General features: G+C 48.3%; 55 protein-coding genes and 1 tRNA gene (2 of these 56 running past the window's edge). 24 read left to right on the forward strand and 32 right to left on the reverse strand.

Annotation, left to right across the window (positions count from 1 at the left end):
- From OCU49_RS07620 to OCU49_RS07630, 3 genes are all read left to right on the forward strand, one after another.
- On the forward strand, positions 1-82 hold the final stretch of the coding sequence (locus OCU49_RS07620; RefSeq protein WP_261844385.1) for an NAD(P)/FAD-dependent oxidoreductase. Its footprint begins 1,172 nt before the window's first position; 82 of the gene's 1,254 nt are visible here — the last part of the coding sequence; its start codon lies off the left edge, out of view; its stop codon occupies positions 80-82.
- 39 nt (positions 83-121) lie between these two features.
- A complete protein-coding gene (locus tag OCU49_RS07625) occupies positions 122-838 on the forward strand; it encodes an aspartate/glutamate racemase family protein (RefSeq protein ID WP_261844386.1) in 717 nt (238 codons plus the stop codon).
- Positions 839-1,676: 838 nt separating this feature from the next.
- Positions 1,677-2,444 (forward strand): hypothetical protein, encoded by a 768-nt coding sequence (locus OCU49_RS07630; protein WP_261844387.1) that lies wholly within the window; start codon positions 1,677-1,679, stop codon positions 2,442-2,444.
- A 5-nt stretch (positions 2,445-2,449) separates the two neighbouring features.
- Here the strand turns inward: OCU49_RS07630 and OCU49_RS07635 are convergent, their stop codons facing one another.
- Both OCU49_RS07635 and OCU49_RS07640 read right to left on the reverse strand, forming a co-directional pair.
- Entirely contained in the window at positions 2,450-3,109 is a 660-nt protein-coding gene (locus OCU49_RS07635; protein ID WP_261844388.1) for a nitroreductase family protein, read from the reverse strand.
- 81 nt (positions 3,110-3,190) lie between these two features.
- Positions 3,191-4,129: an EamA family transporter gene (locus OCU49_RS07640; RefSeq protein WP_261844389.1), complete on the reverse strand. Its 939-nt coding sequence runs from the start codon at positions 4,127-4,129 to the stop codon at positions 3,191-3,193.
- A 158-nt stretch (positions 4,130-4,287) separates the two neighbouring features.
- On the opposite strand from OCU49_RS07640, the gene OCU49_RS07645 reads away from it, so the two are divergent.
- On the forward strand, positions 4,288-4,815 hold the full coding sequence (locus OCU49_RS07645; RefSeq protein WP_261844390.1) for a MarR family winged helix-turn-helix transcriptional regulator: 528 nt from the start codon (positions 4,288-4,290) through the stop codon (positions 4,813-4,815).
- 41 nt (positions 4,816-4,856) lie between these two features.
- Here OCU49_RS07645 and OCU49_RS07650 read toward each other — a convergent pair whose 3' ends face one another.
- The 4 genes from OCU49_RS07650 to OCU49_RS07665 form a co-directional block, all read right to left on the reverse strand.
- Positions 4,857-5,537 (reverse strand): cysteine hydrolase family protein, encoded by a 681-nt coding sequence (locus OCU49_RS07650; protein WP_261844391.1) that lies wholly within the window; start codon positions 5,535-5,537, stop codon positions 4,857-4,859.
- A 149-nt stretch (positions 5,538-5,686) separates the two neighbouring features.
- Positions 5,687-6,025, reverse strand: a complete 339-nt coding sequence (locus tag OCU49_RS07655; RefSeq protein WP_261844392.1) for a hypothetical protein — start codon at positions 6,023-6,025, stop codon at positions 5,687-5,689.
- A 304-nt stretch (positions 6,026-6,329) separates the two neighbouring features.
- Positions 6,330-6,986: a LysE family translocator gene (locus OCU49_RS07660; RefSeq protein ID WP_336605370.1), complete on the reverse strand. Its 657-nt coding sequence runs from the start codon at positions 6,984-6,986 to the stop codon at positions 6,330-6,332.
- 107 nt (positions 6,987-7,093) lie between these two features.
- Positions 7,094-7,948, reverse strand: coding sequence for a pirin family protein (locus OCU49_RS07665; RefSeq protein WP_261844393.1), 855 nt, complete (start codon positions 7,946-7,948; stop codon positions 7,094-7,096).
- 117 nt (positions 7,949-8,065) lie between these two features.
- Between OCU49_RS07665 and OCU49_RS07670 the strand changes: the two genes are divergently transcribed.
- The 3 genes from OCU49_RS07670 to OCU49_RS07680 all read left to right on the forward strand — a co-directional run bounded on the left by OCU49_RS07670 (position 8,066) and on the right by OCU49_RS07680 (position 12,210).
- The gene (locus OCU49_RS07670; RefSeq protein WP_261844394.1) at positions 8,066-9,007 is read left to right on the forward strand and encodes a LysR family transcriptional regulator; all 942 of its coding nucleotides are present in this window, start codon (positions 8,066-8,068) and stop codon (positions 9,005-9,007) included.
- 185 nt (positions 9,008-9,192) lie between these two features.
- Complete coding sequence (locus tag OCU49_RS07675; RefSeq protein WP_261844395.1) at positions 9,193-10,161, forward strand: glutathione S-transferase family protein; 969 nt, start codon at positions 9,193-9,195, stop codon at positions 10,159-10,161.
- Between the two features lie 87 nt (positions 10,162-10,248).
- Positions 10,249-12,210, forward strand: a complete 1,962-nt coding sequence (locus tag OCU49_RS07680) for a RecQ family ATP-dependent DNA helicase (protein WP_261844396.1) — start codon at positions 10,249-10,251, stop codon at positions 12,208-12,210.
- A 370-nt stretch (positions 12,211-12,580) separates the two neighbouring features.
- Here the strand turns inward: OCU49_RS07680 and OCU49_RS07685 are convergent, their stop codons facing one another.
- Positions 12,581-13,231, reverse strand: a complete 651-nt coding sequence (locus tag OCU49_RS07685; RefSeq protein WP_261844397.1) for a class I SAM-dependent methyltransferase — start codon at positions 13,229-13,231, stop codon at positions 12,581-12,583.
- A gap of 140 nt (positions 13,232-13,371) precedes the next feature.
- Between OCU49_RS07685 and OCU49_RS07690 the strand changes: the two genes are divergently transcribed.
- The gene (locus tag OCU49_RS07690) at positions 13,372-14,271 is read left to right on the forward strand and encodes a LysR family transcriptional regulator (RefSeq protein WP_261844398.1); all 900 of its coding nucleotides are present in this window, start codon (positions 13,372-13,374) and stop codon (positions 14,269-14,271) included.
- Between the two features lie 362 nt (positions 14,272-14,633).
- On the opposite strand, the gene OCU49_RS07695 is transcribed toward OCU49_RS07690, so the two are convergent.
- The 3 genes from OCU49_RS07695 to OCU49_RS07705 all read right to left on the reverse strand — a co-directional run bounded on the left by OCU49_RS07695 (position 14,634) and on the right by OCU49_RS07705 (position 17,848).
- A complete protein-coding gene (locus tag OCU49_RS07695; protein WP_261844399.1) occupies positions 14,634-15,215 on the reverse strand; it encodes a restriction endonuclease in 582 nt (193 codons plus the stop codon).
- A 340-nt stretch (positions 15,216-15,555) separates the two neighbouring features.
- Entirely contained in the window at positions 15,556-16,419 is an 864-nt protein-coding gene (locus tag OCU49_RS07700) for an aminotransferase class IV (protein WP_261844400.1), read from the reverse strand.
- Positions 16,420-16,951: 532 nt separating this feature from the next.
- Entirely contained in the window at positions 16,952-17,848 is an 897-nt protein-coding gene (locus tag OCU49_RS07705) for a LysR family transcriptional regulator (protein WP_261844401.1), read from the reverse strand.
- A gap of 126 nt (positions 17,849-17,974) precedes the next feature.
- Here OCU49_RS07705 and OCU49_RS07710 point away from each other — a divergent pair, with 126 nt between their 5' ends.
- Positions 17,975-18,460, forward strand: a complete 486-nt coding sequence (locus tag OCU49_RS07710; protein ID WP_261844402.1) for a GNAT family N-acetyltransferase — start codon at positions 17,975-17,977, stop codon at positions 18,458-18,460.
- A gap of 408 nt (positions 18,461-18,868) precedes the next feature.
- Here the strand turns inward: OCU49_RS07710 and OCU49_RS07715 are convergent, their stop codons facing one another.
- Positions 18,869-20,044: a TauD/TfdA family dioxygenase gene (locus tag OCU49_RS07715; RefSeq protein ID WP_261844403.1), complete on the reverse strand. Its 1,176-nt coding sequence runs from the start codon at positions 20,042-20,044 to the stop codon at positions 18,869-18,871.
- Positions 20,045-20,135: 91 nt separating this feature from the next.
- Here OCU49_RS07715 and OCU49_RS07720 point away from each other — a divergent pair, with 91 nt between their 5' ends.
- The 6 genes from OCU49_RS07720 to OCU49_RS07745 all read left to right on the forward strand — a co-directional run bounded on the left by OCU49_RS07720 (position 20,136) and on the right by OCU49_RS07745 (position 24,147).
- A complete protein-coding gene (locus OCU49_RS07720) occupies positions 20,136-20,741 on the forward strand; it encodes a TetR/AcrR family transcriptional regulator (protein ID WP_261844404.1) in 606 nt (201 codons plus the stop codon).
- A gap of 38 nt (positions 20,742-20,779) precedes the next feature.
- Entirely contained in the window at positions 20,780-21,301 is a 522-nt protein-coding gene (locus OCU49_RS07725; RefSeq protein ID WP_261844405.1) for an RNA methyltransferase, read from the forward strand.
- Between the two features lie 84 nt (positions 21,302-21,385).
- Positions 21,386-22,741, forward strand: a complete 1,356-nt coding sequence (locus OCU49_RS07730) for a DUF2252 family protein (protein WP_261844406.1) — start codon at positions 21,386-21,388, stop codon at positions 22,739-22,741.
- Complete coding sequence (locus tag OCU49_RS07735; protein WP_261844407.1) at positions 22,742-23,263, forward strand: DinB family protein; 522 nt, start codon at positions 22,742-22,744, stop codon at positions 23,261-23,263.
- Between the two features lie 30 nt (positions 23,264-23,293).
- Positions 23,294-23,644: a GFA family protein gene (locus OCU49_RS07740; protein ID WP_261844408.1), complete on the forward strand. Its 351-nt coding sequence runs from the start codon at positions 23,294-23,296 to the stop codon at positions 23,642-23,644.
- Complete coding sequence (locus OCU49_RS07745; protein ID WP_261844409.1) at positions 23,641-24,147, forward strand: GNAT family N-acetyltransferase; 507 nt, start codon at positions 23,641-23,643, stop codon at positions 24,145-24,147. The genes OCU49_RS07740 and OCU49_RS07745 overlap by 4 nt, the downstream gene beginning before the upstream one ends.
- Before the next feature lie 202 nt (positions 24,148-24,349).
- On the opposite strand, the gene OCU49_RS07750 is transcribed toward OCU49_RS07745, so the two are convergent.
- The 15 genes from OCU49_RS07750 to OCU49_RS07820 all read right to left on the reverse strand — a co-directional run bounded on the left by OCU49_RS07750 (position 24,350) and on the right by OCU49_RS07820 (position 42,006).
- Complete coding sequence (locus OCU49_RS07750; RefSeq protein ID WP_261844410.1) at positions 24,350-27,082, reverse strand: nitrate reductase; 2,733 nt, start codon at positions 27,080-27,082, stop codon at positions 24,350-24,352.
- A gap of 53 nt (positions 27,083-27,135) precedes the next feature.
- Positions 27,136-27,522: a nitrite reductase small subunit NirD gene (nirD, locus tag OCU49_RS07755; protein ID WP_261844411.1), complete on the reverse strand. Its 387-nt coding sequence runs from the start codon at positions 27,520-27,522 to the stop codon at positions 27,136-27,138.
- 2 nt (positions 27,523-27,524) lie between these two features.
- On the reverse strand, positions 27,525-30,104 hold the full coding sequence (nirB, locus tag OCU49_RS07760; protein WP_261844412.1) for a nitrite reductase large subunit NirB: 2,580 nt from the start codon (positions 30,102-30,104) through the stop codon (positions 27,525-27,527).
- A gap of 42 nt (positions 30,105-30,146) precedes the next feature.
- A complete protein-coding gene (locus OCU49_RS07765) occupies positions 30,147-31,454 on the reverse strand; it encodes an NAD(P)/FAD-dependent oxidoreductase (protein WP_261844413.1) in 1,308 nt (435 codons plus the stop codon).
- A gap of 327 nt (positions 31,455-31,781) precedes the next feature.
- The gene (locus tag OCU49_RS07770) at positions 31,782-33,572 is read right to left on the reverse strand and encodes a bifunctional protein-serine/threonine kinase/phosphatase (protein ID WP_261844414.1); all 1,791 of its coding nucleotides are present in this window, start codon (positions 33,570-33,572) and stop codon (positions 31,782-31,784) included.
- Between the two features lie 63 nt (positions 33,573-33,635).
- Entirely contained in the window at positions 33,636-35,120 is a 1,485-nt protein-coding gene (locus OCU49_RS07775; RefSeq protein ID WP_261844415.1) for a NarK family nitrate/nitrite MFS transporter, read from the reverse strand.
- Positions 35,121-35,244: 124 nt separating this feature from the next.
- The gene (locus OCU49_RS07780) at positions 35,245-35,838 is read right to left on the reverse strand and encodes an ANTAR domain-containing response regulator (RefSeq protein WP_261844416.1); all 594 of its coding nucleotides are present in this window, start codon (positions 35,836-35,838) and stop codon (positions 35,245-35,247) included.
- A 326-nt stretch (positions 35,839-36,164) separates the two neighbouring features.
- Positions 36,165-36,605, reverse strand: a complete 441-nt coding sequence (locus OCU49_RS07785) for a VOC family protein (RefSeq protein ID WP_261844417.1) — start codon at positions 36,603-36,605, stop codon at positions 36,165-36,167.
- 133 nt (positions 36,606-36,738) lie between these two features.
- Entirely contained in the window at positions 36,739-37,110 is a 372-nt protein-coding gene (locus OCU49_RS07790; RefSeq protein ID WP_261844418.1) for a hypothetical protein, read from the reverse strand.
- 293 nt (positions 37,111-37,403) lie between these two features.
- On the reverse strand, positions 37,404-38,252 hold the full coding sequence (locus OCU49_RS07795; protein WP_261844419.1) for a DUF4392 domain-containing protein: 849 nt from the start codon (positions 38,250-38,252) through the stop codon (positions 37,404-37,406).
- A 216-nt stretch (positions 38,253-38,468) separates the two neighbouring features.
- A complete protein-coding gene (locus OCU49_RS07800; RefSeq protein ID WP_261844420.1) occupies positions 38,469-39,404 on the reverse strand; it encodes a 5-oxoprolinase subunit C family protein in 936 nt (311 codons plus the stop codon).
- A complete protein-coding gene (gene pxpB / locus OCU49_RS07805; RefSeq protein ID WP_261845207.1) occupies positions 39,404-40,081 on the reverse strand; it encodes a 5-oxoprolinase subunit PxpB in 678 nt (225 codons plus the stop codon). Before pxpB ends, OCU49_RS07800 begins: the two co-directional genes overlap by 1 nt.
- A gap of 8 nt (positions 40,082-40,089) precedes the next feature.
- On the reverse strand, positions 40,090-40,824 hold the full coding sequence (locus OCU49_RS07810; RefSeq protein WP_261845208.1) for a 5-oxoprolinase subunit PxpA: 735 nt from the start codon (positions 40,822-40,824) through the stop codon (positions 40,090-40,092).
- A gap of 24 nt (positions 40,825-40,848) precedes the next feature.
- The gene (locus tag OCU49_RS07815; protein WP_261844421.1) at positions 40,849-41,637 is read right to left on the reverse strand and encodes a putative hydro-lyase; all 789 of its coding nucleotides are present in this window, start codon (positions 41,635-41,637) and stop codon (positions 40,849-40,851) included.
- Positions 41,638-41,811: 174 nt separating this feature from the next.
- Positions 41,812-42,006 carry a hypothetical protein gene (locus tag OCU49_RS07820; RefSeq protein ID WP_261844422.1) on the reverse strand — a complete coding sequence of 65 codons (195 nt, stop codon included), beginning with the start codon at positions 42,004-42,006 and terminating at the stop codon, positions 41,812-41,814.
- 327 nt (positions 42,007-42,333) lie between these two features.
- Here OCU49_RS07820 and OCU49_RS07825 point away from each other — a divergent pair.
- Positions 42,334-42,409, forward strand: a tRNA-Glu gene (locus OCU49_RS07825).
- Positions 42,410-42,648: 239 nt separating this feature from the next.
- Positions 42,649-43,071 carry a DUF3135 domain-containing protein gene (locus tag OCU49_RS07830; protein WP_261844423.1) on the forward strand — a complete coding sequence of 141 codons (423 nt, stop codon included), beginning with the start codon at positions 42,649-42,651 and terminating at the stop codon, positions 43,069-43,071.
- A 216-nt stretch (positions 43,072-43,287) separates the two neighbouring features.
- Here the strand turns inward: OCU49_RS07830 and OCU49_RS07835 are convergent, their stop codons facing one another.
- Genes OCU49_RS07835 through OCU49_RS07855 form a run of 5 tightly spaced genes read right to left on the reverse strand, consistent with a single transcriptional unit; the run spans position 43,288 to position 49,372 of the window.
- A complete protein-coding gene (locus OCU49_RS07835) occupies positions 43,288-43,509 on the reverse strand; it encodes a formate dehydrogenase subunit delta (protein ID WP_261844424.1) in 222 nt (73 codons plus the stop codon).
- Between the two features lie 45 nt (positions 43,510-43,554).
- Positions 43,555-44,418, reverse strand: a complete 864-nt coding sequence (fdhD, locus tag OCU49_RS07840) for a formate dehydrogenase accessory sulfurtransferase FdhD (RefSeq protein ID WP_261844425.1) — start codon at positions 44,416-44,418, stop codon at positions 43,555-43,557.
- An 18-nt stretch (positions 44,419-44,436) separates the two neighbouring features.
- The gene (gene fdhF, locus OCU49_RS07845) at positions 44,437-47,301 is read right to left on the reverse strand and encodes a formate dehydrogenase subunit alpha (RefSeq protein ID WP_261844426.1); all 2,865 of its coding nucleotides are present in this window, start codon (positions 47,299-47,301) and stop codon (positions 44,437-44,439) included.
- An 11-nt stretch (positions 47,302-47,312) separates the two neighbouring features.
- Entirely contained in the window at positions 47,313-48,881 is a 1,569-nt protein-coding gene (locus OCU49_RS07850) for a formate dehydrogenase beta subunit (protein WP_261844427.1), read from the reverse strand.
- A complete protein-coding gene (locus tag OCU49_RS07855; protein ID WP_261844428.1) occupies positions 48,881-49,372 on the reverse strand; it encodes a formate dehydrogenase subunit gamma in 492 nt (163 codons plus the stop codon). Before OCU49_RS07855 ends, OCU49_RS07850 begins: the two co-directional genes overlap by 1 nt.
- A 383-nt stretch (positions 49,373-49,755) precedes the next feature.
- On the opposite strand from OCU49_RS07855, the gene OCU49_RS07860 reads away from it, so the two are divergent.
- Positions 49,756-50,826 (forward strand): substrate-binding domain-containing protein, encoded by a 1,071-nt coding sequence (locus tag OCU49_RS07860; RefSeq protein WP_261845209.1) that lies wholly within the window; start codon positions 49,756-49,758, stop codon positions 50,824-50,826.
- 153 nt (positions 50,827-50,979) lie between these two features.
- Positions 50,980-51,756 carry a TSUP family transporter gene (locus OCU49_RS07865; RefSeq protein WP_261844429.1) on the forward strand — a complete coding sequence of 259 codons (777 nt, stop codon included), beginning with the start codon at positions 50,980-50,982 and terminating at the stop codon, positions 51,754-51,756.
- A gap of 234 nt (positions 51,757-51,990) precedes the next feature.
- On the opposite strand, the gene OCU49_RS07870 is transcribed toward OCU49_RS07865, so the two are convergent.
- The gene (locus tag OCU49_RS07870; protein WP_261844430.1) at positions 51,991-52,884 is read right to left on the reverse strand and encodes a MurR/RpiR family transcriptional regulator; all 894 of its coding nucleotides are present in this window, start codon (positions 52,882-52,884) and stop codon (positions 51,991-51,993) included.
- A gap of 374 nt (positions 52,885-53,258) precedes the next feature.
- Here OCU49_RS07870 and OCU49_RS07875 point away from each other — a divergent pair, with 374 nt between their 5' ends.
- The 5 genes from OCU49_RS07875 to OCU49_RS07895 all read left to right on the forward strand — a co-directional run.
- Positions 53,259-54,311 carry a TRAP transporter substrate-binding protein gene (locus OCU49_RS07875; RefSeq protein ID WP_261844431.1) on the forward strand — a complete coding sequence of 351 codons (1,053 nt, stop codon included), beginning with the start codon at positions 53,259-53,261 and terminating at the stop codon, positions 54,309-54,311.
- Between the two features lie 150 nt (positions 54,312-54,461).
- Positions 54,462-54,932 carry a TRAP transporter small permease subunit gene (locus OCU49_RS07880; RefSeq protein WP_261844432.1) on the forward strand — a complete coding sequence of 157 codons (471 nt, stop codon included), beginning with the start codon at positions 54,462-54,464 and terminating at the stop codon, positions 54,930-54,932.
- Positions 54,933-55,023: 91 nt separating this feature from the next.
- A complete protein-coding gene (locus tag OCU49_RS07885; RefSeq protein WP_261844433.1) occupies positions 55,024-56,352 on the forward strand; it encodes a TRAP transporter large permease in 1,329 nt (442 codons plus the stop codon).
- Between the two features lie 40 nt (positions 56,353-56,392).
- The gene (locus OCU49_RS07890) at positions 56,393-57,166 is read left to right on the forward strand and encodes an N-formylglutamate amidohydrolase (protein WP_261845210.1); all 774 of its coding nucleotides are present in this window, start codon (positions 56,393-56,395) and stop codon (positions 57,164-57,166) included.
- Between the two features lie 45 nt (positions 57,167-57,211).
- A protein-coding gene (locus tag OCU49_RS07895) for a glutamine synthetase family protein (RefSeq protein ID WP_261844434.1) crosses the window boundary here: on the forward strand, positions 57,212-57,671 show its beginning. It continues 905 nt past the right edge of the window; 460 of the gene's 1,365 nt are visible here — the first part of the coding sequence; the start codon lies at positions 57,212-57,214; the stop codon falls past the right edge of the window.

The raw sequence follows: 57,671 nt of genomic DNA on the forward strand, positions 1-57,671 counted from the left end.
CGGCCAGTTAATTGGTGAACAGATGTTAGGCCTGAAAACGGCCATGGATCTGACGCCGTTTGCCGTGACACGTTTTGGATAAATACCACCCTCAGGGTGAAGAATAAGAGTTGGAAAGACAATGATTTTGAAAGGTGGTTTTAATATTTATGGTATTCCGGTCGGGGTTATTTCACTGGAGTCTTTTTTTCCTAAGCCAGAAGGGCATATAAAAAATGCACCAAGTTTTGATTTTCCGGTGCTGTATCACACAGTTAAAGGCGCAACGATTGATCGCCTGATCGGCGAGCGTGATCCTGAATTATTGGCGCCATTTATAGAAGCCGCACAAGCGTTGGAAAAGGAAGGCGTTAAGGCAATTACCGGTAGCTGTGGTTTTCTGGCGTTGCACCAGCAGGCGATTGCGGATGCGGTTAAAGTCCCGGTGTTTATGTCTAGTCTGATTCAGGTGCCATTGGTTTCCCGCATGATGGCTTCAGATCAGAAAGTAGCTGTAGTTGTTGCCAATAGTGATGCCCTGACTCAGGACCATCTGAGCGGTGTAGGCATTGCTGATGAGCCGATCGTAGTTGCAGGTATGCAGGCGCAGCCGCAGTTCGCAGAAGTAATTTTACGCGGTGAAACAAATGATCTGGATATGGACGTTTTCTATGCTGAATTGAGTGGCGTAGTGGCGAATACTCTGGCGAACAATCCGGATGTTGGCGCTATTGTGCTGGAGTGTACAGATCTGTCGCACTTTGCACCTAAGCTACAGGAACAGTTTGAATTACCAGTGTTTGATCTGACCAGCCTTACCCGCATGGTTGCAGCGACTGTCGTCCGTACTAAAGCGTAAGCAGATTTAACGTTTTTACCAGGTTTTACCTAAAGCTTAATCAATTCCAAGTGATCTTAAGCTACTTGCCCGTTACCGGTTTAAGAGCAGCCGGTAGTGGGCTTTTTTATTCTTTGGCAATGCTTTTTAGCGATGATCTTTCTGGTCAGATCATTGGCTAAAGTTATTAATTCTTTTCCTATTCCATTTCGACGCCATCGCCATCATATCCGCCAATGGTTTTGAGTAGGCTGTTGTGATCCTAGGATCTGCCTGAAACTCCTGTGAGATACGAAAATAGGGGAGAAAGTTTTTCAGACGGGTAACACCGTCCATGTCTGTTTGCCCCTGTATCAACAATCTCCGGTGTCCAGTTTGCCTGCCGGAAATAGTGAGAATAACCCACTGTGAAGAATCGATTTGAGAGGACTTGATCTGCCGCCGGGCAACCGTAGCGAATTTCGGGTTTTAGTGTGTTCTGATTTATTAGCTTTGACTCACAGGCTTTAATCCGATGATGTTTCAAGCTTAATACGGTTTAGATTATGCTTTCAGGCAGGTCAAACGCCAGTGCTGATTACCCAGAATAGGGGATCATTAAATGTAATAAATGTACTGCCAAATGTGTGTTTTTTGAGTCGCGGTTCAATATTGAGGATTGTTTGTTAATAAAGCGGGTGTAGTGCTTGCTTCGGTTCAGGGAGCATGTTTGACTAAGCGCCGTTTATCTAAGTTGTGTGGGTTGCAGGTATTGATCAGGGATGTGCAATATTTGTGGGAAGCCAGGTTGTCACGCACTTAATAACGTTATCATCACAGCAGTGATGGACACCCACATATCTATTAAACGGAGTTAACCATGAGATATCTGTTGGCATTTGCAGGATTGCTGTTGCCACTGATACTGTTGCCCGGTCAGGCGGCTGCCAGTCAATGCAGCTATTTACTGACTGCTGGTGGCAGTGAAACCTATCCAGTCGAAGATATATCAGCCTTTGTTGAGCAGGAAATGCGTCAGCGGCTGAACCGTTCCAGGCAACACTTCAATGTTGAATTTATTCGCCGTTGTGACGGAGATGAAGCGCGCTTTCAGTTAGAGTTGCTAACCGAGAACCTCTATATTCTGGGCATTAATGGCCACACCTTGCCGGAAGATATCGTTCGTTATTCTGATGAGCCTTTAACAATTAGCCGTGAGCGTTTCGAAGCAAGTTTCGAGAATGCACTCTGGTTTGGTTCTTTATCCCGCCGTCAGAAGCAGGCAACACTGAAAATACTGGCTTTTGTTATTTCTGAAACAGCCCGGTTCAGTGATGTTGAAACGGCAGTGAACAATGTGTTCACCAAAAATTGTCTCTATGAATGGCAGGAATACGCCAGTTTATTACGCCGCTGGAAGACCATGTCGATCTTTGCTAACAGCCGTGGGCTGGCGTATGGCAATCAGTACGTGGGCGGTTCCAGGGCATTTTTACTGGCACCGATTACGCCGGAAATCGTCAGTGAATATAACCAGTCTGTGAGTCAGGGCTGGGAAGTAATTCGTTATGATTATGATCAGCGAGAAACGGATCAGCCGGTACAAATTGGTAAAGCTTATTGCCCGGCTAATCTTGCAGAATCCTGAATGTTTCAGGCGTAACTAAGCACGTCCGCAACCGGTTTTCTGCGTTTTTGCTGCCGGTTGCTCTCTTTCTCCGGGTAGCCCACGGTTACCAGCATGACCGGTACTTCATCGGTATCTAACTGAAACGCCTTATTTAATCCTTCGGCATCGAAGCCGCTCATTGGTCCGGCTGCCAGGCCCATGCTTTCTGCTGCCAGCATCAGGGTCATTGCCGCAAGAGATGCTGAACGGAAGGCTTCATCTCGCTGTAGTTGTGGATTATCTGTATGGGTTTGGGTGGCTGCATCTACCCAGCTTTGCTGAACTTTGGCTGGCAGAATGCCTGAGTCGACGGATGGTTGCAGGGCAGTGTGAAGCTGGCGGTGAGCATTCAGGGTCCCGCAAATTATAAAAGTTACAGCTGCACTGGCAATCTGCGGCTGGCCATACGCCTGGGCCTGTAAGCGGGCTTTAGCTTCAGCAGACTGTACAGCAATAAAACGCCAGTTCTGAAGGTTATACGCAGAAGGACTTAAGCTTGTTAGCCGAATCAGCGTTTCGATGCTTTGCTGGTCCAGTGACTGACCAGACTGATAACGGCCAGTGGAAATACGGTTTTCCATCAGAGCAGTAAAGCTCTGCAGGTTAAGTTCAGTTTGTGCTAATGGCTGTGATTGTGCGGTCATGATAAATATCCTGTCAGTTCGAGATATACATTAACAATGTCAGTTAAGGCTTTATGCGTTGCTGCTGTTGTGACTAGCTGGTTATTGGCCAGCGATCAGCTTATCTGTTTTACCTACGGCTGAGAGTCGGCTGTTTGGTTGATAGGACTGTTGCACTGAAGGTCGGTTTTGCATCAGATAAACGCTGATCAGTACTGTTAAAAAACCTGCAATGCCAGTTGCTGAGATGCTCTGACCAAGGAGTGCCCAACCGAGAATGACGGCTGTCAGCGGGCTGAGTAGGCCCAGTGAGGAGACGGCAGCAGGTGTAAGTTTGCTGATGCCCCGAAACCAAAGTACATATGCGAGCAGGGCGCCAATCAGGCATAGATAAACGTAGCCGGCGATTTGCATGGGCTGGAGTTCTGGCAGGGCTTCTTCTGTTAGCAAGCTGACAGGCAACAACATCAGACCTGCCAGCAGTAATTGCCAGCCAGTAAATGCCAGGAGTGGCATCTGGCTGCGCCAGTGGCGTGCCAGATAAGTACCGCAAGCCATACTCAGAGCACCTGCCAGTGCAGCGGTGATTCCGATACCGTCCCAGCCAGCGCCAGGTGATAGCAACAGTACTGCCATACCGCCTACACCGGTAAGACTGGCGATCAGCGTGATAAGTGCTGGCCGCTGCTGGTCCAGCCCCCAGCAAAGCAGAATGACAAACATTGGCTGAATGGCGCCCAATACTGCCGCAACACCGCCCGGTAAACGATAGGCAGCAATGAACAGCAGTGCCTGAAACAAACCAAGATTTAGTGCGCCCAGAATGAGTAAGCGCCACCATTCATTACGCTGAGGTAAATGCCGGCACAGGCACACCAGTAATAATCCTGCTGGCAGTATGCGTAGCATGGCTGCTGTCAGTGGCCGGTCTGCCGGTAACAGCTCTGTTGCAACAATGTAAGTTGATCCCCAGGTGATGGGGGCCAGTGCTGTCAGACATGTATCCCACCAGTTTGTTGGGCTGGCTGTTGATTCATTCATCAGGATCACCGTGTATATATGTGAGGAATTTATTTATCTTGAATTCAAGATAAATATTATTCTTGATGTGTTTTATCTTGAAGTCAAGATAAAATTGTAGATAATGATTTCCTATATTCAGATAAAGCTTTCTTTCTCATTCGGCACGGAACTCAGATATGACCGATAAACTTTCAGCTGTTAGCCAGGAAAACGTTGCGGGCGATGCCGTAGATAAGATCATTAGCCAGTGGCAGGCGCAGCGGCCAGATCTTGATCTGGAAGGCATGGCGACGATTGGTCGTGTAAAGCGTTGTGCAGCGTTACTGCAACCAAAACTGGAAAGTGTGTTTAAGCAGTTTGATTTGAGTTTCTGGGAATTCGATGTGCTGGCGACTTTACGTCGTTCCGGCGATGATTGTTGTCTTTCACCAACAGAGCTGTTTTCCACTATGATGATTACGTCTGGCACTATGACTCATCGAATGAAACAGCTTGAGTCACGGGGGCTGGTGGAGCGTCTGCCTAATCCTCAGGATGCCCGCAGTATGTTGGTGAAACTGACCGCAGAAGGTTTTTCAAAAGTAGATGCGGCAGTGACTGCTCACACCATTAATGAGAAGCAAATTCTGGCGGGGTTACCGGCAGAGAAACTAGCGGCTTTAGATATTGCTTTAGTGGAACTGCTAAAGGTGTTGGAAGAGTAGGAACTGCAGATAAGCCTGCTACTGAGAACTGCTTAATAGGTTTATCTCGAACGGGATAAGTTGATATCAGAAGAGGCAAGCATTTCCGATAGTTCTTTATAAGTCCGTACATCTCCAAATGATCGGTAGAAGGTGTTGAGTGTTGCTTCGTGCAGGCCATGTGCATGACCAATACTAAGGTCTGCAATCAGAATTGTTTGGTAGTTTAGCTCTACAGCATCCCGGGCTGACGATTCACAACAAACGTTAGTAACAGTGCCGCAAATAAGTACTGTTGTAATATTTCTTTCTTGCAATTGTGCGTGCAGATTTGATTTTCCGGGGAAGAATGCACTGTAGCCGAATTTGTAAGAAATAATGTCAGCAGTATCGACTGTCAGTGATGCATGTATCTGCGATCTTGGGTCATCTGCTTGGGTTATATTATGCAGTTCCTGAGCAGTTTTCGGACCAAAAATAGCAATATGGTTTTGTTGTACTTGATTGCTTTTGGGCGTTACCCAGGCGACAGAGCCTCCAGCTTTTCTCAGATCGCATGCCAAAGAATTGATAGACGGAATAATAGCTTCGCAATGTGCATCTTTCAGAACAAAGGCGTTGGTCATATCGATTACGACGAGTGCTGTACTGCGAGGATCAATATCATTGAATGCGTGCAATGTGCCTCTGCGTGACGATACTTTTTTAATAATTTTTTGATTATTAATACTTGAGTGAGACATCTTATGGGGCACGCTAAGAGTAAAGTTAATTTAATCGCAGATAGTAACTGAGTACACAATAGTGGTGTTTGTCGTTTAAGTTAAGAGGTGACAACTCCATATGTAGTTAAACCTCATAATGGACTTGTCACCTTATTCACATAGAAAAACTATAAAACCTGCCAGCCAATAGCCCTGCTGATGGCAAAGCTGAATTCATCGGCGACGACTGTCCATAGTCTGTTAGCCTGTGAAATATTAATGGATGGTAAATTACGCAGCCTCAGACGGGCGATGAGTTTCTGTTCGTCCATAAAGATGCGTGCGTCGTTTTCTTCGTATTCGCCACTTTGCTGTTTTTCGTTAATAAAGGCTATATCGCTGAACATATCCCTGCCTATATGTTCGATGACGCGCCTGATTTCCTCCCGACTTGTTTCATTTTCGCGTGTTACGGTGGTAATGATTCCTTCTAAAACTGCATTGAAGTTAACGTTATTAATGATCATGGCATACTCCATTGCTGCGCATAAATATTGCGGCGACGATTTAGCCGCAGGGTTTTAAGTATGGATTGTGGTTACAAGCACAGACGTGGATGTGACGTTGCGCCGCAGAAACCTGAGACGGGTCGAAAGAGTGGGGCAGAGCTGTCAGGTTAGCTCTGAGTTCGACTCCTGGGTCGGTTCCGGGCATATGCAACATCCTTTTGCGCTGTGTGTACGAACGATTCAGCGGTCTTAGCTCCCTGCCAGAACACATCTGAATCGTTATATAGCGTAGATCAGAATTGCAGATTTTTCCGCAACCGGTTTATTGCCGGCTGGCGGTCAGTGCCCAGATACCTGCCGCAGATAACAGGCTGCCACCACCAAGGTTGAATGCCCGGTGTGCACGTTTATGACTAAGCAGTTTTCTGGCCTGAGCGGCGAACAGTGAATACAGACAAGCATTGAGCGTTGCCAGCGATACAAAAGTAATTGCCAGCCACCATAACTGGGTTGCAGCACCTGCGCCGGGGGTAATGAACTGAGGCAGGAAAGCCACGAAGAAAATAATACCTTTTGGATTCATCGCGGTAACCAGATAGGTATTTGCAAACAGTTTCCAGCCAGACACACTGGTGTCGGCAGGCAAGCTCATTGGATTTACGCCGGCCCGCAACAGTTTTATGCCCAGATATAACAGATATAAACCACCGATCCATTTGACGACCATGAACCAGAAAGCGGATTGCGCCAGTAATGTACCCAGCCCTACAAGGGATAACAGCAGAGCGGTTGAGTCCCCCAGTGCTACCGCTGCAATCAGCGGCCAGCGGGCACGGTTACCATGGGAAATTGAGTAACTGATTACGGTCAGAATGGTAGGACCAGGAATAATCAGTAAAACACTGGAAGCGAGGACAAATGCCAGCCAGGTTTCCAGTGTCAGTAATGTGTCGAATAAGAAAAAGGTATCGGGGATCATGTCGGGCTCCTGAGCGCGTTGTCAGAGTTTTGTCGATAGCAATGCCCTTTATGAATCCCCAGATTCCTTTACCCGTCAAGGATTTTTTAAATCGGATAAATGACTGCTTAGTCTGTCAGAACGCCGGCCTGATAGTCAGCCATTGCTTGCTGTATTTCTTCAGCAGTATTCATGACAAAGGGGCCGTGATGGGCAACAGGTTCTTTAAGTGGCTGGCCACTTAGAATGAGCATTCCGGTATTTTCTGTTGCACTTAATTGCAATGTGCCAGCATCGCTGATCTTAGCCATTTGACGCTTGCCAACAGACTGCCCCTGGATAATTAACTCACCCTGATAGACAAAAATGAGCAGGTTTTCTTCGCTAACAGCATCCAGTGTAACGTTCTGGTTTGCTGGCAATTGCAGATCTGCAACCCGGGTAGGTGCCGTTGTTTGCAGTGGTCCGCTGTAAGTTTGTGACTGCAGTTGCAGTGAACCGGCAATGACTTTCACGCTTGCGTGACTACCGTTACTGCTATCAGCATTGTTGGTTTGAAGCTTCTGCCAGGGTAACTCGGAAAGGGGAATATCTTTCCAGGCAGCTGGCTGCATTTTGTTTGCTGCCGGTAAGTTAATCCATAGCTGAAATCCATGCAGGGCATTCTGACCCAGTAAAGGTTTCTCGCTGTGAATGACGCCTTTACCGGCAGACATCCACTGGGCTTCACCTTCCCTGATTTTTCCCTGATTGCCCATGTGGTCCTGATGTTCAAAGCCACCGGCCCGAATATAGGTCAGGGTTTCCAGGCCGCGGTGAGGATGTGGCGGAAAACCGGCGATGTAATCATCCGGGTTATCGGAGTTTATTTCGTCAAGCATCAGGAACGGATCGAGACTGTTATCACGAAAACCATGTACCCGCTGCAATTTTACCCCTGCACCATCGCTGGATGGCCGGCTGTTGATGATCTGAATATGCATACTGCAAATCCTCATATGTGAATATATGTTAATCACTATAGGTTCAAATTATTCGTAAGTTAATCGCGATTAGTTGTATAGTTTATTCGGTTTTATAGAACGAATATGGAGTAGCAGATGAGAGTCACCCTTGAACAGTGGCGTATGCTGAAAGCTGTTGTTGATCATGGCGGTTTTGCGCATGCGGCGGCGGCTGTGCATAAAAGCCAGTCGAGTATTAATCACGCCATTCACAAAATGGAAGATCAGCTGGGTGTGAAGCTGTTACAGGTAAAAGGCCGTAAGGCATATTTGACAGATGCTGGCAGTTTGTTGTTACGCCGTGCAGAGAGCCTGCTCGACAGTGCGCAGCATATTGATGATTTGGCACAAAGCCTGTCTGCCGGGGAGGAGCCTGAAATCAGCCTGGCGATTGATCAGATAATGCCGGCGGTTTATATCACGGAAGTGCTGGAGTTGTTCGCCAATGAATATCCGAATACCCGGGTACAGTTATATGAAACAGTGTTATCCGGCGCCCGGGAAGCACTGGAGGAGGGGGCTGTTGATCTGGCGATAACCGGCGCGGGTATGCCAGGGTATTTATCTGAACCTATGACCGGAGTGGATTTTATCGCGGTAGCGTCACCCAGACATGAGCTGTGTAATATGGGGCCGCTTAATCTGGATGATTTGCGTAATTTTCGCCAAATAGTCACCCGGGATTCTGCCCTGCAGGACAAAGTTGATTCCGGTTGGCTCAAAGCTGAGCAGCGCTGGACGGTGAGTAATCTCAGTACTGCGGTGGCGATGGTACAGCGGGGCGTGGGGTTTGCCTGGCTGCCAATGACAAGGGTTGGGCCTCTTATCCTCAGTGATGAATTGAAAGTTCTGCCATTGGAAAAAGGCGCGTTACGCAGTATGACACTACAGATGTACTACGGCCGTGGTGAACAGAGTGGCCCCGGTGTGATGCGGCTGGCGGAGTTGCTGAAAGAATTCTGTGTGATGCAGTGTCCGAAGCATGACATACCGATGCGGGCGCAGATTTTGGCAGAGATCGAAAAACCGGAAACATAAAATTTTATCTGCAGACAGATCTACATCCAGAAAGCTCTGCATGTAAAAGGATTCTATTAAATAGAATGATTTGTGCGAATTTAAGTGATTTTGTTTCTTAAAATGCAAACTAATATGTGTCCATCACTTAATGTTCAGAACAGTGCCGGCAACTTTTTCAGTCGGTACTCAGCGAGGATACAACGATGGGATTACTGATTAACGGCAGTTGGCACGATCAATGGTATGACACTTCTGGCGATGGCGAGTTTGTCCGCGAAGATGCCGGATTTCGTCACTGGGTGACTGCAGATGGCAGCCCGGGAATCAGCGGTGAGGGTGGCTTTGCAGCTGAAACTGGCCGCTATCACTTATATGTATCCCTTGCGTGTCCCTGGGCTCACCGCACTTTGATTTTCCGCCATCTTAAAGGCCTTGAAGCGTTGATCAGTGTTTCTGTAGTTAGTCCGGATATGCTGGAGCAGGGCTGGAGCTTTGATAAAGCAAGTGGCTCAGATGGTGATGCCTTGTATGCTTCTGAATTCATGCATCAGATCTATACACAGGCCAAAGCTGATTACACTGGCCGTGTCACAGTACCTGTGCTTTGGGATAAACAGCGGGAAACTATAGTCAGTAATGAATCATCTGAAATTATTCGGATGTTTAATTCGGCCTTTGATCACCTGACAGGTAACACGCTGGACTTCTATCCGCAGCACTTACAAACTGCAATCGACGCGGCAAATGAATGGGTTTATCAGGACATTAATAACGGCGTTTACCGGGCCGGCTTTGCGACTACTCAGGCTGCCTATGAGCATAATGTTGTGGATCTTTTCAGTGCACTGGATCGTTTGGAGCATCTTTTATCAGAACAACGTTATATTGCTGGCGATCAGATCACAGAAGCAGACTGGCGGACATTTACGACACTGGTGAGATTCGATGCGGTTTATCACGGTCACTTTAAATGTAACCTGCGTCAGCTGCGTGAATATCCAAATATAAGCGGTTATGTAAGAGAGCTTTATCAGCAGAGTGATGTCGCGAGTACCTGTGATTTCGAGCATATCAAGCAGCATTATTATTACAGCCATGCGGGCATTAATCCTACCCGGGTTGTTCCATTGGGCCCGGCGCTGGATTTTGATCGGCCACATGGCCGTGGATAAATATAAGCGCTTGCTTTGCAAGCGATGCTGATCACGTATACTGGCCTCTTTATGCACTGAGCATGAGTTGAAAGAGGAGTATGGACGATGGATACGCAGGGAGCGTTGCAGCAATATTTCGGTTTTAATCAGTTTCGTCCCGGGCAGCAGCAGACAGTCGATCAGTTGTTGCAGGGGCACTCCAGTCTGGCAATCTTTCCAACAGGCTCAGGTAAATCACTCTGTTATCAGCTCAGTGCGTTACAGCTGCCGCATCTGACTTTAGTCGTTTCCCCACTGTTAGCGTTAATGAAAGATCAGCTGGCCTTTCTTGACGCTAAAGGCATTCCCGCTGCGCGAATTGATTCTGGCATGAGCTTTGAAGAAAATCGCCAGGTAATGGCAGACGCCCGCAGTGGCAAGTTAAAGATTCTTATGGTGTCGGTTGAGCGTTTTAAGAATGAACGCTTTCGTCAGTTTATTGCTGCAATTCCGTTATCGATGCTGGTGGTTGATGAAGCCCACTGTATCTCTGAATGGGGTCATAACTTCCGGCCGGATTATCTTAAATTGCCGGTGTATCGCGAAGCTTTGAATATTCCGCTGGTATTACTGTTAACGGCCACAGCGACAGAGCAGGTTAAGGCCGATATGGCGGCTAAATTTTCGATACAACCAGAACATATCGTGCAGACGGGGTTTTACCGTGCAAATTTGGATCTGAGTGTCTGGCCTGTGAGTGACCAGCAACGTAACGGACGCTTGCTGGACGCACTGGGGCAGGCATCAGGCCCGGCTGTTGTTTATGTAACACTGCAACAGACTGCTGAAAAGGTGGCTGATTTTCTGCGTCAGAAGGGTTTAAATGCTGCGGCTTATCATGCGGGTTTTAAGGATGATCAGCGCCAACAGGTACAAGATGATTTTATGGCCGGGCGCTTACAGATAGTCGTAGCGACTATTGCGTTTGGCATGGGTGTAGATAAATCTGATATTCGCTGCGTCGTGCATTATGACCTGCCTAAATCTATCGAAAACTACAGTCAGGAAATTGGCCGTGCCGGCCGGGACGGTCAACCAAGCCGCTGCATAGCACTGGGCAATCTGGATGGCATAAATACGGTCGAGAACTTTGTCTATGGCGATACTCCTGAACCGGAAGGTATTGCGTATGTGCTTGAAGATATAGCCAGTAATATTAATGCCGAAGGTAACTGGGAAGTACAATTATTATCACTGGCAAACAGCAGTAATATTCGTCAGCTGACGCTGAAAACCTTGTTAGTGCAGTTAGAACTTAATCAGGTTATTCAGGCGAAGTCTGTGTATTTCGCTGAATTTAAATACAAGTTTCTGCAAGATCAACAGCAGATACTCGAACGCTTTAATGGTGAACGCCGGGCATTTTTACAGGCTTTGTTCAGCCACACTCCGTTTAAGCGGATATGGGGTGAACTGGATATGCAGAGTTTATTGCAAAGTTATGGCGGTGATCGTGACCGTGCGGTTAAAGCACTGGAATATCTCAGTGAACAGCAATTAATTGAATTACAGAGCCGTGGTGTAACAGAAGTGTTTGGCGTTAATCAGTCTGCATTGTTACAGCCAGAGCTTGGGACAAACTTACAAGCTTATTTTGCTGATAAGGAACAAAAAGAGATTGCCCGGATTGCTGCGCTGGTGGGCTTTTTCGAAGAAACTCGCTGTCTTAGCCATCAACTTGCGGAATATTTTGCAGATTATCAGGCACCGCAGATCTGCGGACACTGTTCAGTATGTCGACATGAACCGGCGAAACTGTCGTACTCATGGGATGTAAGTTGTCCGGAAGCAGAGCAGTTGGAGTGTTGGCTCCAGACATTGGCAACCAAATTGGAAACGGCTAACTCTCCGGGTGATATTCGATTGTCGTTACCTTTAGCATGCCGTTTTCTGGCGGGTATCAGTGTGCCGGTGTGGACGAAAATTAAAGCCAGGCAACTGCCAGGCTACGGCAGTTGTGAAAGCATGCGTTATGCGGATATTTCGCAATGGGTTGCGGGAATTGTTGCCAGGATTAACGCCCAATAACGGAATTCAGAGAAGGTTCTGTCAGAAATTCAGATAGTAAAAAGCCGGCATTTGCCGGTTTTTTTGTAAGTGCTTACTATCGGTTCAGTGTATTAATCAGGCTTTATATGATGGTGACCACTGAAGACAGGAAGTGCATTTTGATATAACTCAGTGAGTTAGTATGTTCCGCTTATGTTGCTGAAGTTAGAAATCTATTGAGTAGTTATTTTCTGTGAGTTGGATCTATGTCAATTAATCCCAGCTAAGAATGTCTGCTTTGTGCCAAAAGCGGACACTTTCATGGATTGAAACTGATGGTTCTTCATGCACCCTAAAGCTATCGTACATAGATAGGCCATTCATCCATTAGGCGTGATTGTATTGGATATTATTGTGCCTGAAGTATCTTCTTAGCCACAACAAAATAACTAGACGCACCCTCATATACTTCTTCGGTCTTGAGCTTTTGAAACCCCCCATTCTCCAGTAATTTATCTACATCAGATCTTCTGTATCTTCTTATAGAAATGGGGATAATTCCGACTCTAGATAATATGCTTACTAATAACATCTGCATGCTTACTAGAAGAGACTTTCTATCTTTCAAGCAAGGAGTTGCAGTAATGAATACCCCATCATTTTTCAATAAATCATGAATTCTTGAAATGACATTCTGAGGACTGTTTACGGTATGAAGCATATTGAAGGCTAGTATCACATCAAATGATTCTTTCTTATACCTGTTATCAAATATGGTCGATTGCTCGAAATCTACATTCTCAACATTATTTTCAGCCGCTTTATTTTTTGCTATCTCAATCATCTCAGATGATATATCGAGTGCATGAACCTCTTTTACCAGATTAGAAAGTTCACAGGATGCTGTACCTGTCCCACACCCATAATCTAATACGATATCGTTGATTTTAAGGTAGTTTTTAGTGCTTTCTCTGGTTTTATCATGAATGTATTCAAAGCGCTCTTCTGACTTATCGTAGTTCTTTGAAGCCTTATCCCAGAATTCTTTCGCTTTATTCATAACTTGCACCGACTATAGGTTCTTGAGCTTTAGCGAGGTATGTAGAGGTCGAAACTCATTGACTTTTGAACTCATGTTATCCGTATTTTATCAATGCTATTATGAATAGATACGGACGATTTTGAATAACAGGTATTCATATGGGAATAGATTGGAAGGCTGTAGATTTTGATTGGAACCGAGCCAGAGCTTTTCTTGCCACAGCGGAACTAGGCTCTCTCTCAGCAGCAGCCAAGGCTTTAAATTGTTCTCAGCCCACCTTGAGTAGGCAGGTAAATGCGCTAGAAAGAGAGTTAAAAGTAGTCTTATTCGAACGTGTCGGTAAAGGTTTAGAGCTAACACCCAGCGGAGTTGAGTTACTGGAGTGTGTAAGAAACATGGGTAATGCTGCCTCTCATTTCTCAATCGTGGCCTCAGGGAAATCAGAATCATTAGAAGGATCTGTGTGTATTAGCGCATCAGAAATCATGGCTGTTTATGATTTACCTCCAATAATTTCAAAGCTAAGAAAGATTGAACCCAAAATCACTATTGAAGTAATTGCATCTAATACGAGCAGTGATTTAAAGAGAAGAGAAGCAGATATTGCTTTGAGAGCCTATCGTCCTACTCAGCCTGACTTGATTGCCAAAAAAATCAGAGACGATGATTTTTTTCTTTATGCCGCGACAAGTTATCTGGAGACTAATGGAAACCCTACAGTGATAGATGACTTAAATAGTGCGGACTTTATAGGAATACCTGAAACTCAGAAGGTTATCTCGATATTAAATCAACGAGGCCTTGATCTTACATCAGATAACTTTCCTGTTATTACGGGAAACCATACCGTTTATTGGGAGCTAGTTAAGCAAGGAGCGGGTATCGGTTTTATTCAAGAGAAATTAGGTAAAACAGAAAGCAGGGTTGAGAAAGTGTTACCTGCATTAGGAGCATTCTCTAGTGAGCTTTGGCTTGTTACTCACCGTGAACTCAGGACTAACAGGAGAATTCGGCGAGTATTTGACTTCCTTGATGATGAATTAGCGCAGAATAAATAGTCAGGTACGCTATATATGATGCATCCTTAAATGTCCGCTTTGTGTCGTTAGCGGACCCTCAAAGGAGGAGCAGATGTGTCCGCTTTTGGCACAAACCAGACATGTCAGCCAAATACTTCAGTACACTTTTATTAATGCAGTTATATAAATTGGCTTGGCGCTTTTGCTTCAATTTGAAGCAAAATCAATAAAAAAGAAGAGATGCCCACAGGCCGCGAGCCAGTTGAATCAGAGCGATTCATTTTTCAACTAACAGGGAAGTTTCTCAGCGGCAAAATTACGCATAGGTATTTCACACCGTAACTGAGGCTCAAATGAGTCCCGTAAGCTTCGGAGTTTCAAAGAAATTCCCCGTTTATTATTCAGCTAATCTTTGCCTTGCCATCAAACAGCGTTGCTAATCTACTCGATTCAACTAACTCAATATTATGCTCTTGCGCATAATTACGGGCGGCGTCGGAAATTTCACCTAAGGTCACGTAGAGGAATCCAGTTGCTTCGATATTTTGTCCTGCGGCAACTAATAGTTTCAAAGGCTCTATTCCAGTATTCGCTGCTTTGAATCGCTTACTGCACAGCAATAGTTTTCTGCTTCCGTAGGTTAGTTCCAAATCAGCGCCATTACCCTTAAACGCGCTAGACTCGTAGCCTCTTTTTATATAATTCGCGGCTATTTTCTCAGAGATGATTCCAGCCGACATTTTTTTAGCTTGCTGAACAACGTCCAATACCTGCTTTTGTGAAGGTTGTTGAAGCTGCTTGTAGCAAGCAATTGCGCCTATTATCAGAAATGGCAATGAAGCTGTGACACTCAAAACCGCATATTTTGCATCTGTAAGAGCCAGGCTGACCACCAGAATAAACAGACCAATTGATACGCTATACCACCAGCTGGATCGCAACAACACTGCAAACAACGATCCTTTAGCCATTTTAAACGCCATAGATAGATTACCTTTTGAATTCTGTTACCCGTTTGACGGGGCCGATGATAAGTAGCTGAAATTTGCAGCCGTATATTAGCATTTTCCTAAATCTCTGAGGCATCCAAAAAGATATTTAATCAACATCTGAATCGACCAGTCTTTAGCAGAGACCTTGTAACATTATTGTGTATCCCATCATTTCACGTTATCAGGGATCAGATAATAAAAAAGCGAGTACTGTGTTAGCAGTACTCGCTTTTTAGAAGGTTCTTAAGAAGTTGATTGCCAACTTTAATGGTCAGTTTCCAACTTCAATGTCACGGTATCCAACTTGAATAGCCGTGATCAGTAGTCGAACTTAGTAGTCGTACTTAGACGCAGTATAGATAGCGAAAGCTTTTTCCCAGATCTCGCCAACTTCACCGTTACCTACAGGCTGGCCGTCCAGCTTAGTAACAGGTGCGATTTCTTTAGAAGAGCTGGTGATCCACAGTTCGTCAGCATTACGGACTTCGTCCATAGTGATGTTGCGTTCTTCAATCTTCAGAGAACCGTCAGCTTTAATGCTGTCGATGATAATGCGACGGGTGATACCCGGCAGAATCTGGTTGTCCTGGATTGGAGTGATGATCACGCCATCTTTAACGATGAAAGCGTTACAAGAGCTACCTTCAGTTACCAGGTTGTCTGCGTTGTACAGCAGAGCTTCGTCGCTACCAGTAGAGTAACCTTCCTGGAAGTGCATTACGTTACCCAGCAGTGCAGTAGACTTAATGTGGCAACGCTGCCAGCGCAGATCTTCTGTGCTTACCAGGCTGTACTGAGTAACTTTAGTACGGTCAACTGGCTCAGGCGTTTTAATCGCGAAGCAGAAGCAGAAGATTGTTGGTTCAACGCCTTCCGGGTAAGGGTGGTAACGCTTAACGTCAGTACCGCGGGAAATGTGAACGTAAACGCCCAGGTTCTCACCCATGTCGCTGTTACGGGCAACCAGGTCGTCAAGCAGTGCTTTCCAGCCATCAATTGTATTGCTGTTCTTGATCTCGATAGCCGCCAGGCCATCAGCCATACGGTTAAGATGAGGCATCAGACCTACAGATTTGCCGTTATAGTACGGGATAACTTCATAGATACCGTCACCAAACAGGAAACCACGGTCCAGTGGTGAAATACGGGCTTCTGCCAATGGCTGGTATTCACCGTTTAAGTAAGCAATGCTCATGTTAACTTTCCTCTCAAACTATAATTCTGTGGGGGCATATCCCCGCCGACCTTCCTGTGGGTAAGGTTCGACAACGTCCTGACACGTTATAGGGTATGCCTGGATAAACCTGGCAAAGGCAAGTACCAGCTAGCTATCAACCAGCTAAATTGCTCAAGCATTACGCGTATCCTGTTTCCTCATTACTTTTCAGTAATCCAGGATCGCTGTGCAATTGCGGCCTTAACAGGTTGCGTCAGACTCTGACGCCTCCTAAGTGATACTGTAGGCCTGTGGTCGCGAGACGACCGGGAATGAATAGCTACAGATCAAGGGCAGTGCTTCAGTTTAGCTTGTGACTGTATACCGAAGACAGAACTACCATCATACTTTTTGAGTGCGCAGCAGTGTGTTTGAAAAATGCATATCTTTCAATAGGTAAAAAAACTTCAGAATATAATGCTGTCGCAATGAGTTTTTTAGAATTTTATTCTGTGTAAATTGCGAGTTTAGAGAAAACGCCTGTTGTAAATGCCTGTATTTGCTGTCTGAGTCAGGTGCTTAAAACGCTATCGCTCATGATCTCCCTGCTACTGTTGGCAAGTAGCTGCGGAAGGATGCGATCGTCGTCTAAACGCCAGCTACAGTTAAAACTCAGAGCCGGGGCAGCTTGATCGATGTGCAGTTCAACCAGTTGTTTTTCATCAAGTAACTGTCGCACGATAGGTTCAGGCATCAGGGCAACGCCGATACCCTGTGACACCATAGTTAATAAACTGGCAACTGAACTGCAGGTATGAAATACCGGTGCGTCATCATGAAAACTCTGGAACAGTTGCTGCAGATAATCCCATGGCCGGGTTTCCCGGGGGAAACTGAGTACAGGATAATTCACCAGATCAGCAACTGAGCGGATGTTGGCGTCGCCGATCAATCCCGGTGCGGCTACCCAGCATTGCGGATAGCTACATAAAGGCTCACTGACCAGCTCAGGTATATTGTTCTGATCGGCTACCATCAGGGCCAGGTCCAACTGATAATTCTTGAGCTGTTTGACCAGTGTTGGCGAAACATCACTGATCAGCTCAAAAGACATTAATGGATACTGTGCCTGCCAGTGCTGTAATAAAGGCGATAACCAGAGATGGGCGAGCGTGTCAGCAATGCCAATTCGCAGATTACCCCGTTCAGGCGCATCTTCACGAATCTGCTGTTTCATCTCCTGACTGATGGCAATCAGCTTTTCTGCATAAGGCAGTAACTGAACCCCTCTGGGGCTTAACCGGGTACCGCTTTTATCGCGGATGAACAGCTGAGCGCCGAGCTCATTTTCTAATGCAATAATGCGCGCAGAAATCGCCGGTTGAGTGGCATGCAGGTGCTGGGCCGCAGCATGAAAGCTGCCGAGCCGTGCGACTTTAACGAAAGTATTCAGGTTACGTATGCGCATGGTTACTCAGTGCATCGGACAGATGGCTGGCAGTATGCCATTATCATGCAGCTGATAGAAGGTCGGCTGATTCTTGTGAATTGGAAAGAGGGTTGTGGAATATCCATTTAACCGGGAGGAAAGGGAATGACAACGTTATCCGTAAGGGAAGCGGTGAAAGAAGATGCCGGGTTGATTTTGAGCTTTATCCGGGATCTGGCCCGTTATGAAAAAGCTGAACATTGTGTACTGACAGATGAACAACAGATTGCTGCCAGCTTGTTTGCAGAAGGTGCGAATACAGCGGGTTTAGTTTGTCTGGCAGATGGTCAGGCGGTTGGATTTGCGGTGTACTTTTATAATTACTCGACCTGGCTGGGGCGAAAAGGGCTGTATCTGGAAGATCTGTATGTGGCACCTGAGTTTCGCGGTATAGGTGCGGGTAAATTTCTCCTACAACAGCTTGCCCGACAGGCAGTCGCTGAAGGTTGCGGCAGGTTCGAATGGTCGGTTCTGGACTGGAATCAGCCAGCGATAGATTTCTATGAATCTATAGGCGCGGTTGCTCAGAGTGAGTGGATAGGATATCGGCTGGAAGGTGAAAGGCTGACGCGTTTTGCTGAACAGGGTTGAGTTATCACTTACATCAGATGGAGTGAAACAGGCGATGAGTGCGGAGATATACACGTTAGTTACTGTGGTATGGGGGATATCTGTTACTTTCCTGGGTGTTATGTATATAGCTTGCTGGTTAGCTGCTGTATTTCATTGTAAGGACCGGTTTATATTACTAATTCCATTTTGGTTTTTTATGCATAATTCCTTCGATGATGAAGGAATATCTATTTGCCGGAGAGCATTTAAAATATCTTTAGTGGGAGGGGTAGTGTTCTTTCTAGGGGTTGCGTTTGGTTTTCTTCGTTGAACTTTAATATGTCTGGTCGATAGAACTGAATATAGAAAGTTCTTAGTACTGTAAGTAAAACAGGCAGTTGTACAGCTGCCCGTTTTATTTTGCTACTCAAGCTTTGGTGTACAGAATTAATCAGTTGTAATTGTAAACTCTGCCACCGGATGCTGTTTGCGTAGCACTCTATAGGCACTGCGCAATTCGCCGCGGTCTACATAGCAGCCGCGCAGATGACGTTCACCGCTGCCAGCTGCAAACTCGGCACGGCCATGGGCGATACGGTGGTTATCGAAGACAATACATTCGCCGGCATTCAGACGGAAGCGCATCAGGAAGCGGTTATCCTGCAGCATGTGTCCGAAGGTACGGAAAGCCGGGTAGAACTTATCCAGAGTTGCCTGTGGCAGGTCAAATACATCACTCAGGTGCTGGCTGTAGTTAATGCCGCTGACTTCACCGTTGTTTGGGTCGATTTCGATGATCGTCTGACGGGCACGTACATCCTGATGATCAGTGGTGTAACGGAATGGCACACTGACGGTAGATAACAGTTCGAAGTATTCTGGATGCTGATCGCGCAGGGCGTTGGCCACACTGGTAGCATCAACAAACAGGCTGTCGCCACCGTCCGCATCATTTACCCGGCAATGCAGGAATTGAATGCCCGGGGCGAGTTCTTCCGGAGGCAGGTCAGTGTGTAGCTCCAGTGCTTTGCTGGTGTAAGCGAGATTTTCCGGATTCTTTTTAGATTTCACATCAAAATGATAGCCGGAGAAAGAAGGGCGCACTGTGCCAATTAGTTCGCAGGTTTCCTGCAGGCCTTCATTGCTGTTAGGCATGTCTGTAATCAGGGCTACACCTTCATCCAGCATTGCTTCCAGCCAGTCGGCTACTTTTGCCGGATTATTCATCAGTTCAGGCTGGCTGAAACGGGCCATTTGTGGGTAATGTTCCGCATACCATGAACGGCGGGCACGTATTGCGATATCACCATGGCCTTGTCCCTGATGCCAGTTTTCCAGCCAGTTCAGTTTATAGCGGCTTTGATGTCCGCAAGGCCATAGTATTTGCAGAGCGTCAGCTTCAACCATTGCTGTTGCTGGCTGAAGATTGTCTGGCTCAGCAAGAATGTCGAAAGTACGCTCCTGGGTTTCACTGTCCCATGAACTGCTGCAGTTATCCCGCAGCCAAAAATAGTTAAAGTAGGCTTGCTGGCCGTTAATGTTTACAAATAAACCGTTTTGCTGCAGTTCAACAGCAGCGCTGGCAGGCATGTGGATATGCAATTCAGCAGAGTTTGTAAGCATGACTGTATTCCGAAGTATGGTATGGGTTGTGACGTTTTTGACAAAGCATTGTCGGTTTGATTTTTATATTATCACGGTAATGTAAAAAATAATGTATAGTCTGTCAATGCCTAAAATAGTCGATCATGAACAACGCCGTGAAGCCATTGCTAAAGCGGCCAGTAAAGTAATTGCCCACCGCGGACTTGAAGCCACTAAGCTGACTGATATCGGCCGCGAAGCCGGGGTCACAACAGGGGCTATCCGTCATTACTTTGAAGATAAGGAAGCGGTGTTAATAGCAGCGCTTGAATATGCCTTTACCGGCAGTGTTAACCGTATGCTGGTGCAGGCTGAGCACCAGCCTTATCAGTTTGACCGGGTTCTGATGCAAGTGCTGCCTACCGATGAGGAAGGGCGGGGCATGGTTTCTGCCTGGCTGATCTTCTGGGGACGCTCTCTGACTGAGCCGCGTTTGGCAGAGCATCAGATTGGCGTGCATAACCGCTGGATTGAACTGGTGCAGCAACAGCTGGCTATTCACTGCGAACAACAGGGGCTGGAACTAAAAGAACCGCCACTGGATGTCGCTGAGGCCTTGACGGCGCAGATTAATGGTCTGATGATTCGTACTCTGATCGCCCCGGATGACTGGTCTGCACTGCGGCTGCATAAATTGCTAAGTGATTATTTGCGCCAGTCGGGGTTAATGCCCTAGCTCTTCTGATTAGAGCACGCTGTGAGTTTTGTATTTTTATGAAAAAAGCCTCTGCCCGAATTGGCCTGACGAATCCTAAATCGCCAACCAATGTTGGTGCCGTTATGCGTGCCGCCGGATGTTTTGAAGCTGATGCTGTGTATTACACCGGTGAGCGCTATGAGCGCGCTGCCCAGTTTCACACTGATACTAAGTCAGTGAGTCAGCGAATCCCCCTGACAGGTGTCGAATGTTTGTTAGATGTTATGCCTCAGCTTGATGATGATACTCAACTGGTATGTATTGATCTGGTAGAAGGCGCTGTTTCCCTGGCTGAGTTTGAGCATCCTGAAAATGCTTTTTATATATTTGGTCCTGAAGATGGCAGCCTGAGTCAGTCTGTCGTAGATCGTGCAGATGCGGCGGTTTATATTCCTACTGTAGGTTGTCTGAATCTGGCAGCGACTGTTAATGTGGTGTTGTATGACCGGCAGGCAAAACGTGGTGCTGCCAAGTCTGGCGATGCGCTGATTCGCAGCAGCCGGGACCGAAATAACAGCGTGAGCTTTAACGCTGAATAATCTCACACAATGATTGTGTAATGCCCATCTACGGATAGCAGTGAGAATTGCTGGCGGAAGCAGGGCTCTATCAACGGACAGAATATGACGTTAGCTGAAAACCGCTCTGCATGGCTTGAAACTGAATTAACCCGGGTTGACGGTCAATCTCCCCGGGAGACGGAAACCGCGCCTTTAGGTAAGCATCTGAAGATGGCGGGAAATCCTTTTGTGTTTTTACGCGGCGCTGCGCAGCTTTTTTATGCGGATATTAATGCTGGCTATCTGAATTTACCTGAAGCTCTGTATACGTTGCCTAAAACCCACATCATGGGTGATTGCCATACTTCCAACTTTGGTTTTTTTACTGAAGAAGGCTCCCACGGCGACAGAGTTGTATTCGCCCCAAATGATTTTGATGATGCCTGTGTCGGACATGCTGTCTGGGATTTAGCCCGTTATGCGGTAAGTCTGGTGTTATGTGCGGATTATTGCCGGGGCTTATCGGAGGGTACGTACCAGCCTAAAGAGGCCGGGGAGAAAGACTATACCGGCAAAGCCAGTGTCAAAGCCGGTTCGGCTGAGCAGGCGGTTCGTCAGTTTCTGAAAGGCTATCAGCAGCGCTGTGAAATGCTGATTGCCAGCCCGGATTATCATCAACAGGTTCTGACAGATTTCCCGGACGATCATATTCTCAGCAAGCCGTTTCATAAAGCGAAAGCGCGGGCAGCAGGCGGTGCTGATTTTCTGTTCAAAAGCTCACTGGCCAAAGCTGTAGATGTGGATGCCGAAGCGCTGCGTTTTCGTGACCGTGCCGATAAGTTTAAGCGTTTAAATGCTGATGAATATGCAGCACTTGAGCAGGCATTCGCACCTTATATGGATGATCAGGTGCTGGATATTGTTGCCCGTCTGGATGCCGGTACAGGCTCAGTCAATATGTCCCGTTATTACTTGTTAGTTGGTCCTGCGGATTATCAAGGGCAGCAGGATCTGAACCTTTGCCATATTGTTGAAGTGAAACAGCAACGCAAAGCTGCCCCCTTATTTTACTTTACTGACCTGAGTCCGGTTAACCGTTTGAACCCTGCACATCTGACGCTCGAATGTCAGCGTCGGATGCAGCGTTTTCCTGACTTGATACTGGATGAAGCTGAGTATGGCGGTGGGCATTGGCTGGTCCGTTCCCGTCATCATGCCAAAGTTGGCCTCGATCCGGAAAATGTCGCCCTGGGAAAAAAGGCCCGCAAAGGCGGATTTGAAGAATATGCAGCTACCTGCGGTCATGCATTGGCGCTGGCTCATGGCAGGGGAGACCGGCGCTCTGTCCGCTATGAGCAAGCTGTTGTTAAATTACTGCCAGAGCAAACGGATGCATTTGTGACCGCATGTCTGGAGTATGCGCAGCAAGCTAAGGATGACTGGCGTTTACTGAATCAGATGTTAGGGCAGGAGGTTTAAATGCTGACAGATAATTACCGTCTGATGGCGGAATACAATCACTGGATGAATAGCAAGTTGCTGGATGCTGCCAGTCAGCTTTCTTCTGCTGAACTTAAACGTGACAGCGGTGCCTTTTTTAATTCAATAATGGGCACTTTTAATCACCTGATGGTGGGCGATATTATCTGGTTACAGCGCTTTGCTGAACATCCGGCCAGTGATGTGCTGAACAGCGTCAGGGATATTCAGCGGCCAGCTACTTTAAGCCAGATGTTACACGATGATTTGTCGCAGCTATCTCCTCAGCGCCGGCAACTGGATAAAATGATCTGTGAATTCTGTAGTCAGTTAAACGATGCTGATCTGATGCTTGAGCTGGAATATAAAAATACCAAAGGGATCGCATTTAAACGCCGTTTTGCGTATTTGCTGCAGCATTTTTTCAATCATCAGACCCATCATCGGGGACAGTTGACTACACTGTTTAGCCAGCGTGGTGTTGATGTGGGTGAAACTGATTTACTCGGTGTTATGCCCTGACGAATCGCTTTTTATAAAGGAGCTGATGTTATGCAATATACAGGTTCATGCCATTGTGGCGATGTGACGTTTGAGTTTGAAGCACCACAAATTGACGGTGGGGTGAAATGTAACTGTTCGATCTGCACCAGGAAAGGGGCTGTTATGTCGAATTTCCTGCTACAGGCTGATCAGCTGAAAATTACAGCTAAAGCAGACGCACTGAGCTTGTACCAGTTTGGCACTATGGTCGGTAAACATTATTTCTGTAGTCGCTGTGGTATTTATCCTTTTCATGAAACTTTGCGTGCGCCGGGATCTTTCAGGGTGAATCTTAACTGTGTTGAAGGCGTTGATGTTAATCACCTGTCGCTGGATATGTTTGACGGCAAATCCCTTTGATCGTTTTAAATCCTGGCTCAGACATAGATTTAGATTCAGATTTACAAAAAGTTACAATTTCCCAGGCTTCAGCGACTGATGCTCAGGATGTTGCCCGGTTAGTAGCAGCGTTACTGCTGGAGTTGGAACCTCAGGCGAAGGCCGAGTTAGCGGCAATGCGGATACCTGAACAGGCGAAAAGCTTGCTGGCGGATCAGTTAATCTACGCCTTTATTGCCCGCTTGGCGGATGAAGCAATAGGTGTTATTACCTTGCATCGCTGCGCAGCTTTATATGCTGGTGGCGTATTCGGTGAAATTTCTGAATTGTACGTGTTACCTGAATACCGCTCACTAAAACTGGGTAAACAGTTGGTGAATCATGCCGTGAAATTTGCAGCGGCGCAGGGCTGGCAGCGGCTGGAAGTAGGCGCACCTCCGTTAGCTGAATTTTCCCGAACACAGCAGTTTTATGAAGCCAATGGTTTTATCTGTACAGGGCAGCGGTTACGTAAGTTGGTTTGACTTTTTAACCTCTGAAAGCAACCACCGTTTATCGGTGGTTTTTTGTTTCTGCAGTTCTTTGGCTGTAGGTCTCAATCGAGATGAAACACGCTGGTAAGTTTCTGTTGTTGCTGGGCAAGATTAGATAATACTTTCCAGTGTGGAGGTTGGCGAACTGTATATAGTGTCTCCCTGATAATGCTGTACTAAATATTGGTAAGGGTTAACAGCAAGCCATCGGCATTGTTTTTGAGTTGTTACGAACAAGGTCTTTTATTTCCGGCAGGCATGAACCGCAGTTACTGCCACATTTGAGTTTTTCCGTTAGTTCTTCGACGTTAGTACACCCTGCTGATAGGGCTTCACGAATACAGTTCTCACCCACCTGAAAACAGCTGCAAAGTATTTTACCTTTTTCTTTTCCCGCTGTGGCTGGTCGGCCTGCAAGTATCATCTGCCGTTGCGCGCCTGGTTTTATCTGTGCTCCCAGTTGCTGTTGTAGCCATTGATAGTTGAGCACTGGAGGAACCGGTGCGGTAAAGAATGCCGTTTCTAAAATGTGATCATTGAAACTGGCCAGACGAAAGTGTTTATTATTAGCAGAACTCATGATGAGCTGGTCATCGTTGAGTTGTAGAGATTCTTCGAACCAGCTTTGCCAGTTTTCTGGCTGTTGGCTGCCTGCCAGCATGTAACGGTAGCCTTGCTCGCAGGGGATCTTACACCAGTATTCGCAAGCCGGTGGTGTTAGCGCATTGCGGGATATCAGACTGCCATACCAGGCTGCGGCAAAAGGTTTAATGCTGATAGCGGCCTGTTTAAGTTCAGGTTGCCCGGAAAGCGGATCACTATAAGCAGGAAACAGGCTGCAGACACTGGCCCTGGACGCGTATTGCTGATTCCAGTGGATAGGCATAAAGGCCTGTCCGGGTTGCTGGTCATCATTCAGAACGACTCTGACAATACAGCTGCCATAGCTATTGCTGATAAGTGCCAGGGACTGGAAGCCCAGTTCGAGTGTGGCTGCATCATCAGGATGCAGGTTGATGAACGGCTCCTCAGTATGTGTCACTAGCTGTGGCGCTTTCGCTGTTCGGGTCATTGTGTGCCACTGATCACGGATACGCCCGGTGTTAAGCATGAAAGGATATTCTGCAGAGCAGCTTGCCTGTGGGAGCTGGGGGCTGATGCCTGTTAGCCGGGCGCGGTTGTTGGGGGTTACATAAACACCGTTGCTAAACAGGCGCTTGCTGCTTGAGTCGGGTGCCTGATCGTATTTAGGGTTGTTAATAACCGGCCATTGGCGGGGAGTGACGTTGTCGTATGCAGTATCGCTCAGTCGCGAAAGTCCGCTGATGTTGAACAGGCGGTATTTGCCTTTATCTGAATTTCTAAAGCCGGATAACGCTGCATGTTCACGGAAAATGCTGGCTTGATTGTCAAAGTTGAAGGCATCTGAAAAGCCCATTTTGTCTGCTACATCACAGATAATTTGCCAGTCGTGCCGGGCTTCACCTGGTATAGGTAAAAACTGACGCTGACGGGATATCATTCGTTCCGAGTTAGTCACTGTACCGTCTTTTTCGCCCCAGCTGGTTGCCGGTAGCAGTACGTTTGCGCAGTCGGTGGTGTCAGTGCTGGCGACACAGTCGGAAACAACGACTAATGGACAGTTCTTTAATGCCTCAGTGACAAAGTTGTTGTTCGGCATGCTGACCGCCGGGTTCGTGCCCATTATCCAGATGGCTTTGATCTCGTCACGGTGCAGGGCGCTAAACATATCAATCGCTTTCAGGCCTTCCTGGCGGGCAATTGTTTTGGTTTGCCAAAAGTCTGCAACATTTTGAATAGCGTCTGGGTCGGAAAAGTCGATATGTGCTGCCAGCTGGTTAGCAAGCCCGCCAACTTCACGTCCTCCCATTGCGTTTGGTTGCCCTGTGATGGAGAAAGGCGTCGCGCCTGGTTTACCTATTTTTCCACTAGCCAGGTGACAGTTAATGATGCTGTTGGCTTTATCGACGCCACTACTGGACTGATTGATGCCCTGAGAAAACAGGCTGACACAGCGGGCTGTTGTGGCAAAGAGATCGAATACTTTGCGTAAGGCTGCTTCATCTAATGCACATTGCTGAGCTGTATCTGTCAGGCTGGGTGCAGTAGTCATCGCCTGTTGAAGGCAGTTTTGAAAGCCTTCTGTATGGGCATTGATGTATTCATGATCAAGACTGTTGGTGCGGACAAGATGTGCCAGCAGGCCATTAAACAGAAAGCCATCGCTACCGGGTGCGATGGCCAGATGAACGTCGGCAATGTCACAGGTGGCAGTTCTGCGTGGGTCAATGACCACTATAGTCATTTCCGGGCGGCTCTGCTTCGCAGCTACTATGCGTTGGTAAATTACCGGGTGAGTCCAGGCAGTATTGGCTCCGATAAGCAGCAGTAAGTCTGCCTGCTCTATGTCGTCATAGCAGCCGGGTACAATATCTGCACCAAAAGCCCGTTTATGAGCGGTGACCGCTGAAGACATGCAGAGCCTGGAATTAGTATCGACATTGGCAGAGCCGATAAAGCCTTTCATGAGTTTATTGGCGACATAATAGTCTTCGGTCAGCAATTGACCTGAGAGATAAAAAGCCACTGCATCCGGACCATGCTCTGCGATGATCTGGCTAAATTGTGTAGCAACAAAGTCTGTGGCTGTTTCCCAGTCGGTAGTTCTGCCATTGATTTGAGGTGTCAGTAACCGGTCTTCGTGATCAAGCGTATCTGCAAGACTGGCCCCTTTAACGCAGAGCCGGCCCTGATTGGCAGAGTGGTGAAGGGTACCACTGATGGATACTGCCGGAATTTGTTGGCTATTGTCGCTGGGCTGAGAATACGTGGCAGTAACGCCGCAGCCAACACCACAGTAAGGGCAGGTTGTTTCTGTCTGGCGGGGCTGTCGGGCGCAGTTCATTGATCTCTCCTGTTTATTAAATGGTTAATTACGTGAGTATTAAGCGCGATTAGCTAAGGAGCTGATATTTCGACTTTTGTGCCGGTAACACGTGCTGGCCAGCTGCGAATGCTGTGCTGTTCTTCTGTCAGGCAACGCCCGGTGCGCAGACAGAAATGCTGTTTATAGAGAGGCGAAGCAACCACCAGCTCGTCACCATGGGCTGCAATCAGACCACGGGATAAAACGTTTGCTTTGCCGATAGGGTCGTAGTTATCAATGGCGAAAACACTGTTGTCTTCAGGCAGATAGAAAATAGCGATCTGCTGATCTCTGACTAATGCACAGATACCCGCGTTGGCCACCAGATCAGAGATATGGCAGATCGTTTGCCAGTTTTGGGCTATTTCTTGTTGGGTAACCGGTGTTATGTGTGTTGTTTGAGTTGAATTGACTGACATGATCAGGCGCTCCGGTCGGAAATGATGTTGATGGCTTCAGCTTTTATCGGTGATATCTGCTGGCGTATTTCTTCAAAACGAATGTTGTTGTCAGGGGTGTCGCTGTTAACAAAATGCCGGAAACGTTTCAGTGCCTGAGGGTCCTGAAGTGTGGTTTTCCATTCACACTGATAACTGCCGATTACCTGCTGCATTTGCTGCTCCAGCTCTGCGCCAATATTTAAACTGTCGTTGATGATGACGTCCTGCAGATAATTGAGACCGCCTTCCAGATTATCCATCCAGACGGAAGTACGTTGCAGGCGTTCAGCGGTTTTGATGTAAAACATCAGCAGCCGGTCGATGTATTGCAACAGAGTGGCCTTATCGAGATCGGTGGCGAACAGATCTCCATGACGGGGTTTCATACCACCGTTGCCACAAACATAAAGGTTCCAGCCTTTTTCAGTGGCGATAATACCGATGTCTTTACTTTGGGCTTCAGCGCATTCGCGGGTACAGCCGGACACGGCAAATTTGATCTTATGAGGGGAGCGTAAACCCTTGTAGCGATTCTCTACTTCAATTGCCAACCCAAGGCTGTCGTCGACGCCATAGCGGCACCAGCTACTGCCGACGCAGGACTTAACCGTACGCAGGGATTTACCGTAGGCATGGCCGGTTTCAAATCCCGCATCGACTAACCGTTGCCAGATAGGTGGAAGCTGTTCTAACCGGGCACCGAACAGATCAATACGCTGGCCGCCGGTGATCTTGGTATAGAGGTTATAATCTTTGGCAATCTGGCCGATGACGATGAGTCTATCCGGGGTGATTTCTCCACCGGGAATACGCGGAACGACTGAGTAGGTGCCATCTTTCTGCATATTGGCGAGAAAGGTATCGTTGGTGTCTTGCAGGCTGACGTGCTGATCTTCGAGAATATAATCGTTCCAGCATGAGGCTAGCATGGAGCCTATTGCCGGTTTACATATTTCGCAGCCCTGGCTCTGGCCTTTCCCATGAAGGTTAAAGAATTCACTAAAGCTACGAATGTTTTCTACCCGGATCAGGTTGTAAAGATCTTGTCGGCTGTATGCAAAGTGTTCGCAAAGATCGCGGTTTACGGTAACACCAATCGCTTCCAGTTCGTGGTTAAGTACATCAGTTACGAGAGCGGCACAGCCGCCGCAGCCGGTAGCAGCTTTAGTACTGTTTTTAACATCGCTGAGTGAACAGCAACCGTTGGCCACTGCTGATTTAACCGCACCTTTGCTGACATCGTGACAGGAGCATATCTGAGCACTCTCTGGCAGCGCCGCAACCCCTAATCCAGACTGTTCAGAACCGTCAGCTATGTAATGGGGCAGAATTAATGTGTCAGGATTGGCGGGCAGTTCGATACCGTTAAGCATGTATTGTAGCAAGCTGCCGTAATCTTCAGTGTCACCAACCATGATAGCGCCAAGCAGCTGTTTGTTGTCTGCCGAGACGATCAGACGTTTGTAGACTTCATTGTGTTCGTCGGTAAATGTGTAGCTGCGTGCGCCGGGTGTGCGGGCGTGAGCATCACCGATGCTGGCAACATCTACGCCCATGAGCTTGAGCTTGGTGCTTATATCGGCACCGGTAAAACTCATTGCGCCACCGATCAGATGATCAGCAGCTACTTTGGCCATTTGATAGCCCGGAGCCACCAGGCCAAAAATCTGCTGATTCCACAGCGCGCATTCACCAATGGCGTAGATATCAGGATCACTTGTCTGGCACTGATTATTGATCACTATGCCACCGCGTTCACCGGTTTCCAAAAGGCTACTCTTGGCCAGTTCGTCACGGGGGCGAATACCCGCAGAAAAGACAATCAGATCGGTTTCCAGCTGTTCCCCGTCAGCAAACTGCATGCAGTGAAAAGTCTCTTTACCGGCGCAGATCTGCTGGGTATTTTTATTTGTGTGTACCTGAACGCCAAGGGCTTCAATTTTATGCTGCAGCATGTCACCGCCGCCGGCGTCGAGCTGTACAGCCATCAGTCTTGGTGCGAATTCTACGACGTGCGTTTGCAGTCCCAGATCAGTAAGTGCTTTGGCGGCTTCCAGCCCCAGTAATCCGCCACCAATGACGACGCCGCTTTTGGCATTTACAGCTGCATCACGAATCAAGTGCAGATCATCCAGAGTGCGGTAAACCAGGCAGCGTTCTCTGTCATGCCCGGGAACAGGTGGTACAAAAGGGTAGGAGCCGGTGGCCAGAATGAGCTTGTGGTAATGCTGCTCTGTGCCAGCATCAGTTATCACTTTATGCTGGTGGCGATCTATTGCAGTGACTGTTTCTCCGGTAATGACGTTTAGTCCCCAGCTGGCATATTCCTCAGCATCACCAATGGCAAGATCTGCCTTAGTGGCACCTGAGAAATAGCTGCTCAGTTTTACCCGGTCATAGGCAAGATCATTTTCTTCGCAGTAAACAGTGACAGAAAAGTTTTGTAGCTGGTCGCTGTCGGCGAGGCTTTGTAAAAACTGATGGCCGACCATGCCGTTTCCTACCACGATAATCTGGGGTTTTAAGTGGGCAGAGGGTGTTGCAACTGTAGGCTGTGTCATTATTGGCTCCTGTGTTTCAAATGCTGTAGTGCCGCAGGTAAATTATGAGTTTTGGAAAGCGTGGGCAGCGCTTGTCTCTGGCTGTGTCGCTAGTGGTGTATGTAAATCTGAATTCGGTTTTTGGGTGCAGAATGATTCGCCAAATATCATGTCTGGTTGTAAATGGCTGATATCCTGTTGATTGTTGATGAGGTTGAAGTACCACTGGCCGTCACTGACGCCGCCATAAAGAATGACGCCGGTTAATTTCTTTTCTTTGAAAAACAGTTTCCTGTAAGTGCCTTGCTGAATATCTTCCAATCGCCAGGCGTCCGTATCAGGTGATTGCTCAGAAATATCTCCGGCAGAAAACAGGTCGATACCAGCGACTTTGAGCTGAGTGGCAGAAGGGCTAGGTTGGTAGTGTTGCTGGTGGTGTCCTTTAAGCTGAGCTGCGAGGGCTTTTGCCTGTTCCCATATAGGCGCGACCAGCCCAAAAGTATGTGGGCCGAGCTGACAGCATTCTCCCAGGGCATAGATATCACTGACGGATGTCTGTAGCTGGGAATTAACCAGAATTCCCTGTTGGCAATCCAGACCGCTGCTCAGTGCCAGCTGAATATTCGGTCGAATACCGATGGCGGTTACCAGCATATTTGTCTGAAGTTGTTCTCCGTTGCTGAGACTGATGTTGAGCTGTTGATCACTTATCTCTTCAATCTGCTCCATCTGGCAATTTGAGTGGGCAGTTATGCCTCGCTTGCGGAGTGTTGCCTGCAGAAGCGTAGCAGCAGTTTCATCAAGCTGACGGTTCATCAGCCAGGGGCCACGGTGAATGACGTCAACCTTTAAACCGGCTTTATTCAAACCATGAGCGGCTTCCAGTCCCAGTAATCCACCTCCAAGTATTACCGCACGTTCAGCTGTTTGGCTGCTTTTGAGAATCTGACTGACATCATTGAGAGTGCGGAACTGATGGATATGATGACTTTTGTTATGTCGGAGCGGCTCTGGTGTGACCGGAGAGGCGCCGGTCGCAAATACCAGTTTTTCGTATGCCAGATGGACACCGCTGGCGCTGCTGATGAAGCGATTATCGGTATCGATATGAATAACCGGGTCTTCTGTATAAAGCTGGATACGATGGCGGCTATACCAGCCTTTATTGTGGAGTTGTATGTCTGACTGTTGGCTCTCACCGGCAAGTACCGGCGAGAGTAAAATACGGTTGTACGCCAGTTGTGGTTCAGCACCAAAGATACTGATGCGGTATTCATGCCCGGCGTCGGCGAGTAATTCTTCCAGCAACCGGGTACCTGCCATGCCATTACCAATAATGACCAGGTGAGGTTTGACGGATGCTGTATACATAAATGGCTCCACTTCTTTGTTTTTAGCTAGCTGTCTTCAGATTACTGTCTTCAGATCAGTCGCACTGACAGGTATAAAAAAAGGCGCTCATCTGCCGGACTGGTGCAAGCCCGGTGGATGAACGCCTTTGTTCGTTTTAAGGTTGTAGATAGCGGCAGAGAAACTGTCAGTATCTGTTTATTAATATTGCAGACACTGTGCCAGATAGATATAAGCCTTTAAAAACAGTATGTTGAAGATTTGTTGGCGTTGTTGGATGGTATGGCTGCACCAAAGCGAGACAAGGCCGAAATGGTATTGCCTGTTATTGGTGCACTACTGTGTTACTTAACTGAGCGCGAGTAATACGAAGTTAGTGAATAACAACACACCACTCAGCGCTTGCCAGAACAGCAGTGGATTCCGACTCAGCAATGGCTGTTGCTCCAGTTGGCTTACCAGCTGAAGATTAGGTGTGCTGAAGTCATGGAGAAACTCGGAGAGTGCCTGATGACGCTCCGCAGGATCAGGCTTTAAAGCTTTTTGTAAGCAAGCTTCTATCCATGCTGGCAGGTCCGGACGATGCTGGCGGGCAGGGGTGTAGCTCAGTTGGCTATATTGCCTAAGCTGGTTATCTGCTTTTTGTAACTGACTATAAGGGTGTTTTCCAGTCAGCATTTCATAGCTGATGATGGCCAGTGAAAACAGATCAGAACGGCTGCTACCTGACTGGCCGAGCAGATATTCAGGGGCTGTGTAGCCGACCGAACCCTGTGGAACTGACTTGGTTAAAGGAGAGTAAAGTTCGTTTACGCCGGCAATCTGAACAGTACCGTAGTCAATGATTTTTACCTGGCCATCCTGGTTTATCATAATGTTTTCAGGCTTCAGGTCCTGATGGATAATACCTTGTCGCTGTAGGGCGCGGAGTCCTGAAATTGTCTGTCGTAATATCTGCCGTACTTCATGTATGGTGGGGAAGGGATGCTGGTCCATCCATTGGCGCAGATTCAGTCCTTCAATGTGCTCACCTATGTAGTAAAGAAAGGGTTTATCCGGCGCTGCATAAGTGCGCATCAGGTGAGCCTGTTGCACTGTCTGACCGGTCCATTCCTCGCGGATAAAGCCTTGCAGGTAATGTGGATCGTCAGCGAAGTTTAATGAGGGGGATTTAAGCACATAAGACTGACCGTCATGCAGGTTTTTTACTTTGTACATATGACTGCGGGTACCGCTGAAGACGATATCCAACACCTGATAGTGATCAATCTTCTGGCCAATGTTAAGTGCAGGAGGGATGGGAAGGTGGCTGAATGCCTGCTGGGCTTCTTTCTGAGTGATATCTGGTAACTGAGTGACGCTTACCAGCAAAGCGGTCAGGTTGTCTTTACTGCCTTGTTGCAGCGCTGTTTTGACCAGTATTCGGGCAATGTCTTCGAGTTGCGAGGCGGTGAATGACTCAGGCTGACTGTGTTGCTGAATGATCTGACTAATTTCGCTGTTGTCGAGATATTCATGAACGCCATCAGTTGTAAGCAGGATCAAATCGCCAGCCTGTAATGACTGACAGGAAAAGTCGACTTTCAGGTGCGGATCGGCACCTAATGCTCTGGCCAGATAGGTATGTTGCAGTTCAGTGTGTTGATGGTCTTCACTGAGTTGTTCCAGCCGGCCATTACGTATATGGCTGATCCGCGAGTCTCCCACATGCAAGGTATATAACGTTGTGGACTTGATGATTACCGCGGCAAAAGTTGTAAGCAGGCTGGGCTGCTCTGCGGCCTTATGCTGATAAAGCCAGCTATTGAGTGCGTTTAGTACCCGTGCACTGGATTGTTTAACGCTCCAGCTGTCAGGTGTTGAGAAATAATCCTGCATGAAGCTGGTCACGCTGGTGTGACTGGCGATAGCAGCGTCCGTACAACTACTGACACCATCGGCAATGGCTGCGGCTGCGCCTTTATAGGGCCGGCTGCTGTTATCTGGAAACGCCGCTGCAAAGGCATCCTGATTGACCGCTTTGACGCCGGCGCTGGAATAACCACCGAAACTAACCAGTAAGCCTTGTGAACGGGCTTTCCCGGGGAATGGCTGGTGGTCTGATAAGGTTTCTGGCATTTGGTCAGATGCTGTATTCATAGTTTTTAACTCAGATTTCAGCGCGTATCTGTAACCAGATACGCGTTGTTTCGGTTAGCTGGTTCAGGTCACACTGATCAGTTCAACACTGCCGTTCTCATCAACCTCTGCGATATGTCCTTTAGGTTCCTGCAGGAACATCAGGCTGATCAAACCAAGCACTGCTGTTGCTGAAATCACCATGAAGAAAACCTGGTATTCAACCAGTGAAAGTACCGTGAGATAGAAGACTGCACCGACGTTGCCGTAGGCACCTGTCATACCTGCAATCTGTCCGGTAAGACGGCGCTTTATTAGCGGCACGACGGCAAATACTGCTCCTTCGCCAGCCTGTACAAAGAATGAGCAAGCCATCGCTGTAATAACTGCCATTATCAGTGGCCAGCTACTGTCTATGCAGGCCATCAGAGCGTAGCCGGCAGCCAGACCTGTGGTCAGTATCAGCAGGGTTTTTTTACGGCCGAAACGATCGCTCAGCCAGCCGCCACCGGGACGCGACATAAGATTCATAAAGGCATAGGCTGATGCCAACAGACCGGCGACCACCATGTCGAGTGCGAAAACATCGGCAAAGAACAGTGGCAGCATGGAAACCACTGCTAATTCTGAACCGAAGGTAGCAAAATAAAGTACGTTCAGAACCGCTACCTGTTTAAAGTCATAGCGTTCATATTCAGGTACAGGCTGAGTAAACAGATGACGGTTAATGCGATACGCACTGTAGCAGTCGTAGATAAAGATAATCGTCAGTAGCAGATACATCAGATTACACAGCTGTTCGCTGAGCATGCTGACGCCGGCTGGTGAAAGTTTCCAGCTGAGTAATGCCAGGGCGGCATACATAGGCAGTTTCATTATTAGCAGCAGCCAGAAATCTTTGACACTTGAAACTTCCATGCCACCAATTTGCTTAGGTTTAAAGTAAGTTGCGCCTTTAGGTGTGTTGGTAACATTCAGGTACCAGAAAACACTGAAGCAAAGGCTGATAAAGCCGCTGAGTAATACAGCTATGCGCCAGCCTTCCAGTACTGTGAAGTGTTCAAGGCTAAAGAAGATAGCCATACCTGGCAGTAGCATGGCGGCTGCGGCTGAACCGAAATTTCCCCAGCCACCGTAAATACCTTCCGCAGTCCCCAGTTCATTGGCTGGAAACCATTCACTTACCATGCGTATACCAACGACAAAACCGGCACCGACAAAGCCGAGTAAAAACCGGGCGATAGCGGCATCCATAAAGTTTTCCGCCAGTGCGAACATAAAGCAGGGAATACTCGCCAGGGCGAGAATGCAGGCATAGACATTACGTGGGCCATATTTATCAGTCAGCATGCCGACGATCACTCGTGCCGGAATGGTCAGTGCAACATTGAGAATGAGCAGGGTTTTAATCTGTTCGCGGGTAAGGTTTAGCGAATCACCAATGACTGCCAGCAGGGGAGCATGGTTGAACCAGACAAAAAAAGTAATGAAAAAAGCGATCCAGCTGCAATGCAGAATCTTCATTTTCCCCTGCCAGGAGAAAATATTAAAACGGGTAGTAGCGTGCATAGTTGGCTCCTTAAAATGAAAAAAGGCGCTTAAAAAACCATGGCTAATACCAGTGGTTCTTTAAGCGCCTTTGCTTGAAGTAAATAAATTGTCGGGCAGTGGTAATTCTGCGGATTTGCGGGTGTCAGTGCTCCAGTGCAGTAATCAGTTGCCGGGCCAGTTTGCCGAGGCTGATACTTTGGCTCATCGACATATTTCGCATGGCGATGAATGCTTGCTGTTCGTCACATTTCTGATGTCGCATCACCAGGCCTTTGGCCTGTTCTATGAGTTTTCTTTCGTCCAGTGACTGTTCTGCCTGCGCCAGGTTTTGTTGCAGATTCTTGGTCGCTTCGAAACGCAGACAAGCTACGCGGATGATTGAAGCAAGACGTTTATATTGCAGGCCGCTGACGATATATGAGCTGGCACCGGCAAGGATAGCCTGTTCAGCGGTTGCCTGATGGTCTGATTCGGTAAAAATGATGACGGGTACCGGTTGCCATTGCTGGATCAGTTTAAGTTGTTCGAGTAGCTGGGGACTTAGCTGTTGTTGTCTGATAAATATAATATCAGTAGAAGCCTGCTGCAGATCGGCAAGCAGGTTTGGCTGGCAGGCTTGATGGATGTCATAGCCTAAGTGAGTCAGCGCATTCATTAGCGCCTGATCAGTGTCTTGCTGGTCATCCAATAGGTAGAGCCGTGAGTATAATGGCCTGGAGTTAATAGGGGTGTTCATTATGCCTGCTGTCATAGTTTCATCATCAGAATGCTTATTATCAAAGCTCAAAGTTAAAGCTGTTATAGCAGGACTTAGATAGCAGAAACTGTGCCAGAGAGAGCAGATAAAGAATTCGTTACTTTTATTGTTATAAAAATCAATTGGTTATGCGTTTTTATTTTGTGGGCTTCAGTCGCCTTGGTTGGCGTTATGGCTGCGCACTTTCAGTGCGGTTTTTTGCGGGTGCACAAATTCTGTGCCGAATGATGGTTTGAGGTTGGCTGCCGTCAAAGTAAAAAGCCACCGGAAGGCAGTGGCTTTTTCAGGCAGGTTTTCCAGGGTGTTTACCAGTGCCCGGTATTCTCCATAGAGGCCCAGGGCTCAGCTGGCGCCAGTGACTCACCTTTTTGCAGTAACTCAATAGAGATGTTATCCGGGGAGCGCACAAACGCCATATGACCGTCACGGGGTGGGCGGTTGATAGTGACACCGGCATCTTGCAGTTTCTGGCAAAGGCTGTAGATATCATCTACCTCAAATGCCAGATGGCCGAAGTTGCGGCCTTCATCGTATTCTTCCGGGTCCCAGTTGTAAGTGAGCTCTAGCAGCGGACTCTGATGTTCGCGGGCGTGAGCTTCATAGTGAGGATCAGCCAGAAAGCACAAAGTGAAGCGACCGCCTTCATATTCGTTACGTTTGGTTTCAACCAGGCCGAGCAGATCGCAATAAAATTTCAGAGATGCGTCCAGGTCGTTTACCCGAACCATAGTGTGTAGATAGCGCATGGTGGCCTCGTTGTCGTGGAGAGAGTGTTGAGAGTGACGAGTGTTTTCTGCGGCTTTGGCCGTCTCTTGTCATCTGCCTGATTCTACATAAGTTGCCCGTAATATTGCAGATAAGAATACAGCGTATTGTTAGTCAGATGATCCACCAAAAGAATCCGATAACTGAAGCTGCAATCGCCATTGAAATTGTCAGCAGATAAAGGGCAATCAACAGACTGTAGTATTTGACCGCGAGATAACCTGCCCCAAGTGCAAAGCCTCCGCCCAGCATGGACTGAAGCCAGCCCGGCCAGAGGCCGGGGTGGTTGCTAAAGGCGAATACAGCCAGGGTTGAAAGGGTTACTGCCAGCAGAAAATCCAGACCAATACGACGTATTAGCGGGTCTGGCTTGAGCGAGGGTACAGACGATGACTTTGCCACCGGCGCATCATCGCGAATAAAAATTGCCTGGTAGGGATGTTCGTTATCAAAGTGCAGCGTATAGCGCGGAAGTTTCGCATTCATAAGCAGTCCTTTTATTTAACATGGCTTTAAGTATAGGAAGGACTTTTGTTAACTATTTGAAAATAAGTAATTTATTGTATGAACTTTATGTGACAGCCTGCGAAACAGGTATTGAAGACAGGGACTGCGTTTGTTTAGTGTGGCAAGAATTTACCTGGGTGCTTGCTTAGTATAAAAAGCGAGGAGGGATTGGCTAGAGTTGAATCTCCTGCGAGTGATGACCAGAAAGCTGCTTGTATCGCCAAACGAAAACGGCCGCTGAGTAGCGGCCGTTGTTAAGAGTAGAAGGGCGATTAAGCCATGCCGATGATCTTACGCAGTTCCAGCAGTACAGATTCACCTTCTTCCATTGGCAGACCGTCTTCAGTCAGTTCGTTCAGACGGGTTACACCGTCGACGCTACCCAGACCAGACAGGTATTCCAGAATTTCCAGTGGCTTCACTGCTTCAAGCAGGTCAATGTTGTTCCACAGGCTAAGGAAAGACATGATGCCGTATGCACCCCAGTTAGATACGTCTGCGATGCACAGTTCGTCCACGCGGGTAGATGCAGACACAATGTCCAGATCTTTCAGGGCTTCGGTGATGTTGCCCATGCCGATTTCGTTACCGCCGTCGCCGATGCCGATTGTTGGGCATTTAGCGTTGTTAATGAAGGTATCGAAGCAAGCGGTACGTGGGCTGATGCTTTCGCCACGCATGTTGTAGTAACCGCCATCAGCAGCCTGACCTGGGCGTTCGATAGACAGAACGGCATCCGGATTGTAGTGATACAGTGCCTGGAAAGCTTCCAGTTTACGTTCCTGGTGTTCGCCTACACGGATTTCGTGTACACGGAAGTCTTTCATCAGTGCCTGGGATACCGGTGGTCCACATACAATGACTGGTGTTGCACCTAAGGTTTCCAGCGCACGGTAAAGAGCGATAGCGCCAACAGGGCCATCGGTTTCGAAAGTATCAACGACCGGAAAACCGGTGCCGATCAGAACGTGACCTTTACATTTGTTGAGGATACGCGCTGCACGCAGGTAGTAACCGGTTTGCAGAGCAGGCTGAACGGTTTTCATACCGCGCAGGTTACGGGCTACCAGAGCATCTTCGATTTGCTGGCTCAGCGCCGCCTCATTCACTACATTTTCCATAGGTCATCTCTCTTTTTTGTCTACTTCGGCTGGTCACGCTGGCTGTTTAAGCCCGCTTTGGCTGACCAGTCTGAGTAGCGCCAAAAGTTTATTAACAGCTGATAGCGGTAAGCCGTTATCAGCATTTTTTTATATCAGTAAAACGTCAACTTACCGGCGTGTCAGATGCAGTTACTTGTCATACTGCATGCAACTTAACCGGCAGTGTTTTTTCGCTTATAGAGCTTCAGGCTCTGTCCGTGCGAAACGTGCCTGTTCCAGACAACGCAGGTTGTGTGCTGCGTCGATACTTATTTCTTCAAAAGATACGGCTGAGCCTGGTAGTAACTGGGTCAGGCGTGCGGTATCCATGGCGATCATGGAACCGATTTTAGGATAGCCACCAATAGTCTGACGATCGTTCAGTAGTACGATTGGCTGGCCATCTGCAGGTACCTGAATCGCGCCGTGACAAATGCCTTCAGACAGAATACCGTCAATTGATGGTGTAATCTGTGGGCCTTCCAGGCGATAGCCCATGCGGTCTGCACGGTCAGTTACCTTGTATTCGCTGCTAAAGAACAAACGTTTCTGTACATCGCTGAAAGCATCCTGTTGATAACCGGTCACAACCCGCAGTGAAACTGCAGCGGTGTAATCCGGACGGAAAGCTTCAGGCAGACGATACACTTGCTGGTCAGGAGCTGCTTCAGCAGGAAGGAAATCACCTTGCTGGAGTTTTTCACCGCTAAGACCACCAATACCTTCACGGGTAACGGTTGCTGTACTGGTAAAGCTTTTTGCAACAGTGAAACCACCGCTAACGGCCAGATAAGCACGGGCACCGGCAGTGGAGAAGCCAATATCGATACGGTCACCGGCCTGCACTTTATGGGCGCACCAGCCTTCCTGTTCTGTGCCGTTGATTTTCAGTGGCATGGCAGCGCCAGTCAGAACGATATACGTGTCGCACTGGGCTTCCATAACCAGGCCGCCGATGCTGACTTCAAGCGCGGTTGCATTAGCGTTATTGCCAAGCAGGCGGTTAGCCCAGTCAAAGGCATTGCTGTCCAGTGGTCCGCCGGTCGTCAGACCAATACGGTGCTGACCGATACGGCCGGCATCCTGAATAAGAGTTAACAGGCCAGGCTGTAATACTTTGAATCCGCTCATTACAGTTCGCCTCCCAGAGACAGAAATTCATCACGTTCAATCGGCTGGAAGCGAATTCTGTCACCGACCTGTACAGGCATGCTTGGTGTCGCTTCAGGGTTGAACATTCGGGTAGGGCATAAACCGATCAGGTTCCAGCCGCCTGGAGATACTGCCGGGTAAACGGCGGTCTGACGGTCAGCAATAGCGACTGCACCACGGGGGACTTTCTGACGGGGAGTTGAAAGACGTGGCGCAGCAATGCGCTCGTCTACTTCGCCCAGATAAGCGAAGCCCGGTGCAAAGCCGATGGCATAGACCCGGTATTCCATTTCACTGTGGATCTTAATGACCTCTTCCACGCTCAGGTTGGCACGGTTAGCCAGATCTTCGAGGTCCGGGCCTGATTCAGTGCTGTAGTAAGCTGGCAGGCTCACCAGGCGACCTTCAGACGTTTCGCCTTCTGTCTGATCGCTCAGTGCTGTGCGAATACGGCGACGTACTTCCAGATGGTCGCAGGCTAATGGATTAAAGATCACTAACAGAGATGCGTAAGAAGGCACCATGTCGATCAGCACATCGGAGAGCGCCGTTTCCAGAGCATCTACTGCCTGCTGAACTTTGGCTGATACCGCAGGGTCGGTTTTTTCACCGAAATAAAGTATCAGGGCGTTTTCGCCAGCAATCTCGAGTTTCATTGCTGCACTCATGATTTGATCATCTCGCGGATTTCCTGAATGGCGTTAACACCATCCATGTTGTCGCCATGAACACACAGAGTATCTGCACGCAGGTTGAGGATATTGCCGCTTACCGTTGTGATAGTACCCTGGTCTTTAAGCTGTTTAACCTGAGCCAGCATTTTTTCTTTGGTGTGAACGGCACCGGGTTTGCTGCGTGCCAGTAATTTGCCGTCGTCGTCGTAGCAGCGGTCAGCAAAAATTTCGAACCACAAAGAAATACCTGCTGCGTCAGCTTCAGCCTGAATGGTTTCGGCTTCCGGTGTGCTTTGCAGCATCAGAACCAGCGGACGGTGGTAAGACGCAATAGCTTCCATGATGACTTTACGTACGTCAGCATTGGCCATCATGTCGTTGTACATAGCGCCGTGCGGTTTAACGTAAAACAGTGACAGGCCCATGCTGGCTGCCATGCCGTCAATCGCAGCAATCTGATACATCACCATAGCTTTCAGTTCAGCAGGGGATGCCTTGATGCTACGGCGGCCAAAGCCAACCAGATCCGGATAACCCGGATGTGCGCCGATAGTTACATCATTTTCTTTTGCTAGTTTCAGGGTCTTTTCCAATACCAGCGGATCGCCAGCGTGGAAGCCACAGGCAATGTTCGCCTGATCGATATGTGGCATAACCGCTTCATCCAGACCCATTTTCCAGGAGCCGAAGCTTTCACCTAAGTCACAGTTGAGTTGTAACGTCATCATCTATTCTCCAGTGTGGCCTGATTACAGTACGGCCAGGCGGCTATTTGGCAGGTCGGTAATTAACATGTGGCCTGGGCTGTGGGTAATGCAAAAGTCTGGTTTAGCCTGTTCGATGGCAACCTGTGGTGTAACACCGCATGCCCAGAATACTGGCAGCTCGCCTTCTTTAATGGTGACAGCATCGCCGAAATCAGGGTTGTTGATGTCACTGATACCGATCTGTGAAGGATCGCCAAGATGCAGTGGTGCACCGTGTACGGATGGGAAGCGGGTGCAGATCTGTACAGCACGGATAGCATCAGCCGCTTTCATTGGGCGCATGCTTACCACAGTTGTACCGTGGAAACGGCCAGCGCTGCGGCAATCAATGTTGGTACGGTACATAGGCACGTTTACACCTTCAGTGATGTTACGTACTTCCAGACCGTCGGCAATCAGTGCTTCTTCGAAGGAGAAAGAACAACCCAGAACGAAAGTCACCAGATCATCGCGCCAGTAATCTTTAACGTCTGCTACTTCAGCAGTCATTACGCCGTTCTCGTAAATACGGTACTTAGGAATGTCGCTACGGATATCCAGGTCTTCACCCAGATCTGGCAGCATAAATGCACCAGGCTGGCTGGACATGCCAACAATCGGGCATGGTTTAGGGTTTAGCTGACAAAACTGCAGAAAATCATTTGCCCATTCTTTTGGCATGATCGCCAGATTGCCCTGTACAAAACCCTGAGCGAAACCTGAAGTGTTACCAGCGAATTCACCGCTGCGGATTTGCTGGCGAATTGCCAGTGGCGTCATATCTGCGTTCATAATAAACCTTAATCTGAAACGGCTTAGCCGCTATTGTCTTTATTGTCTTGGTCAGGCTGCTCTGAGCATAAAGTATATGCGTCTTATTGAATGCAGCCAGCGGGAACTAGCAGACAGGACCAGCGGTTCTGTCTGAAGATGAATAACTGTGCAGGAAAAGCTTGACTGACAGGCTTATGCCCGTTGAGTTAACCACTGATCAACTGCTTGTTTTGAGCGGGCAAAGAATACCACCCGGGCAACGGTGCTCAGCGCGCCATTGTGGTTTACATTACGACGGTAAACCCACCAGCTGTCATTGGCTTTTTCGACAACTTCATCAACGTGGCGGATTTGTTGAAACTGGTGAAAGGGCATGGCTGTTCGCATGGCTGCTTATTCTCGTATTTGGCTCGCGAAAAAAGTATCTCGGATTGACAGTTTTACCTGTGGCAGTGACGGCTGTCTAATGAATAATCGTTGCCAGATCTGATAATATTTATTTATCAGATCTGTTTGTTGAGGTCTGCCGACAAACCGCTTGGGGCAATGTTTTGAAAACGGGTGTTTCTGGCAGTTTTTTTGGTTCCTGATATTGACAAAAAATCAGGTGAAGGTATTATACGCCCCGTCCTTAGGATGACCTGAAGAAAACAGTTATTTACTTATTTACAAGTACTTAAAGGTTACGTCTGAAGTGAGATTCCTATCTGCAGCGTCCCATTCGTCTAGTGGTCTAGGACACCGCCCTTTCACGGCGGTAACAGGGGTTCGAACCCCCTATGGGACGCCATTTTCTCTTCTTGTTTTTTCTATCTGTTTTGCACTTATCCCGTATTTTTCTCACCGATTTTGTGCCCATTCCGGTGATATTCTCATTTATCTGCCATACTTTATTTCAAGATCAGGCTTCTGTTTGCTATGAGTTTGGCTATCAGGCTGCTTCAAAAGCGTTGCGCTGTTAGTCCGGTGAGATAGCTGGCCTGAGTTGTAGCAAGCTGTATAGCTGTGAGCGAGATAGAGGGTGAGCCTATGTTTACCAATCACCAGTCACTGGATCTGGACCGAATTGCTTTATTGGCGACGACTAAGCCGGATGTGATCGACCGCTATTTGCGTTTTAAAGTGCGCCAGATTCTTAATCAGGCAAAGCCTGATTCACGTTTAATGCTGGAGCGTTTGCAGTTTCGTATAGATGGTATCCGGCGTCGGGCTGGTTCACCTATGTCTGCCTGTCTGCAGATTTCAAAATTTATGCATGAGCAGCTCTGGGAGCTGAATGATGTACTGAAAAATGGTGTTGCGCTGACGCATCCTAAAGGGGTTGCGAATGTTGCAGAGGATAGGCCAGAGCCACCTGCTTCAGAAGTGCCTTCGCTTAAGGCGAAGGTGCTGCCGTTTAAGCGTAAGCTGGACAGGCATTTGCCGGATAACCATAAGCCAGATAGACATTAGGCTTTAATGCGAACTTTGAGGTTTTTGGAGAGAATGCCGTCAGGCTAAAAAACCGCAATTATCTCGGGGGTGGTTGTGGTTTTTCTTTATTAAATATTGTCTGCCGTTTTTGTGTAAAAGCTTTATATAAAAACAGGCAGATAATTGCTGTGCTGGTGGAGCGCCCCAGCAAAAAAGCCACCTGTGAAGGTGGCTTTTTTGTGTCTGCAGAAATATTTATTTCGGCAGTTGAGTAACCGCCAGACGGGCGATATCGTTCAGTTCTTCGCCACCTTCACTCAGATACGCATTGATCTGCTGCTTCATTGGGCGTGCCCAGAAGCGAGTGATGTGTGACGCGACAGCTGCAGCTGCGTCGTCAGCAGTGCCAACATGAACGTTGTTGTCTGCAATTTGATTAACCATTTTAATCAGACTGCTTAGTGTTGCATTTCCCATGGATACACTCCATTTATGACTGGCCAGTAAAGCTGGTCAGTGAAATTAGTCTCTCGGTACGTCTGACCGGTTGTAAACAACATGTTTACCCTGGCGGGCAAAGCCAATCAGGTTTAAGCCTGACTGCCGTGCCAGATCCAGTGCCAGACCGGTAGGAGCAGAAACTGCCACCAGGGTCGATACGCCACAGCTACTGGCTTTATGAACCATCTCGTAGCTGGCGCGGCTGGATACCAGAGCGAAACCAGTGGTCAGATCGACCTTGTCACGTTTCAGTGCGCCGAGCAGTTTGTCGAGCGCATTATGACGGCCCACGTCTTCGCGAATCATCTGAATGTTACCGTCCAGATTACACCAGGCTGCACCGTGAAAAGCGCCGGTCAGTGATTGCAGCGGCTGTCGCTGGCTTAGCTGACCGATAGCTGTTTCTACGGCTGTCGATCCAATCAGCTCAGTTTTAGATACTTTGCGGATCGGGCGAATAGCCTGTTGCAATGATTCGGCACCGCACAGGCCACAACCAGTGCGCCCCGTCAGATTACGGCGACGTTGTTTCAGCAGAGCAGCACGCTGACTGCTAATAGCAACCTGGATTTCGATACCGGCCGTCAGACTGTCTGTCGGACGAATCACGTCGATGCTGTAGATCTCATCGCTGTGCTCGACAATGCCTTCGCTGAGGCTAAAGCCTGTGGCGAAGTCTTCCAGATCATTTGGGCTGGCCATCATCACGGCATGAGAAATGCCGTTAAAGATCATGGCAACAGGCACCTCTTCAGCGATCTGATCTTCGGTGTCGGTTATCTGGTCCAGTTGCCGTCGGGTTACCTGAGCACCCCGGTGGCAATGTTGCAGTTCCTCCGGGAGCGTATGCTCGCCGGAGGACTGGCTGAAACGTGGTTGGGTCATCAATGTTCTCGTGACACGTTATTGTGGCTGGTCAGCGCTTTCACGGCCTTGCTTCAGGAAGTCCTGCTGCTGCTCGTCAAAGTTCTGGTAGTTTTGCTGCCAGTTGGACGGTGAATTTACCTTCACTGCCTGAACGGCGGTCACCTTGTACTCAGGGCAGTTAGTTGCCCAGTCAGAGTTGTCGGTGGTTACTACGTTCGCGCCGCTGCCAGGATGGTGGAAGGTGGTGTAAACCACGCCAGGCTGAACTTTATCGGTAATGCGGGCACGCATTACTGTGTCGCCGGCACGGCTGCTGATGCCAACCCAGTCGCCATCTTTAATGCCGCGTACTTCTGCATCAGAGATGTGCAGATCCAGTACGTCCTCATCATGCCATGCCTGGTTAGGCGTACGGCGGGTCTGAGCACCTACGTTGTATTGCGACAGGATACGGCCGGTGGTCAGCAATAGCGGGAACTTCCGGCTAGAGCGTTCTTCGGTTGCAACGTATTCAGTAATGGCAAAGTTGCCCAGGCCAATTGGGAAGCTTTCGATGTGCATGGTTGGCGTACCTTCCGGTGCAGCATCGTTACATGGCCACTGAATGCTGCCCAGCTCTTCAAGGCGGTCATAGCTAACGCCTTTGAAGGTTGGTGCCAGAGAAGCAATCTCATCCATGATTTCAGATGGGTGGCTGTAGTTCATTTCGTAACCCAGCGCGTTGGACAGCGCCATTGTTACTTCCCAGTCAGCCATGCCAGCCATTGGTGGCATTACCTGACGAACACGGTTGATACGGCGTTCGGCGTTGGTAAAGGTACCGTCTTTCTCGAGGAAAGAAGCGCCTGGCAGGAATACGTGTGCGTACTTAGCTGTTTCGTTCAGGAAGATGTCCTGGACGATCAGGCAGTCCAGCGCGCGCAGTGCTGCATCTACGTGGTGGGTGTTTGGATCAGACTGTGCAATGTCTTCGCCCTGGCAGTACATGCCACGGAAAGTACCGTCGATAGCAGAGTTGAACATGTTAGGAATACGCAGGCCTGGCTCGTTATCGATCTTAACGTTCCAGCTGGCTTCAAAACGTGCCCGGATAGCATCATCAGCAACGTGCTGGTAACCCGGCAGTTCGTGCGGGAATGAACCCATGTCGCATGAACCCTGTACGTTGTTCTGACCACGCAGTGGGTTTACACCTACGCCTTCACGGCCGATGTTACCGGTCGCCAGCGCAAGGTTGGCAATACCCATTACCATGCTGGAACCCTGGCTGTGTTCAGTTACACCCAGACCGTAGAAGATTGCGCCGTTAGGGGCAGCTGCGAACAGGCGTGCTGCGCTGCGTAGTTCAGTAGCAGGAATGCCGGTGATATCTTCAGTTTGCTCTGGTGCATGACGCTCTTCAGAGATGAATGTACGCCACTTGTTATAAGCTGCATTATCGCAACGCTTGGCGATAAATTCTTTATCTTCCAGGCCTTCAGTGATAACAACGTGAGCCATAGCGTTGATGAACGCAACGTTAGTACCTGGACGCAGTTTCAGGTGGTGGTTAGCCTGGATGTGCGGGCTCTTAACCAGTTCAGTCCGACGTGGATCTGCAATGATCAGCTGCGCACCTTCACGGATACGACGCTTCAGACGTGAGCCGAATACCGGGTGAGCATCAGTCGGGTTAGCACCGATAACCATAACCATGTCAGCTTTCATGACAGAGTCGAAAGTCTGTGTACCGGCAGATTCGCCCAGAGTCGTCTTCAGACCGTAACCGGTTGGAGAGTGACATACACGTGCGCAAGTATCAGTGTTGTTGTTACCGAAGGCAGCACGGATCAGTTTCTGAACCAGATAAGTTTCTTCGTTAGTACAACGTGAAGATGTGATACCGCCAACAGATTCACGGCCGTGTTTAGCCTGAATGTCTTTGATGCGGTCTGCAGCAAACGTCAGTGCTTCTTCCCAGCCAACTTTTTTCCATGGCTGATCAATAGAGTCACGGATCATTGGCTCAGTAACGCGGTCGTTATGGGTTGCATAACCGAAAGCAAAACGGCCTTTCACACAAGAGTGGCCACGGTTCGCTTCGCCGTCTTTGAACGGCACCATGCGAATTACTTCGCTACCCTTCATGTCGGCTTTGAATGAACAACCTACACCACAGTATGCGCAGGTAGTGATAACGCTGTGCTCTGGCTGACCACGTTCAATAACGCTCTTCTCCATCAGAGTAGAGGTTGGGCAGGCCTGTACACAGGCACCACATGAAACACAGTCGGATGCCAGGAAGCCGTCGTCCTGACCGGCAGCAACTTTAGAGTCGAAACCACGGCCATCGATAGTCAGTGCAAATGTACCCTGAACTTCTTCACAGGCACGTACACAACGGGAACAAACGATACATTTGCTCGGATCGAAAGTGAAATACGGGTTTGATTCGTCTTTCTTGGCGTCCAGGTGGTTTTCACCTTCAAAGCCGTAACGTACATCACGCAGACCAACAGCACCGGCAACGTCCTGCAGTTCGCAGTCACCGTTACTTGGACAAGTCAGGCAGTCCAGAGGGTGGTCGGAAATGTACAGTTCCATGATGTTGCGGCGTAGCTTAGCCAGCTTGTTGTTCTGCGTGGTAACGGACATGCCGTTTTCAGCAGGAGTGGTACATGAAGCCGGAGTACCGCGGCGGCCTTCGATTTCCACGGCGCAGATACGGCAAGAACCGAATGCTTCCAGGTTATCGCTGGCACACAGCTTAGGAATGTTAATGTTAGCTTCGGCAGCAGCACGCAGTACGGAAGTGCCTTCCGGTACAGTTACGTCCATACCGTCGATGCTCAGTGTCACCAGGTTCTCGGAAACACGGGCCGGCGTACCGTAATCTTTATTAGGATCAAAATGTTGCAGCATGATCGGACTCCTTAAGACGCCATGTCTTCGGTGACGGGTTTATGCAGGTCTTCTGGGAAGTGATTGATAACGCTCTTCACAGGGAACGGAGTCATACCGCCCATTGCACACAGGGAGCCGTCAATCATGGTATCGCAGAGATCATTTAGTAATTCTAGGTTATCTTCGCGGTTTTCGTCATTGACAATACGATCAATGACTTCTACGCCACGGGTAGAACCGATTCGGCAAGGGGTACACTTACCGCAGGATTCAACAACGCAGAATTCCATAGCGAAGCGAGCCTGCTGGGACATATCTACAGTGTCGTCGAAAGCAACTACGCCACCGTGACCCAGAACAGCGCTTACCGCTGCGAAAGATTCATAGTCCAGAGGTGTGTCCCACTGGCTTTCTGGCAGGTATGCACCCAGTGGGCCACCTACCTGAACAGCACGCATCGGACGACCGGAGAAAGTACCGCCGCCGAAGTCTTCCAGCAATTCACGCAATGTCAGACCGAACGCCAGCTCGACTAAGCCGCCGCGCTTGATGTTGCCGGCCAGTTGGAATGGCAGGGTACCCAGAGAGCGGCCCATGCCGTAATCTGCGTAAGCCTTGCTGCCTTCAGCCATAATGTAAGGAATAGCAGCCAGAGACAGAACGTTGTTAACAATAGTAGGCTGACCAAACAGGCCAACGATTGCTGGGAGAGGTGGTTTAGCACGCACCAGGCCACGTTTACCTTCAAGGCTTTCCAGCAGGGAGGTTTCTTCGCCGCAGATATAAGCGCCAGCGCCCAGACGTACTTCCAGGTGGAAGGTCTTGCCGCTGCCCAGAATGTTTTCGCCTAGCAGATTAGCTGCTTCTGCTTTAGCCAGTGCTTCATTTAGCAGTTGGTGAGCGATAGGGTATTCAGAACGCAGGTAGATGTAACCCTGAGTTGCGCCTACCGCCAGACCTGCAATGGTCATGCCTTCAATAAGCATGAATGGATCAGCTTCCATTACCATACGGTCAGCGAAGGTACCGGAGTCACCCTCATCGGCGTTACAAACGATGTATTTTTGAGCCGCATCACCCGGTGCAACAGCATCGTGTACTGTCTGCCACTTAATACCGGTAGGGAAGGCTGCACCACCACGGCCACGCAGGCCGGAGTTTTTAACTTCATCAACGATTGCCTGGCCAGACATTTCCAGAGCCTTCTTCAGGCCTTTGAAACCGTCGTGAGCTTGATAGTCTTCAAGGCTGACCGGATCAGTAATACCGGCACGGGCGAAGGTCAGACGCTGCTGTTTCTTCAGGTAAGGGATTTCTTCGGTAAGGCCCTGGCACAGTGGGTGGCTCAGGCCGCCGTTTACGAAATCTGCATCGAACAGGCTGTCGATATCTTTGGCTTCGACAGGACCGAAAGCAACACGGCCGTTAGCAGTTTCAACTTCAACCAGAGGTTCCAGCCAGAACATACCGCGTGAGCTGTTACGTACTATCTCGATGTCTGCACCGCGATTTTTTGCTTCAACGGCCAATTCAGTAGCCAGGCGCTCAGCACCCATTGCCAGGGCAGTGGTATCCCGTGGGATATAAACTTTAACCATTACTTCACCTCCAGCGCTTGGGTAGACAGCTGATCGACTAGCTGGTCGAACTTGCTTGCTGTTACACGGCCAACGACATCGTCATTTACCTGAATGGATGGTGCGCATGCGCAGTTACCCAGGCAGTAAACAGGCTCCAGAGACATTTGCTGATCAGCGCTTGTCTGGTGGAAACCAATGCCCAGCTTCTCTTTAACATGTGCTTCCAGCTGACGTGAGCCCATAGACTGGCAGGCTTCAGCGCGGCATACCTGAATGGTGTGCTTACCCGGTGGGGTAGTACGGAAGTGATGGTAGAAACTGATAACGCCATGGACTTCAGCGCGGGACTGAGCCATACCTTCCGCAATAATGCTTACGGCGTCGGTATGGATATAACCCTGGGCGTCCTGAATGGCGTGCAAGATAGGTAACATTGCGCCGGGAAGATTCTTCATCTCCTCGACAATGTCACTGACTTGCTGGCGACTCTGCTCGTTGAATGCAGTCATTTTTTGCTCACCTGCTTTAAGTTTCTCAGCTTTTTTTGATTATCCGGCTTATTAATCTGCCGGTTTAACCAAAAAATGTAATGCTGAGCAGCTCTTGTTGAATAATTTAACCGGGAATAAACCGTTCACCGAAAGGCAACGGGTTACAGAAAAACACCCTTTTGCCTGCGATTAGCAGTAAAATTCACAGCCTGTTTATCTGAGTGCGACACTGCTGTTCGTAATTACTCATTATTAAGTATTACAAATGCAAACGACTCTTATTTATAATTTATATATGAACTCATCTTCATATTTGGCTAAAATGAGTACAGATTTATCCCTTTTAGATGCGCTTAAGGTAGCATCGGGCCAATGAATAGAAAATATGAACAATTATGCATATTAAGAGAATACAAGTTGTACCGGGATGGTCGTTCAGGGATGAAAGTGGCAATGAGCTGAATCCGCAACTGTTCAGTTTGCTGGCGGCTATCCACGAACATGGCAAACTGACAGCAGCCACAAAAAGTGTAGGGATTTCCTACCGTCACGGTTGGAATCTGTTAAATACCTGGGCAGCATTTTTTGGTGTGCCGCTGGTACATATGCAGAAAGGTAAGGGGGCTACCCTGACCCCTCTGGGGGACAAGTTACTCTGGGCCAAGCAGCGGGTTGTTGCCCGTTTGGAGCCGCAATTAGATAGCTTGACGTCGCAACTGAATCTGGAAATTCATCGTGCGCTTGAAGGTGTCAGCCCTTTAGTGCGGGTGCATGCAAGCTATGGGTACGCTGTGGCTCTGTTACCTGAGCACGCCAATGAAATTCAGTTAGATTTACAATATAAAAGCGGTGAAGAAGCTTTGGCTGCACTGAACCGAGGCGCCTGTGATATTGCTGGTTTTCATGTACCTATTGAAGGCATGAGCCAGGCGCAAATAGAAAAGTATGGCCGTTACCTGAAGCCCCGTGTGCATAAAGTGATTCAGTTTATAACCCGGCGACAGGGTTTGATTGTGAAACGTGATAATCCTTGTGAAATTCAGGGGTTGAGTGACCTGCTGCGTAAAGACGTACGGTTTATTAACCGACAGGAAGATTCAGGTACTCGCACATTACTTGATGAACTGCTCCGTCGTGAAAAGATTAATCCTGCAAAAGTATCCGGCTACGACGATGAAGAATTCACTCATTCTGCAGTCGCAGCCTATGTTGCAGCTGGTATGGCTGATGTAGGTATTGGTGTAGAGGCGGCAGCCAGACAGTTTAATCTTGATTTTATACCGTTATCTTATGAGCGGTATCTGTTTGTTTGCCATCATCGTAGTTTGCAGCAGGAAGCGATCATCAGATTTCTGGAAATGATCCGTACCAGTCAGTTCTATCAGGCGGTACGAGAGTTGCCAGGCTATAGCCCGGACCTCTGTGGCGATGTGGTAGGTGTTGAAGAAGCGTTGAGTCAGTCTTCTTCTTAATTTCTCTGTGTAGATTACTCTCAGTAAATTATGTCTGCGTGCATTATAAGTTAGCTGTTCGTATAAGAGATGTGCGTTTGGTGTATGCCCGTTAGCTCAATGAGTACTGAGAAAGCCGCTGTGGTTAGCAGAAGCATATAAAGGAAAGGGTAGATGGAAGGCTTAGAGTATTACCAGTATGCGCTAATCGGTGTGATTTTTATCTGGAGTGGTTTCGTTCGAAGCGGGCTGGGATTTGGCGGTGCAGTATTAGCGCTGCCGTTCTTGTTATTGATCAAAGATGATCCGTTAATTTTCTTGCCAATTATCGGCGTGCATCTGTTGTTCTTTTCAGTGTTGATTACCTGGAAGAGTAGCCGTAGCCAGTCAGACAGCAGCAGTTTTTTCGAATCCTCATCGATTGACTGGCCGTATCTGAAGTACAGTCTGAAGGTAATGATCATCCCGAAGCTGATTGGGGTATTCGGCCTGCTAACGCTACCGGCTACCCTGATGAGCAGCATTATTTACGTGATTGTTATTGCCTATGCCATTTCTTATGTTCTGAATAAACCGCTGAAGAGTAACAGTAAAACGCTGGATACCGTGTTTCTGATACTGGGTGGTTATATCAGTGGTACATCGTTAATCGGAGCGCCGCTTATCGTTGCCGTGTTTGTGTCTAATGTAGCCAAACATAAGTTGCGGGATACGCTATTTATTCTCTGGTCGATTCTGGTACTGATAAAGCTCGTATCTTTTGTGATTGCGGGTGTGGATTTGCAGCTGATTCATCATTTGTGGTTATTGCCACTGGGATATATTGGTCATCTTATTGGTGAAAAAGCACATCAGAAAATGTTGGCTGCAGAAACGCCAGTGTTCTTCAGGGTCTTGGGCAGTGTGCTGATTGTTGTCAGTGCGATAGGGCTGGTGAAGGCTGTTATTTAGTAGCTGCTGTTTTAATGCTGATTTAGAGCTGAAAAAGCCGCTGGAATATCCGGCGGTTTTTTTATGCAGAGTGTCAGATTCTTTATTGAATAATGTCCATCATGTGTCAAACCAGCTTCTGGATGACACTAATTTGTCCAGTGGCCGATAGTGATGTCCGGCTTTTGAGCAGGTCTTGTTTCCGTATCGGTGAAATGTCTGGAGCTCTTAGATTATGTCAGCAGCTCTCTGGTCTTAATTTGTGCGTTTTTTAAAGCGTTCAGTCAGATCGAACATGTTCTCCAACTCGCGCATTCGCTCGGACGTTTGCGCCCAGAGCTTTTCTTCCAGTGCAACAACCAGTGCTTCGGCAAAAAACAGAGTGACTACTCCGGAGTCCCAGCCGGATTTTCCTTCGATACGAATGGGCAGAGTGTGGTCTGCATAACCAGCAACCGGAGACAGCCACTGGTCCGTGAAAAGTATGATTTTAGCGCCTCGGGAATTAGCTAATCGACTGGTGGTAATAAGGTCCTGTTCGTAGCGGCGTACGTCGAAAACGATGAGTACGTCATCAGCTTTGATTTTCAGTAAGTGGTGCGGCCAGAGTGCTACTGCTTCCGGAAAAATGTGAACATTTTCACGGATTACTTCTAAGTGAGTATTCAGATAGCGGGCGAAAGCACTGGTAATTCGTCCACCAACAATATGCAGAGCACGGTCCTGTTGGGCGAGAAGATCGACTATGGCATCAAACTGTTCGTGACTAATCTGATTAAGGCTGTGGCGCAGGTTAGTGGTTACCGTTTCTGCCACTTTGTTCAGTACATGACTTTCCGGAGCATCCGCCGCCCACTGATCATGCTTGGTGATAGGGTCTGAAAGGGTTTGTTGCAGCTCGTCTTTCAGTTCCTTCTGGAAAGTGGTGAAACTGGAGTAACCGATTTTCTTCAGGGTGCGCATGACTGTAGGCGTCGACACGCCGCAACTTTCCGATAATTCAGTAATAGACACCATGCCTGACATTGGATAGTTAGCCAGTAAATGATTAACGATCTTCATTTCAGCCGGGCTGAACTGGTTCAGCTGGGAGCGGATTAATTCGGCAATTGTATGGCTGTTATCCGGGGCTGTCGGGTTGTCATTCATTGGCGGCATACTCGTAGTCGGGTGGCGGTGAGGCGCTATTCTACAGTGTTTTACTGTAATTATTCGTATGTAGATATGGCTCTACAGTCTACTCCTGAGGTGCTTCTTATTTTTACTCAAAACCGTGTTTTAAAGCTTGCTATAAAGCTTAGCCATTAACTCAACCAGTAAGTCTGCTGAATAAATTAATTGCTGATTTGAAGCACGTTTTTTTGTAAAGCCTGTTTGTAATTTACCTTACATAAAAAATTTGACAAGTAAAATATGTAATGTATAAATGTTTACATCCATGAGCTTGTTGCTCAGACTGGATCAGATTCGTGACGTTCGGAATACAAAAAAAATAATCTTGCTGATACAGCAGAGGACAGAGAATGAATAAGAATAAACGCGATTTTATAAAGAAGGCGGTCGTCGGTGGTGCAGCAACGGCTGCAGCTGCGGTTAGCGCGCCATATGTGCAGGCCAAGTCGGCGCCAATCAAGTGGCGTTTACAGACGTATGCCGGTGCGGCTTTGGGTGAGCATGTTATCAAGCCTGCCGTTGATGCATTCAACAAGGCTGCCAACGGTGAGATGGAAATTGAGCTGTACTATGCTGATCAGCTGATTCCTACCCCTGAACTGTTCCGTGCCCTGCAGAAAGGCACAATCGATGCGGTTCAGAGTGACGATGATTCTATGGGAGCACCTGTCGATATCTCTGCATTCGGTGGTTATTTCCCGTTCGCTACCCGTTATAGCCTGGATGTACCGGTTCTCTTTGAACAGTACGGCCTGAAAGAAATCTGGGAAGAAGCATACGATGAAGTCGGTGTTAAGTGGCTGAGTGCCGGCGCATGGGATCCATGTCATTTCGCAACCAAAGAACCAATCAATAGCCTGGCTGATCTGAAAGGTAAGCGGGTATTCACTTTCCCGACAGCAGGTCGTTTCCTCAACCGCTTTGGTGTTATCCCGGTAACTCTGCCGTTTGAAGATGTTGAAGTTGCGTTACAGACTGGCGAGCTGGACGGTGTAGCCTGGTCGGGTATCACCGAGGATTACACTTCGGGCTGGGCTGAAGGTACAGGTTACTTCCTGACCAATAACATCTCCGGTGCCTGGTGTGGTTCTTTCTTTGCCAACTCCGATTCCTGGGCGAAAGTGCCTGATCATCTGAAGGAATTGTGGCAGCTGTGTATGGATAGCTCTCACTATTATCGTCAGTACTGGTACTGGGGTGGTGAAGCACAACTACGTGTGGAAGGTACCAAGATGCAACTGACCTCCATTCCGGATGAAGAATGGGCATTGGTTGAGGCCGAAGGTAAGAAGTACTGGGAAGAAGTTGCTGCTACCAGTGACCGCGCCAAGAAAGTGGTGGATATCTTCAAGAAGTACAACGAGACCATGGAAAAAGCCGGTCGTCCTTACCGCTACAGCTAAACACTGCTGCGGTTATCTTAGTCCCCCTCCAATTTCCATGCCCGGAGGGGGCTTTTCAGTTTTTTATCTGGGTACGTGATTGTGTATAACGCGATTCAGGCTTACATACGGTTTATCTATAAGTTCAACCGTACGGTAGGCATATTTGCCATGTACTTGGTATTAGTGATGATGGCGATTTTGCTGTTTTCATCTATATCCAAGGGTATTGGATCACCACAAATCTGGGTGATTGAAATGGCGCAGTTTACGATGGCTGCGTATTACTTGCTGGGCGGCGGTTATTCCATGCAGATGGATGCCCATGTACGGATGGACGTGTTCTACGGCACCTGGTCGGCGAAACGTCAGGCGATTACTGACGCCTTAACTGTACTTTGCCTGATTACTTATCTGGTCATGCTGTTTTATGGCGGTGTTTCCAGCAGTCTGTATGCGCTTGAGTATGGACAGAAAAACTATTCCTCCTGGGCGCCACCACTGGCACCTATCAAACTTATTATGACCGGCGGCATCCTGCTGATGTTATTACAGGTGCTGGCAACTTTTGCCCAGAATGTCGCTGATGTATTAGGTAAGCCGTTTGACGTTGAGCAGCATCCGGAGGAAACCTCAGTATGAGTTATGTATTGGTTCAGGATGTTTGTGCCGGGCTTTATGCCGGACAAGGTTATGCATCCGATGTTGAACAGGGTTTTGCAGGAGCAGTGTTATGAGTTATGAAATGATCGCACTGCTAATGTTTTCCACCCTGATGCTGATGTTGTTAACAGGTCAGCGGGTCTTTGGGGCCGTCGGTTTTGTCGCTGTAGTTGCGGCATTGTGGTTGTGGGGTGATGGTGGTTCAGAAATGGCTTTTGCGTCCACCATGAAGTTGATGAACTGGTATCCGTTGCTGACCTTGCCGCTGTTTGTGTTTATGGGCTATATGCTATCGGAATCCGGAATCGCCGGTGATCTCTACAGGATGATCCATGTCTGGATGGGCTCGCTTAAAGGTGGCCTGGGGATAGGGACTATTATTCTGATGGTAGCTATTTCAGCGATGAATGGTCTGAGTGTTGCCGGTATGGCGATAGGTACCAGCATTGCATTGCCGGAAATGCTCAAGCGTGGTTATGACAAACGCATGGTCACTGGTGTTATTCAGGCTGGTAGCTCACTGGGCATACTGGTACCGCCGAGTATCGTGCTGGTGTTATACGGCATGATTTCCCGCCAGCCGGTAAGTCAGCTGTGGCTGGCCGGTGTGATTCCGGGTCTGATACTGGCCGTTATGTTCATTGCTTATATCGTGATTCGCTGCCGAATTCAGCCTGAGCTTGGACCTCCACTGTCGCAGGAAGAACGTGATCAGATCAGTACTAAAGAAAAGTATCTGTTACTGGGTGCAGGATTCCTGCCGCTGCTGGTGATCTTCTCCGTTATCGGTTTATTCCTGATGGGCTATACAAGTCTGGTGGAATGTTCGGCGGTAGGTGCCTTTGTTGCCATGCTGGCAGCGTCTGCTAAAGGTCGGTTGAGTTTCCGTCTGATTCACACCACATTGCGTAAAACGCTGGGCGTGAGCTGCATGTTCATGTGGATCATTATGGCGGCACTTTGCTTTGGTGCGGTATTTGATGGTCTGGGTGCGGTAAAAGCTATTGAAGCTCTGTTTCTGGAAGAGTGGGGTCTGAGCCCCTGGCAGGTGCTGGTTATGATGCAGTTGTCGTACATCATCATGGGTATGTTCCTGGATGATACTGCGATGCTGGTGATTGTTGCGCCGCTGTATATTCCACTGATTATTGCGCTGGAATTCAATCCGATCTGGTACGGCGTGCTGTATACCGTTACCTGTCAGATTGCCTATATGACGCCGCCATTTGGTTACAACCTGTTCCTGATGAGAGCGATGGCTCCGAAAGAAGTAGGCTTGGTGGATATCTATAAATCAATTACACCGTTCGTGGGCATTATGGTACTGGCGCTGTTGTTGTTCATGGCTTTCCCTCAACTGACGTTGTGGCTGCCAGAACTGGTTTATGGCGCTAAGTAATGGCATCGGGAATAACAGCAGGAGATTTATCACTGTGGTGATGCAAGGTTTAGAAAAATCGCCGGCAGATCTGGTTAATCCGCATGGCCGTTCTGATGTGTTACTGGTGTGTGAGCACGCCAGTAATTTCATCCCGGACAGTTTTGCTAATCTCGGATTAAGTGAACAGGAACGTCTCAGCCACATTGGCTGGGATATTGGCGCCGCAGATCTGGCGCGGAAACTCAGTGAAGCACTGGATGCAAGTCTGATTCTGCAGCATTACTCACGTTTGCTGTATGACTGTAACCGCCCACCGGTTGAAGCCAGTGCAGTGCCTCCGCTGAGTGAAGTAACGGAAATTCCGGGGAATAAAGATCTTACCCGGAAACAGCGTGAATACCGTGTGCAGGGCATTTATGAACCTTTTCATAACGCCATTGCGGATCAGATTGCTGAGCGCAAAGCTGCTGGCCGGAATACGGTGCTGGTTACGGTTCACAGTTTTACACCGATATTTATGGGGCAACCCAGGGCTGTACAGCTGGGAGTTATCTGTCATGAAGAAAATGCTTTTGCAGCAGACTTTCTTCGGGTCGCGCAGAAATACTCTGACCTGAACAGCAACAGCTTTGATATTCGGATGAATGAGCCTTATGGCCCGTCTGATCCGGTTTTGCACATGGTGACTCGCCACGGCGATGATCAGCAGATAGCAAATGTCATGCTGGAAGTTCGTAATGATCTGATTGATCACGAAGAAGGTCAGGCCGCCTGGGCAGCATTGATTGCTGCCACGCTGCGTACACTGATTAATAAGAATACTGACGACTAAGAATTAAACTGTGTTTAAGACACAAACGTTTAAAGAGGAAATCTGATGAGCGCTATGCTGACGCTGGAACAATTAAAACAAGAATTCGCGGCAGGAAGCATCGACACTGTGCTGGCCTGCCAGATTGATATGCAGGGCCGCCTGATGGGTAAACGCTTCCATGCTGATTATTTTATTAATCATGCTGTAGAAGAGACCCATTCCTGTAACTATCTGCTGGCAACTGACCTGGAGATGGAAACCGTCGAGGGCTATAAATCCACCAGTTGGGAAGCGGGTTACGGCGACTATGTGATGAAGCCGGATATGAGCACCCTGCGCCGGGTACCCTGGCTGGAAGGGACTGCATTGGTACTTTGTGATGTATTAGATCATCACCATAATCCTGTTCCGCATTCACCCCGGGCAATCCTGCGTAAGCAGATAGACCGCCTGGCGGAAATGGGCATAGTACCTATGATGGCAACCGAACTGGAGTTCTTCCTGTTCGATCAGAGTTATGCCG

Origin of the sequence: Aliamphritea ceti, assembly GCF_024347215.1 — a bacterium.
Taxonomy (GTDB): domain Bacteria; phylum Pseudomonadota; class Gammaproteobacteria; order Pseudomonadales; family Balneatricaceae; genus Amphritea; species Amphritea ceti.

Coding starts and splice junctions, on each gene's coding strand:
- OCU49_RS07625 (WP_261844386.1), top strand. CDS start 122: ATGATTTTGAAAGGTGGTTTTAATATTTATGGTATTCCGGTCGGGGTT.
- OCU49_RS07630 (WP_261844387.1), top strand. CDS start 1,677: ATGAGATATCTGTTGGCATTTGCAGGATTGCTGTTGCCACTGATACTG.
- OCU49_RS07635 (WP_261844388.1), bottom strand. CDS start 3,109: ATGACCGCACAATCACAGCCATTAGCACAAACTGAACTTAACCTGCAG.
- OCU49_RS07640 (WP_261844389.1), bottom strand. CDS start 4,129: ATGAATGAATCAACAGCCAGCCCAACAAACTGGTGGGATACATGTCTG.
- OCU49_RS07645 (WP_261844390.1), top strand. CDS start 4,288: ATGACCGATAAACTTTCAGCTGTTAGCCAGGAAAACGTTGCGGGCGAT.
- OCU49_RS07650 (WP_261844391.1), bottom strand. CDS start 5,537: ATGTCTCACTCAAGTATTAATAATCAAAAAATTATTAAAAAAGTATCG.
- OCU49_RS07655 (WP_261844392.1), bottom strand. CDS start 6,025: ATGATCATTAATAACGTTAACTTCAATGCAGTTTTAGAAGGAATCATT.
- OCU49_RS07660 (WP_336605370.1), bottom strand. CDS start 6,986: ATGATCCCCGATACCTTTTTCTTATTCGACACATTACTGACACTGGAA.
- OCU49_RS07665 (WP_261844393.1), bottom strand. CDS start 7,948: ATGCATATTCAGATCATCAACAGCCGGCCATCCAGCGATGGTGCAGGG.
- OCU49_RS07670 (WP_261844394.1), top strand. CDS start 8,066: ATGAGAGTCACCCTTGAACAGTGGCGTATGCTGAAAGCTGTTGTTGAT.
- OCU49_RS07675 (WP_261844395.1), top strand. CDS start 9,193: ATGGGATTACTGATTAACGGCAGTTGGCACGATCAATGGTATGACACT.
- OCU49_RS07680 (WP_261844396.1), top strand. CDS start 10,249: ATGGATACGCAGGGAGCGTTGCAGCAATATTTCGGTTTTAATCAGTTT.
- OCU49_RS07685 (WP_261844397.1), bottom strand. CDS start 13,231: ATGAATAAAGCGAAAGAATTCTGGGATAAGGCTTCAAAGAACTACGAT.
- OCU49_RS07690 (WP_261844398.1), top strand. CDS start 13,372: ATGGGAATAGATTGGAAGGCTGTAGATTTTGATTGGAACCGAGCCAGA.
- OCU49_RS07695 (WP_261844399.1), bottom strand. CDS start 15,215: ATGGCGTTTAAAATGGCTAAAGGATCGTTGTTTGCAGTGTTGTTGCGA.
- OCU49_RS07700 (WP_261844400.1), bottom strand. CDS start 16,419: ATGAGCATTGCTTACTTAAACGGTGAATACCAGCCATTGGCAGAAGCC.
- OCU49_RS07705 (WP_261844401.1), bottom strand. CDS start 17,848: ATGCGCATACGTAACCTGAATACTTTCGTTAAAGTCGCACGGCTCGGC.
- OCU49_RS07710 (WP_261844402.1), top strand. CDS start 17,975: ATGACAACGTTATCCGTAAGGGAAGCGGTGAAAGAAGATGCCGGGTTG.
- OCU49_RS07715 (WP_261844403.1), bottom strand. CDS start 20,044: ATGCTTACAAACTCTGCTGAATTGCATATCCACATGCCTGCCAGCGCT.
- OCU49_RS07720 (WP_261844404.1), top strand. CDS start 20,136: ATGTATAGTCTGTCAATGCCTAAAATAGTCGATCATGAACAACGCCGT.
- OCU49_RS07725 (WP_261844405.1), top strand. CDS start 20,780: ATGAAAAAAGCCTCTGCCCGAATTGGCCTGACGAATCCTAAATCGCCA.
- OCU49_RS07730 (WP_261844406.1), top strand. CDS start 21,386: ATGACGTTAGCTGAAAACCGCTCTGCATGGCTTGAAACTGAATTAACC.
- OCU49_RS07735 (WP_261844407.1), top strand. CDS start 22,742: ATGCTGACAGATAATTACCGTCTGATGGCGGAATACAATCACTGGATG.
- OCU49_RS07740 (WP_261844408.1), top strand. CDS start 23,294: ATGCAATATACAGGTTCATGCCATTGTGGCGATGTGACGTTTGAGTTT.
- OCU49_RS07750 (WP_261844410.1), bottom strand. CDS start 27,082: ATGAACTGCGCCCGACAGCCCCGCCAGACAGAAACAACCTGCCCTTAC.
- nirD (WP_261844411.1), bottom strand. CDS start 27,522: ATGTCAGTCAATTCAACTCAAACAACACACATAACACCGGTTACCCAA.
- nirB (WP_261844412.1), bottom strand. CDS start 30,104: ATGACACAGCCTACAGTTGCAACACCCTCTGCCCACTTAAAACCCCAG.
- OCU49_RS07765 (WP_261844413.1), bottom strand. CDS start 31,454: ATGTATACAGCATCCGTCAAACCTCACCTGGTCATTATTGGTAATGGC.
- OCU49_RS07770 (WP_261844414.1), bottom strand. CDS start 33,572: ATGAATACAGCATCTGACCAAATGCCAGAAACCTTATCAGACCACCAG.
- OCU49_RS07775 (WP_261844415.1), bottom strand. CDS start 35,120: ATGCACGCTACTACCCGTTTTAATATTTTCTCCTGGCAGGGGAAAATG.
- OCU49_RS07780 (WP_261844416.1), bottom strand. CDS start 35,838: ATGAACACCCCTATTAACTCCAGGCCATTATACTCACGGCTCTACCTA.
- OCU49_RS07785 (WP_261844417.1), bottom strand. CDS start 36,605: ATGCGCTATCTACACACTATGGTTCGGGTAAACGACCTGGACGCATCT.
- OCU49_RS07790 (WP_261844418.1), bottom strand. CDS start 37,110: ATGAATGCGAAACTTCCGCGCTATACGCTGCACTTTGATAACGAACAT.
- OCU49_RS07795 (WP_261844419.1), bottom strand. CDS start 38,252: ATGGAAAATGTAGTGAATGAGGCGGCGCTGAGCCAGCAAATCGAAGAT.
- OCU49_RS07800 (WP_261844420.1), bottom strand. CDS start 39,404: ATGAGCGGATTCAAAGTATTACAGCCTGGCCTGTTAACTCTTATTCAG.
- pxpB (WP_261845207.1), bottom strand. CDS start 40,081: ATGAAACTCGAGATTGCTGGCGAAAACGCCCTGATACTTTATTTCGGT.
- OCU49_RS07810 (WP_261845208.1), bottom strand. CDS start 40,824: ATGACGTTACAACTCAACTGTGACTTAGGTGAAAGCTTCGGCTCCTGG.
- OCU49_RS07815 (WP_261844421.1), bottom strand. CDS start 41,637: ATGAACGCAGATATGACGCCACTGGCAATTCGCCAGCAAATCCGCAGC.
- OCU49_RS07820 (WP_261844422.1), bottom strand. CDS start 42,006: ATGCGAACAGCCATGCCCTTTCACCAGTTTCAACAAATCCGCCACGTT.
- OCU49_RS07830 (WP_261844423.1), top strand. CDS start 42,649: ATGTTTACCAATCACCAGTCACTGGATCTGGACCGAATTGCTTTATTG.
- OCU49_RS07835 (WP_261844424.1), bottom strand. CDS start 43,509: ATGGGAAATGCAACACTAAGCAGTCTGATTAAAATGGTTAATCAAATT.
- fdhD (WP_261844425.1), bottom strand. CDS start 44,418: ATGACCCAACCACGTTTCAGCCAGTCCTCCGGCGAGCATACGCTCCCG.
- fdhF (WP_261844426.1), bottom strand. CDS start 47,301: ATGCTGCAACATTTTGATCCTAATAAAGATTACGGTACGCCGGCCCGT.
- OCU49_RS07850 (WP_261844427.1), bottom strand. CDS start 48,881: ATGGTTAAAGTTTATATCCCACGGGATACCACTGCCCTGGCAATGGGT.
- OCU49_RS07855 (WP_261844428.1), bottom strand. CDS start 49,372: ATGACTGCATTCAACGAGCAGAGTCGCCAGCAAGTCAGTGACATTGTC.
- OCU49_RS07865 (WP_261844429.1), top strand. CDS start 50,980: ATGGAAGGCTTAGAGTATTACCAGTATGCGCTAATCGGTGTGATTTTT.
- OCU49_RS07870 (WP_261844430.1), bottom strand. CDS start 52,884: ATGAATGACAACCCGACAGCCCCGGATAACAGCCATACAATTGCCGAA.
- OCU49_RS07875 (WP_261844431.1), top strand. CDS start 53,259: ATGAATAAGAATAAACGCGATTTTATAAAGAAGGCGGTCGTCGGTGGT.
- OCU49_RS07880 (WP_261844432.1), top strand. CDS start 54,462: ATGTACTTGGTATTAGTGATGATGGCGATTTTGCTGTTTTCATCTATA.
- OCU49_RS07885 (WP_261844433.1), top strand. CDS start 55,024: ATGAGTTATGAAATGATCGCACTGCTAATGTTTTCCACCCTGATGCTG.
- OCU49_RS07890 (WP_261845210.1), top strand. CDS start 56,393: ATGCAAGGTTTAGAAAAATCGCCGGCAGATCTGGTTAATCCGCATGGC.